Genomic DNA, 56,492 nt, shown 5'->3' with positions numbered 1-56,492 from the left:
AAAGTACGTCGCGAGTATCCGCGCGTCAAGCCGCGATCGCACGGCGGGTCGGGGGGCTGTGCGATCCCAGGCCCGGCGACTCAGTCGGAGGAGCAGACGAGGACGCCGTCGACCACCGTCAGCACGGCCGAGCGGACGTGCGATCGGCGCCGCGACGCAGTCGCCGGCATGTCGGCGAGCTCGCTGCCGTCCCACTCCGGATGCGTGAAGTACACGATGAGCGCCCGCTCGCCGCCGAGCTCGACGACATCGGCGTGCCGGCCCGAGACGGCCCGGCCGTCGACCTGCTCGGGGCGCACCAGGATCAGGCCGTCGTCGGCGCTCTGCCGTCGCCAGCCGGCGGTGCCGTCGGGGGAGCGGTGCACGGCGAGTCCGCGCCACTCGTCCACGACCATCCAGAACCACCCGCCGAGGCGGAACACCTTCGGCCCCTCGTGCGGGCGCCCGCCGATCGCGACGCCCTCGACACGCCAGGAGGCGGGATCGGCGGGGTCGTCGCTGACGGCGACCCCGGTGGTGGAGTCGCGGTGCTCGTCCTTGAACCAGAGCCGGTGCAGGCCGTCCCCGGTGCGGGCGACGGCGGCGTCGATCACGCGATCGGAGCCGAGGTCGATCTCGCCGCGCAGGCGCCACTCGACCAGGTCGTCGCTGTCGAACTGCGCGATCGCGGCGCGGCCGGTCCAGTCGCCGGGGATGCCGTCGATCCGGGTCACGTACATCCGCCAGCGGTCGCCGATCCTGACGACGTCGGGCGCCCAGAGGGTCGCGCGCTCGGCGGTGAGGCCCTCGTCGAGCCCGCGGACGGTGCCGCGGTAGCGCCAGGTCGCGCCGCCGTCGGCCGAGGCGGCCATGCCGATCCGGCTGCCGTGCACCCACTCGACGCCGGGCAGATCGAGCGACGCGCGGCGCTGGGTGTAGAGCAGCAGCCACTCGCCCCGGACGGTGTCGGCGACCAGCACCGGGTCGGCCGGGCCGTCGAAGACGGGGTCGCGGTAGGGCTCGGCGAAGGCGTCCTCGCGCAGCGGCAGCGGTGCCGTCACCGCAGGACCGCCGCGATCCGCTCGGCGTCGAGGGCGCCGTCGGCCAGCAGCACGCGCCAGCCCCAGGCAGCGGGGCCGTCGAGGGGCCACTCGTCGTGGAAGAACGGGGCGGCGCAGAGCATCGGCGTCGGCTCGGTGCGCACGAACCAGGGCGACGGAGTGACGGGGTTCGTCGCGGAGGCGGCGATCGCGACGGTCGCGGCGCCGGTCGCGAGGGCCAGCCACGGGGCGGACGCACCCCGGGCCGCCTCCGCCGTCGTCTCGCCGGTGGGCGAGAGCACTCGCGCCTGCGCGAAGTCCGGCGCCAGGCGGAGGAACAGCCCGCCGTAGCCCGCGTCGGCGCGGCCGGCGGTGGTCGGCGATCCGAAGCGCAGGCCCGGCACCCCGGGGGTCCACTCGCTCGCGATGTCCAGCACCGCGACTCCCGCCGCGGGCAGGCTCACCTCGTGGCGCCGCCGCTCGCGCAGCAGCAGCCGGCCGTCGGCGGCGAACCAGCCGAGGTCGAGCGCCGATCCGCTCTGCCCGAGGACGCGCTGCGAGCCGTTGTTGTCGAGCTGACGGTAGCCCTCGCCGGTGACCCAGGTGACACCGCCCCAGAGGTTCGCGTCCGGAGCCTCGTCGCCGACGCGGAGGTTCGCGACGGTCAGCGAGAGGCCGAGGTGCCAGTCGTGGTCGGGCGGCCGGAGGTCGGAGACGACCACGCCGCCCGGCGTCCGGACCGGGTGCAGGTAGGGCCGGGGCGAGTCGCGCGCCGGAGTCGCGGGGTCGTCGAGGACGAGCGTCGCGATGCCGTCGCCGAGGATCACGGTCGCGCCTCGAGTCGCAGGTCGACCACCTCGGCGCGCACCGCCGTGCGCAGCGACGGGTCGGCGCGCAGCTCCTCGATCCGCACGGCCGCGCCCCGGCGCGACGAGAGGTAGAGGGCGGCGACGATCTCGAGGGAGCGGGTCGGGGCGTCGGCGACGTCGGGCAGCGGGCCGCCCGCGCGCAGGGCCGCGTAGACGGCGTCGAGGTAGGGCTCGTGCCCGCTCGCCACCTCGTCGTCCGGGAACGCCCAGGTCGCGACCTCCTCGGCGCCGACGTGCGGCGCAGGTGTGATCCGCCAGTGGGCGTGCCCGTGGCCGTAGAGGTGCTCGAGCTCGATCGTGGCGCGCTCGGTGTCGATCCGGATCGAGCTCGACTGGCGCGGCGAGACGGCGCTGGTGAGCACCGACGCGACGACGCCCGAGGCGAAGCGGAGCACGGCGGTGGAGACGTCCTCGGTCTCGATGTCGCGGCCGAGGCGCCAGGCCTGGCCGGTCACCTCGTCGACGTCGCCGAGCAGGTGCGCGAGCAGGTCGAGCTGGTGGATGCCGTGCCCGAAGGTGGTGCCGCCGCCCTCGGTGTCCCACCGGCCGCGCCACGGGACGGCGAAGTACTCGTCGTCGCGGTACCAGAGGGTGTCGCAGCGCGCGACGAGGGGGCGGCCGAGCGCGCCGGAGCCCAGGAGGCCGCGCACGTGGGCGGCCGCGGTGCCGGTGCGCTGCTGGAACACCACGGCGAGGCGGCGACCCGCGCGCTCGGCGGCGGCGAGCATCCGGTCGACCTCGGCGAGCGAGAGGGCCGGCGGCTTCTCGACGACGACGTGCGCGCCCAGGGCGAAAGCGGCCTCGGCCTGCTCGGCGTGCACGCCGGGCGGGGTGCAGAGGTGCAGCACGTCGACCTCGGGCAGGTCGGCGAACGAGGTGCCGGAGGCGGGGACGCCGTGCTGCGCGGCGAACGTGCGCGCGCGCTCGGCGTCCGTGTCGATGGCCGCGACGATCCGGGCGTCGTCGCGACCGGCCAGTGCGGCCGCGTGCAGGTGGGCGACACCGCCCGTGCCGATGATGCCCACTCGGAGCGGCGGGAGGGTGTCGGCGTCCATGTGCGTCCTCGCGATCCAGGGCGACGGCGCGTGCCGGCGCTCTGAGGCACCCTAGCTCGGAAAACGCTTGCCCGCCATCGGGACAGCGAGTAGCCTCGCCTGCGACCACGCCGAGGGAGCCGCCTGTCGGGTGCGTCGAATCGGAGACGTCCACTCGTGAGAGAAGCCCGCCCGTCACTCGCGCCGATCGAGATCGACCGCCGCCGCCCCGCCCGGTCCTCGCTCCGCCTGCTCGGCCGCTACCGCGGGCGGATCACGGTCGCCGTTCTCTTCTTCGCTGTGAAGGACACTCCGCTCTGGCTGCTGCCGGTGGTGACCGGGGCGATCGTCGACGTCGTCGTGGCCGGCGGCCCCTCCTCGACGCTCTGGCTCTGGACGGCGATAGCGCTCGTCGCGCTGCTGCAGAACTACCCGAACCACGTGATGTACACCCGGCTCTACATGAGCTCGGTGCGCCAGACCGGCAAGGACCTCCGCAACGCCCTCGCGGCGCGGCTGCAGAACCTGTCGATCGGCTTCCACACGCGGGCGAGCTCGTCGATCGTGCAGACGAAGGTCGTCCGCGACGTCGAGAACATCGAGACGATGCTGCAGCAGGTCGCGCATCCGCTGCTCTCGGCCGTGATGGTCGCGGGCGGCGCGCTCGTGATGACGGCGCTGAACGTACCCGAGTTCCTCCCCGTCTACGCGCTGGCGATCCCGCTCGCGGTGCTGCTGCGCGCCTTCCTGACCAAGCGCTCGCGGCACGGCAACGAGGTGTTCCGCCGCGAGGTCGAGCAGTTCTCGGCGCGGGTCGGCGAGATGGCCACGCTCATCCCGATCACCCGCGCGCACGGCCTCGAGAGCACGGCCGTCGACCGGGTCGCGGCCGGAGCCGAGGGCGTGCGCTCGGCCGGCTACAGCCTCGACCTGCTGAACGGGCGCTTCGCCTCGCTGTCGTGGGTGGGCCTGCAGCTGCTCGGAGTCGCGTGCCTCGTGGCCGCGGCGTGGGCGTCGATCAGCGGCTGGGTCCCGATCACCGCCGGGCAGGTCGTGCTGCTCAGCTCCTACTTCGCGCTGCTCACCGGAGCCGTCACGAACCTCCTGATGCTCTTGCCGATCATCGCGCGCGGCACCGAGTCGGTGCGCTCGATCGGCGAGCTGCTCGAGGATCCCGACCTCGAGCACAACGCGGGCAAGGCGCACGTCGACGACCTGCGCGGCGCGATCCGCCTCGACCACGTGGGCTACCGCTACGACGCCGCGACGACCGCGATCGACGACGTGTCGCTCGACGTCGCCCCGGGCGAGACCATCGCGTTCGTCGGCTCCTCGGGCTCGGGCAAGTCGACGATGCTCAACCTGGTGCTCGGCTTCCTCCGGCCCACGAGCGGACGCATCCTGCTCGACGGGCGCGACGCCGAGTCGCTCGACCTGCGCAGCGCCCGCCGCTTCGTGTCGGTCGTGCCGCAGGACTCGGTGCTGTTCGAGGGCTCGATCCGCGAGAACGTGGCCTACGGACTCGGCACGGTCGACGACGACCGGATCCGCGCCGCCCTCCGCGACGCGAACGCGCTCGACTTCGTCGACGCGCTGCCCGAGGGCTGGGGCACCGTCGTCGGCGAGCGCGGGGCGCGGCTCTCGGGCGGGCAGCGCCAGCGCATCGCGATCGCCCGCGCGCTGGTGCGGAATCCGCGCGTGCTCGTGCTCGACGAGGCGACGAGCGCGCTCGACCCCGAGTCGGAGTCGCTCGTGCGCCAGGCCCTCGAGCGGCTGATGCGGGGGCGGACGACGCTCGTCGTGGCGCACCGGCTGTCGACGATCCGGTCGGCGGACCGCATCGTGGTGCTCGAGCACGGCCGGATCGTCGAGATCGGCTCGCACGCCGAGCTGCTCGCGTCCCGCGGCCGCTACGCGACCCTGCACGCGGTGCAGGCGGGGAGCTGAGCGGCGGTCCGGTCGCGCGGAGCCTCACAACGAAGGCTGAGCGCCCCGATTCTGCGAATTCTCGTCGATCCGGGGCGTTCAGCCTCATCTCTGAGGCTGGACGGCGGTTTCGCGGGCGGTCCCTCCCTCGCTGATCGAGCCCGCAGCCCGCGGAGCGGGCGTATCGAGATCCGCATCCGTCAGAAGGCCGGAGCTGAATCCCGATCTGCGGAAGCTGGTGGGTCTCGATACGCCGCCTGCGGCGGCTACTCGACCAGCGAGCTAGCGCGGTCTCCTAGGAGACGAGCCCCCCCCTGTGGGTGGTCTCTTCCTCGCTGATCGAGCCCGCAGTCCGCGGAGCGGGCGTATCGAGATCCACGTCCGTCGGAAGGCCGAGGCTGAAGGCGCACCTGCTGACGCTGGTGGGTCTCGATACGCCCCTACGGGGCTACTCGACCAGCAGGGAAGGAGACCAGCGCGGACTTCTCCCTCATCGCAAAGACGCGACGCGGCTTCGCCGCTCGACAACCCCTGCGGGCTCGACCAGCAGATGAATCGATCATTTTCGATCATCAAAGATGAATCGACGGACATCATTCGTCTGTACCACTGTCCTCCATCCGACTCGGCTCCTCGAGAAAGTCCTGGTCGCTCCCATTGCCTCGTGAGATTCCGCTCTGTATGTTGCTGAGAAGCACGTTCAGCGACAGTGGTGTCGCTTTCTGATCGATATCGATCACGAACCCGCTCTTCATCAGCTCCGACTCAAAGACGAGGCACGACACCGATGCTCACTCGATCCCGCCGACCCGGCCCCGATCACTCCTCCGCTCGCCCGAGAGGAGGCTGGGGGCGCCGGCTCGTCGCTGGGAGTGCGCTCGGCGTGCTGCTCGCCACCGGGCTCACTCCGGGGGCGCAGGCCGCGCCGACCGACGTGCAGGCCGTCACGGTCTCGGGCGCCGACGTCGCGGCGGCCGCCGAGAGCGTCAACGCGCTCACGTTCAAGGGCTTCGGCATCCTCTCGGCCAACTCGACCAGCGCGCTGCTGCTCGACTACAAGTCGCAGCACCCCGAGAAGTACTGGGAGCTCGTCGAGACGCTCTTCGGCGGCGAGCACCCGATCATGACCACGATCAAGATCGAGATGGGCAACGACCGCAACACGTCGACCGGCCCGAACGCGTCGACCATGCGCTCGCGCGACGAGTACCCGAACGTGCTCCGGGAGCCCGGCTTCCAGCTGGCGGCCGACGCGCAGTCCGTCGCCGAGGGCGACGTGCACGTCAGCATCCTGCGCTGGAGCCGCCCGACCTGGGTGACGAGCGACGAGGACCAGTACGTCTGGTTCAAGAACACGGTGCTGGCGGCGTACCGCGAGTACGGCGTGATGGTCGACTCCATCAACCCCGACACCAACGAGACGACCGCTCCGAGCGCGGCGCTCTACAAGAAGTTCTCGGCCTGGCTCCGCACCGACACGAAGGGCTACGAGGGCGCGGTCGCAGGGGACCCGAACAGCGGATTCGCGACGCCGGAGGAGGGCGACCTCTACCGCGCGATCAGGACCGTCGCGGCCGACACGGTGGGCACCCCGCCGACCTCGTTCGGCGACCAGCTCACCTCCGCCACCGACTCCTCCCTCCGCGACGCCGTCGACATCGTCGGCTTCCACTACTCCACGGCGGACGACGCGAACGGCAACCTGAAGAAGTTCGCCCAGACCTACGACCGCGAGATCTGGAACTCGGAGGGCCAGGCCACGTTCTCGAACTCGGCCGACCGCCCGAACAACACCAACGCCGACGGGCAGGGCGGCACCGGCACCGAGTTCGGCGGCACCAACAGCGCGCTCGAGATGAGCAACTGGGTCACCTCCGGGTTCGCGAAGTCGCTGCGCACCCTCAACATCTTCCAGCCGGCGATCGGCTCGTTCTACGACGGGTTCCAGTACTCGTCGAAGGAGCTGGTCAGCGCGCGCGATCCATGGTCGGGCTGGCTCTACTACGACGGCGGACTCGCGGCCGTCGAGCAGTACACCCAGTTCGCCGAGCTCGGCTGGGAGAACGAGGACAACACCGCAGGCATCTGGCGGGGCATCCCGCAGGCGTCGGGCAGTGCGCTCGGCGGCGGCAACCCGCCCAGCGGAGCCTCGACCGGCGCGGTCTCGTACACGACCCTCGCGGCGCCCGACGCCTCCGACTTCTCGACCGTGATCGTGAACGACAGCCCGTACACGAAGACCTACGCGATCACCGCGGAAGGCCTCGCTCTGGGCGCCGACGGCACGATGGAGGTCTGGGAGACCCGGGCCGCCGACGCCGGCGAGGCCTACGACGCGAACTACGTCGTGCCCGTCGCCGAGGTGGCGGCCGACGCGGACGGCACCTACACCGTGACGGTGAAGCCCTGGTCGACTGCGACCGCGACCACCCTCGACCACGCGGCGGCGGCCGCCGACGGCTCGCTCACTCCGCGGGACGGCTACGGCTCGACCCTGCCCACCTCGCCCGAGTACACCGACGCCGACGGCGGACGCGACGTGCTCGACACCGACGCGAGCGGCGACGTCAACGGCGTCACGACCGATGCGTACCTCTACGCCGACGACTTCGACTACGCCGAGGCCGCCGACATCCGCACCTACGACCCGGCGACCGGCGCGCTCGGCGGCTCGGGCGAGGGCTTCCTCGAGAGCCGCGGCGGCAAGGCGAAGCCGGCGGGCACCCCCTCGGTGCAGCCCGAGGACGACGGAGTGATCCCGCGCTACACGAACGACACCAACGGCGCCTTCGAGTCGGTGGCGACGACGGATCCCGCTCGGGACCGAGTGCTGCGCCAGCAGGTCGGCCCCGGCATGGCGGGCTCGGCGTGGAACAGCGGCGACCCGAAGACGACGATCGGCGACTACCGCTGGGCCAACTACCGGGCGTCGGTCGACGTCAGCTTCGAGAGCGGAGGCGCGCCCTACGCGACGCTCGGCGCCCGCGAGCAGGGCGGGACGGCCAACGGCCAGAACGTCTCGGCCGCGGAGCTCCGGGTCGACGCGAACGGGGCCTGGAGCCTCCTGCGCTACGGCACCGCCGTCGCCTCGGGCACCGCGTCCGCGACGCCGGCGACCGCGTTCCGCACCGGCACCGGCGTCTGGAACAGGATCGCCGTGCAGGTGGCCGGCGACCGCTACACCGCGTACCTCAACGGAGTGGAGGTCGCCTCCTACACCGACCCGGCACCGCAGGCGGCCGGACGCGTCCAGCTCGGCTCCGGCTTCACCTTCACCCGGTTCGACGACCTCACCGTCGAGCAGGTGCCCGGCTACACCCCCTACTACTCGAGCGTCGTCGACGGCATGCACCAGACGAGCTGGAGCGACAGCTCGACCCCTGTGCTCGAGTTCGACGAGCAGTGGACCCACGTCAACGGCCAGGGCATGTTCGAGTGGCAGCGCACCGCCTCGAAGAGCACGGGCAGGGGCGCCGCGCTGACCTACTCCTTCACGGGGACCGGGCTCGACGTGCTCGGCAGCAACACGGGCGCGGCGACGCTGAACGTCACGGTCGACGGCGTCCGCGTCGCGAGCGGGGCGCCGACCTGGGCCGCGGGCAGCGAGCGCACCGCGTTCACCCTCCGCGGTCTCGAGGACGGCGCGCACACCGTGGTGCTCGAGACGGCGAACGACGGCGTGCTGAACGTCGACGCCGTCGGAGTCGTCACCGCGAACGCGGACTCCTCCGCGGTCGACACGACGGCCCTCGAGGCGGCGCTCGCATCGGCGGAGGCCTACGACGAGGCGGAGTGGAGCCCGCAGTCGTGGGCGCCGTTCGCCGGCACCGTGAGCGCGGCGTCGTCGGCGGTGGCCGACCCGGCGGCCTTCGGCCTCGACGCGGAGGGTGCCGCCGCACTGACGGCGCGCCTGACGAGGGCCGCGACGGAGCTCGTGCCGCAGGGAGTGAGCAACGACGTCCGCGATCTCGGCCTCGTGTCGGTGACCGCGGCGGCAGGGCTTCCGGCGACGCTGATGGTCGACGGCGTCGACCGGGCGGTGACCTGGGATGCGGCGGCCGCTCCGGCGCTCGCCGCGACGTCCGAGCTCGGATCGGTCCAGGTGACCGGCCGCACCTCGCAGAAGGTCGCGTCGTCGGGAGTGTTCCAGCGCTTCACCGTGAAGCTGCTCGTCACTCCGCCCGACCTGCGGTACTTCATCGACTCCGGTTCCTCCGGCTCCGCGGCCGGATCCGCGTACGCCGCGGTGAAGGCGAATCAGCCGGGCGTCCTCAACGGCGCCGCCGACCAGAAGTGGGACGGCGTCGCCGCGGGGAGCACCTGGGGCTACTCGACGACCTCGACCGGCGCCGTCGTGCCCGGCAGCCCGGCCGACTGGAGCTCGTCGTACGTGCCGGCCGACTTCAACCGGCCCGTCGTGACGCACCTGACCCTGCCCGCCGGGACCTACGACATCGTGAGCGTCCAGGCGCCGCGGGCCGGCCTGACCACCAACCTCGCCTCGACCGTCACCGCGGCGGGAGCGTCGAAGACGGTCACCGCCGTCTCGACCGGAGCCGCGACGCCGATCCGGCAGCAGGTGACGCTCACCGCGCCCGGAGTCGTCGACGTCTCGTTCGGCACGAACGGCACCAGCGGCTACAACGCGCGGCTCGCTCTGGTCTACGTCCAGAGCGTCACCCGCGACCTCGGGTTCCAGGGCGCGCTCACGACCGACGCGCCGCTGCCCGCGACGGTGACGGTCGACGGAGCGGCCACCGCCGTCACCTGGGACGCGGACTCCGCGGCCCGGGTTCGCACCGACTACGCGCCGGTGACGGTCCGCGGCACCACCGCGAACGGAGCGAAGGTGAGCGCCCGCTACGAGATCGTCCCCGAGGGCCTGGTCTACTACATCGACTCCGGCACCGCGGCGACCTCGTCTCCGCAGTACGGCGCGGTGAAGGCGGCCTTCCCGGCGCTGCTCAACGCGACCAGCGACCGCGCCTCGACGGGCGCCGACGAGTGGGGCCACATCGCCGACGGGATGAAGGTGAAGTCCGGGACGGACGTGAACGACAAGTACTCGACCGGCTTCTACCAGGACACGACTCAGCTGGTCTACCGGCTGCCGCTGGCCGCGGGGACCTACACCCTCACGGGCGGGTTCACCGAGTGGTACGGCCTCAGCCGCACGATGAACCACACGGTGTCGGTGGGCGGCCAGGAGCTGGTGAAGGGCAACGTCCCGCTCTCGGCCACGAGCACTCCGCTCTCGGAGGACCTCACCTTCACGCTCGCTCAGGCGGGCACCGTCGAGTACCGGGTGACCAACGAGGGCGCCGGTGGCGAGAAGCCGGTGATCTCGTGGCTGGCCGTGGCGGCGGTCGCCCCGGCGATCCCCGACCTCGACGTCGCCGTGCAGAGCCGCTGCGTGGCCGGCAAGGTCCAGCTGGGCGTGACGGCGACCATTACGGCCGACGTCCCGGTCGCGATCACGATGACGACGCCCTTCGGAGTGAAGTCGTTCACCGCGGTCGCTCCCGGCAAGAGCGCCTTCCACTCCTTCACCACACGGGCGAAGACCGTTCCCGCCGACGCGGTCGACCTCACGGTCACCGCGGTCGTCGACGGCGAGACCGTGACCCGCGAGCAGAGCGAGGAGTACCCGGCCGCGACCTGCTGACGCCGACGCAGGCGCCGGCGCCGCCCGTCCCGAGAGGGAGGGTCGGCGCCGGCATCGTCGTGACAGCGGCGATCCAGCAACGCGACGGCTACTCGACCAGCATGCTGGTCGAGTAGCCGCCGCAGGCGGCGTATCGAGCGGCGAAGCCGCGCTGCGTCTCTGTGGTGAGGGAAAAGGGGCGCCCGTCGCCCTGCATGCTGGTCGAGTAGCCCCGCAGGGGCGTATCGAGACCCGCCAGCGTCAGCAGATCGGGCTTCTGATCTGGACTTCTGGCGCTGGTGGATCTCGATACGCCCGCTGCGCGGGCTACTCGATCAGCAAGGCAGGGACCACACGCAGGAGGTCACTTTTCCTAGGAGACCCACCAGCGTCAGCAGATCGGTCTTCTGATCCTGGTGAATCTCGATACGTCCGTTGCGCGGGCTGCGGGCTCGATCGGCGAGGAACGGAGCTCCCGCGCGGAAGGCCGCTTCTCCTCAGAACGGCGAAGCCGCGTCGCACCTCATCTGAGTGGCGAGGGACGTATCCGCGCCCGCGGCTGATCATGCTGGTCGAGTAGCCGCCGCAGGCGGCGTATCGAGACCCACCGGCTTCAGGTGTCCGGTCTTCTGACGCTGGTGGATCTCGATACGCCCGCTGCGCAGGCTGCGGGCTCGATCAGCGAGGATCGGGGACCCCGCGCGGAAGGTCACTCGAGCGGGGAGGCAGAAGTCGGCGCGCGTCGCCACCCATGCTGGTCGAGTAGCCGCCGCAGGCGGCGTATCGAGACCCACCGGCTTCAGCAGATCGGTCTTCTGACGCTGGTGGATCTCGATACGCCCGCTGCGCGGGCTACTCGATCAGCGAGGAGGGGGGAGGCTCCTCCGATGGTGGGAAGGTCTTCTTCGAGGCGAGGCGGAGGGCGGCGTAGTCGCCGCGCATCAGAGCCTCGCGTTTGGCGCGGCTCCAGTTCTGGATGCGCTTCTCCCACCAGAACGCCTCGGCGATGTTCTCGAAATCCTGGTGCCAGAGCAAGGTGACCGGCAGTCGTCTGCTCGTGTAGGCGGCGCCCTTGCCCATCATGTGCGCGTCGACTCGTCGATGGAGGGAGCGAGTGCTGCCGACGTAGTAGCTGCCGTCGCTGCAGCGGAGGATGTAGACGGAGGGCATGCGACGAGCGTGCCGTCAGCACGCGAGGATCTATGGCGTCATCGGTGTTTCTGCGAAGAACGCTGGCGGTGCGGTGCTTGTGGAGGGCGGGGAAGAGACCGACGTCCGTAGTGAGGTGGGTCTCGATACGCCGCCTGCGGCGGCTACTCGACCAGCAGGCTTGCGGTCGGGACACTGTGCACCCCTGTGAGCAGGGCGCCCAGGCGCTCCAGCTGGGTCGGGTCCTCGAGGGCGGAGCCGACGGCGGCGACGCGGACGCCGGCGTCGAGGTAGTCCTGCGCGTTGCGCGCGTCGAGGCCGCCGGTCGCGACGAAGCGGACGCCGGGGAAAGGGCCGCGGATGTGCTTGAACCAGCCGGGGCCGAGCCAGGTCGCGGGGAACGCCTTCACCCAGGTGAGGCCGAGCGAGACGGCGAGCTGCACCTCCGAGGGCGTGGCGACGCCGGGCAGCAGCGGCAGGTCGACCGCCGCGGCCGCCGACACCAGGCGCGGGTCGAGACCGGGGGAGACGAGGTAGCCGGCACCGGCCTCCCGCGCGGCCTCGACCTGCGACGGGTGCAGGATCGTGCCGGCTCCCACGGTCTTCCCGCGATCGGCGCCCAGGCGGGCGACCTCGCGCAGGGCCGTCAGGTCGTCGGCGCTCTGCAGCGTCACTTCGACGGAGTCGATGCCGAGATCCCACGCGGTGGTCGCGAGCGCGATCGAGCGCTCCACGCCGGTTCCGCGGAGGATCGCCATCAGCGGAGCGCCCGCGAACACGGCGTCGAGGCGCTCGGTGGCGGTGGTGGCGGTGGTCATGGTGTCCTCTCGTCCAGGGAGTCGCCCGCCACGGCGAGGGTGAGCGCGGCGCGGTCGTGGCCGCTCCGCAGGCGTTCGTCGAGGTCGGCGCCGCGCATCCGCGCGACCAGGTAGCCGCCCGCGAAGGCGTCGCCCGCGCCGACGGCGTCGAGCACCTCGACCCGGTGCGACGGCTCGAAGACGCTCCGCGTGCCGGCGAAGACGGTGGCGCCGACATGGCCGTCCTTGACGACCAGCTCGGCGATCCCGGGGAACGCCGCGCGCACGTCGTGGGCGGTGCGGGTGCCCCAGAGGGTCTCGGCCTCGTCGCGGCCGACGAAGACGACGTCGGCGAGGTGCGTCAGCTCGGCGAGCACCGGCGCCGCGTCCTCGACGCTCCAGAGCGCCGCCCGGTAGTTGACGTCGACGCTCACGGGGATCCCGAGCTCGTGGGCGCGCAGGGCCGCCCGCCGCAGGAACCGGTCGGCCGGCTCCGAGAGCGCGGCGGTGATCCCCGACAGGTGCAGCAGCGCCACCCCGTCGAAGGGAGCCGCGTCGGCGTCTGCGGCGTCGAGGAAGGACGCCGCCGATCCCGCGCGGTAGTAGGTCACTCCGCGTCCCGGATCCTTCACGTAGAGGCCCGTCGGGTGCTCGGCGTCCGCGACCACGGCGGCGACGTCGATGCCTCGTGAGGCCAGCTGGCGGAGGATCCGCTCGCCCAGCGCGTCGGCGCCGAGCCTGCTGTGCCAGCGCGCCGGGACCCCCAGCGCGGCCGCGTGGGCGAGCACGTTCGACTCGGCCCCGCCGGCGTCGACGAGGAAGTCGTCGGCCGCCGCGACCGAGCCGCCGTCCGGCACGACCACGGCCATGGTCTCGCCCATGGCCAGCAGCACGCCGGATGCGCTCACGCCAGGTCCTTCACCGGCGCCGCATCCATGTCGTCGAACGCCTGGTTCTCGCCGGCCATCGCCCAGACGAACGAGTAGGCGGCCGTGCCGACGCCGGAGTGCAGCGACCAGCTCGGCGAGATGATCGCCTGGCGGTCGGCGACGACGAGGTGCCGCGTCTCCTGGCGCTCGCCGAGGAGGTGGATGACCCGCGCCTGGTCGGGGAGGTCGAAATAGAGGTAGCACTCGGTGCGGCGGTCGTGGGTGTGCGCCGGCATGGTGTTCCACATCGAGCCCTCGTGCAGGGTCGTGACGCCCATGACGATCTGGCAGCTGCGGACGCCGTTCTCGTGGATGTACTGGTTGAGCGTGCGGCGATTGCTGGTGGCCTGCTCGCCGAGCTCGCGCACGGTGCCCTCGCCCGGCGCGACCAGCACCGTCGGGTACGTGGTGTGCGCGGGGGCCGAGAACAGGTAGAACTGGGCGCCCGGCCCGTCCGCGTCCTCGAAGACGACCGATCCGATGCCGCGGCCGAGGTAGAGGCAGGCTCCCGGAACGAGGGTGTAGGACTCGCCGTCGGCAACCACCGTGCCGGTGCCGCCGACGTTGATGACGCCCAGCTCGCGGTGCTCGAGGAAGGTGTCGCTGCGGATCTCCTCGTAGCCGGTCAGCTCGAGGCGGCCCCCGGCGGGCACGGCGCCGCCGAGCACGATGCGGTCGTGGTGCGTGTAGACCAGCCGGATCTCTCCGGCGACGAAGACCTCGGGGACGAGGTACTGCGAGCGCAGCTCCTCCGTGGTCATGCCGGGGATCTGGGCGGGGTTCGTGGCGTAGCGCTGCTCCATCGCGGAGGCTCCTTCGAGGTCGGTGTCGGTGGTCGGGGTCATCGCACGAGCCAGCCGCCGTCGACGGGGAGGATCGTCCCCGTGACGTAGGCGGCCGCGTCGGAGGCGAGGAACACGAACGCCCCCTGCAGATCGGCGGGCGTGCCCCAGCGGCCGGCGGGGATGCGCGCGACGATCGAGGCCTCCCTGGCGGCGTCGGCGCGGATGGCCGCGGTGTTGTCGGTGGCGAGGTAGCCGGGCGCGATCGCGTTGACCGTCACTCCGGACGCCGCCCACTCGTTGGCGAACGCCTTGGTGAGCCCGGCGACCGCGTGCTTCGAGGCGGTGTAGCCGGGGACGAGCACGCCGCCCTGGAACGAGAGCATCGACGCGACGGTGATGACCCGTCCCGAGCCCTGCTCGAGCATGTGCCGGCCGGCCGCCTGGGTGAGGTGGAAGACGGAGTCGAGGTTGACCTTGAGGACCTCGTCCCAGTCAGCGGCGCTGTGCTCGGCCGCTGCGGTGCGCCGGATGGTGCCGGCGTTGTTGACGAGCACGTCGATCCGCCCGAGCTCGGCGACGACCTCGTCGATCGCCGAGTGCAGCTCGTCGGCGGTGGCCGTCGCGAAGTCGCGGCGGATCAGGTGGGCGCGTCGGCCCAGCCCGCGGATCAGCTCGGCGGTCTCGGAGGCGTCGCCCCTGTCGATCAGCGCGATGTCGGCGCCGGCCTCGGCGAGGGCCAGGGCGGCCCCCCGGCCGATGCCCCGGCTGGTCCCGGTGACGGCGGCGACGCGACCGTCGAGTCGGAAGGTGTCGAGGATCATGGTCGTGCGCTCCTGAAGATCGTGGTGAGGGTGCCGATGCCGCCGACGCGCACGGTGACCGCGTCGCCGTCGGCCAGCGGTCGGTGCGCCGCGAGGGCGTCGGGCAGCTTCTGCGGGCTGCCGGTCGAGATCACGTCGCCCGGGTGCAGGGTCATCCCCTCGCTGAGGTGGTGCACGAGCGCGGCCATGCTGAAGACCAGGTCGGCCGTGCTCTGCGAGACGGTGACGACCTCGTCGCGGATCACCTCGACGAGGAGGCCCTGCGGATCCGCGATCTCGTCCGGAGTCACGAGCCAGGGGCCGAGCGGGGCGAAGCCGTCGGAGCACTTGCCGAGCGTCCACTGGCTCGAGCGGCCCTGCCAGGTGCGCTCCGAGACGTCGTTCATCAGGCTGTAGCCGCCGATGTGGTCGGCGGCGTCCTCGATCGCGATGTCGCGCCCGCCGCGGCCGATGACGAGCGCGATCTCGCCCTCGTAGTCGACGTCGGTGGCCGTCACCGGGATCGTCACCGGGTCGCCGGGCGCGCCCAGGGTGTTGGGGGTCTTCACGAACACGTCGGGAGTCGTCGGGACCGGCCGGTCCTCGCCTCCGCTCGGCACGTGCCCGCGGTAGTTGTAGCCGATGCAGAGGATCTTGCCCGGGACGACCGGCGGGAGCAGGCGCAGGCTCTCGAGCGCGGGCAGCGTCGAGGCGTCAGCGGAGGCGGCCCGTACGCGCGTCGCGGCGAGGAGCGCGCCGTCGGCGAGCACCTCCGTCACGGTGGCCGCACCGAGATCGAGGACGCGGTCGCCGACGACGACTCCGGTGCGGTCGCCCTCGGGGGAGGAGTAGCGGAGGAGTCTCACCAGTAGGGCCGCCATTCCGGTCGGGAGACGCGCATGAGCGCCTCGAGGTAGAAGTAGTCACCCCAGAGCGTGCCCTCGTCGACGCCGACGTTCTTCGGCAGGTCGTAGACGCCGTGCAGCAGGACGGTGTCGGCCGCCTCGGGGCTCTCGGGGGTGCAGTGCTCGATCAGCGCGTCGAGCAGGTCGACGGCCGCGGCGCGGTACCGCTCGGCGCGGTCGGGGTCGTCCTCGACGGAGGCGAGCTCGAGCAGTCCGCAGACGGCGATCGCCGCGGCGGAGCTGTCGCGCGGGGCGTCGCTGCCGTCGGAGTAGACCAGGTCCCAGTAGGGGACGCGATCCGCCGGCAGGTGGGCGAGGAAGTAGTCGGCGCAGGCCCGCGAGGCCTCGAGCTGCCGCGGGCCGCCCGACACCCGGTGGCTCATCGCGAAGCCGTAGATCCCCCAGGCCTGGCCGCGTGCCCAGCAGGAGTCGTCGAAGGCGCCCTGCTCGGTCGCTCCGTGCAGCGGCTCGCCGGTCTCGGCGTCCCAGTAGAAGGTGTGGAACGTCGAGGAGTCGGGTCGCAGGATGTTCTCGCGCAGCGCCTCGACGTGGCACCGCACGGCCTCCGCGAAGCGCGGATCGCCGGTCTGCTCGCCGGCCCAGGTCAGCAGGGGCATGTTCATCAGCGAGTCGATGATCGTCCGGCCGCGCTGGCGCGGATCGCTGAGGTCGCCCCAGGCCTGCACGATGCCGGCGGTGGGCAGGAAGCGCTTCATCAGGTGCTCGGCCGCGTCCAGCGCGGCCTCGCGTCCGAGCGGGTCCTCGAGGAGGCGGAAGGGGGCGACCGCGGAGAGCGTGTAGAGGAAGCCGAGGTCGTGGGTCTCGAGGTCCTCCCCGCCCTGCACGCGGCGGGCGAAGTCGGCCAGGTGCGCGCGGCCCGCGTCGAGGAAGACGCCGTCTCCGGTCATCTCCCAGGCGATCCAGTGCATCCCGGGCCAGAAGCTGGTGGTCCAGCCCCGGTTGGCGCCGGCGGCGAAGCCGGGGATCGCGGGGCGGAGCGGATAGCGGCCGTCGGTCGTGGTGTCGTCCGGGTAGGAGTCGCCGAACGTCGCGATCATGCGGCGGACGACCTCGAGCGCATCGGCCACGGCCTGCTCGGTGATCGTCCTCCCGCGCGCGGTGGGCGGAGTGGTCGTCATGGAGGGTCCTTCGTGATCAGGCCGCGACGGGCTGGTCGGCGGGCAGGGCTGCGCGCAGGGTGAAGCGCGCGTTCGCCCAGACGAGATAGAGAGCGGGGGCGGCCGAGACTCCGATCGCGAGCGCGGGCGACAGAGTGAAGAGGTACGCCTGGAACGCGAGCACGAGGATCGAGACCGCCGTCAGGTGCCAGCGCCGCAGGGCGAGGTAGACCGCGGCCTTGCCCGCCTGGAGGAGGGTCGAGCCCGGTGCGTCGGCCAGGGCGACGAGCGCCACGGGCAGAGCGCCGATCACGAGCAGGCCGATCACCGCCAGGAACGGGATGACGACCACTCCGATCTGCGTCGGTGCGAGGAACCGCACGTCGACCAGCACGAGCACGACGACCGCCGTGGCGCCGGTGAGCAGCAGCAGCGGGCGGCGCCATCCCCGGCGCCAGGCCCGCCAGAAGGTCCGCACGACCGCCGTCTCGCCGCGGCCGTGCGCCGAGAAGACGGCGCAGGCTCCGGCGAGGGCGGGCGCGCAGAGCGGGACCGCGGCGGCGATCATCGGCCACGAGAGCATCGGGTCGGTGGTCACCAGGAGGATCACGAGCGGCAGGCAGGCGATCAGCAGCAGCGCGTCGGTCATCAGGATCAGGTAGACGACGCCGAAGAGCGAGGCGTAGAGGCCGTTCGGGATGCGTCGCACGATCAGCCCTTCAGTCCGCTGGTCGCGATGCCCTCGACGAAGTACTTCTGCCCGAGGAGGAAGACGACGGCGATCGGCACCACCGAGATGGTCAGGCCGGCGAACAGCAGCGCGTAGTTGGCGTCGTAGAGGGTGCTGACGAAGCTCTGCAGTCCGAGCTGGATCGTCCAGAGGTCCGGGTTGCGGAGGTAGATCAGCGGCCCGAGGTAGTCGTTCCAGGTGGCCACGAAGGTCAGCAGGGTGAGGCTCGCGATCGCGGGGATCGAGAGGGGCACCATGATCCGCGCCCAGATCCCGTACTCGCTCAGGCCGTCGATGCGGGCGGCCTCCGAGAGCTCCTCGGGGATCGTCTCGTAGAACTGCTTCATCAGGAACACGCCGAACGCGCCGAAGGCCTGGATGAGGATGATCGCCCAGAGCGTGTTCGACACCTTGAGGTTCGACAGCAGGATGAACTGCGGGATCATGTACGACTGCCACGGCACCGCGATGGTGCCGATGTAGACGAGGAAGAGCACGTCGCGCCCCGGGAACCGCATCCGCGAGAAGCCGTACGCGGCGAAGGAGCCGGTGAGCACCTGCAGGATCGTGACCACGACCGCCAGCAGCAGCGTGTTGCGGATCCAGGTGAGCATGTCCGACTCGGTCCAGATCTGGACGTAGTTGCTCCAGACCCACGACTCCGGGAACCACTTCACCGGCACCGAGAACACCTCGTTCGGCGTCTTCAGCGAGCTCATGATCATCCAGAAGAACGGCAGGAGGAGCGCAGCGGCGGCGATGATCATCACCGCGTAGCCGACCAGGCGGCCGATCCGGCGAGCCGGAGTGCGTCCGGCGTCCTTCTGGCGGGGTGGCAGCGGCTCGGCGACGCCGACGACCGTGGGTGCTCCGTCGGGGATGAGAAGTCCGGTCATCGGTTTTCACTCCTTCTGTTGAGGAAGAACTGCGCGAGCGTGACGAGGATGCACAGCAGGAACAGGACGACCGAGACGGCCGACGCGTAGCCGAACTGGTTCTCCTGGAACCCCTTCTGGTAGATGAACTGCGAGAGCACGAGGGTCGCCTGGCCGGGACCGCCCTGGGTCATCACGAGGATCAGATCGAAGATCTTGAAGGAGTTGATGGTCAGCATCACCGTCACGAAGAAGGTGGTGGGCCGCAGGCACGGGATCGTGACGTTCACGAAGCGCTGCCAGACGCTCGCTCCGTCGACGCGCGCGGCCTCGTGCAGCTCGCGGGGCACCGTCTGCAGACCGGCGAGGAACAGGATCATGTAGTAGCCCATGTCCCGCCAGGTGCTGATGATGACCACGGCCGGCATCGCCCACTCGGAGGAGGTCAGCCAGCCGGGCGGGTTCGCGATGCCGATGAGGTTCAGCAGCTGGTTGATCGGCCCGTACTCGGGGCTGAAGAGCAGGTTCCAGACGACGGCGATCGCGACGATGGACGTGATGTACGGGAAGAAGGCGGCGGTGCGGAAGAACGCGACTCCGCGCAGCTTGTTGTTGAGCAGCAGCGCCAGCCCGAGCGAGACGACGAGCGTCAGCGGGATGTGCAGCGCGGCGTAGTAGAGCGTGTTCGTCAGGGCGATGCGGAAGCTGCCGTCGCCGAGGAGGCGCTCGAAGTTCGCGAAGCCGACCCAGTTCGCCTGACCGAAGACGTTCCAGTCGGTGAGCGACATGTAGAAGAGGGTGATCACCGGCACGAGCGTGAGCGCTGCGAAGCCGAGGAAGTTCGGGAGGATGAAGGTCCAGCCGATGAGCGTGGTCCGCATGCGGTAGGAGGAACGGCGACGGCGCGGCGGCGGGGTCGACGTGCCGGCGTCTGCGGCGGCGAGGGTCGTCATGAGACCTCCAGGGTCCGAAGGGGTGCAGGGGTGGGGGCGGCCGGCCCGGGGTGGGCCGGCCGCCGGGTCGGTCAGTCGGTGCCGACTTCGCTCTTCACGCGGTCCTCTGCGGTGGCGATGGCGTCGCTGACGCTCGCCGAGCCCGACATCACCGCGGTGTGCAGGTCGAGGAGGATGTTCTGCACGGCGGCGGTCTTGGCCGATGTGGGATTCTCCGGCTTCGTCTCGTGCGACGACCAGGCGAACTTCGAGAGGTCGTCGGTCGGGGCGGCGTCGACGGCGAAGCACGCCTCGGTCACCGCGTCGCTGGTCAGAGCGGGCGTGATGCCGAGCGAGGCGACGACCTCCGCGCCCTCCTCGCTGGCGGCGAACTCGAGGAACTCCTTGGCCGCGGCGGCCTTGGACGAGTCGATATTCGCGTTGATCCCGAAGCCGGTCGGGTCGCCGAAGGTCACCGGAGTGCCGTCGGTGCCGGCGGTCGACGCGTCGAACTGCGGGATGGGCGCGATGCCCCAGTTGAAGGTGTCCGAGTCGCCCGACGCCTGCTGAGCGATCAGCGAGGCGACGAACCAGGTGCCCATCGGCATCATCGCGGCGTTCTGCTTGCCGAACTCGGCCTGGTAGGTGAGCTTGTTCGCGACCACCGTGTTGTAGTCGGCCTGCGCCGATGACTCCTGCAGCCCGAGCACTCGGTCGTAGTACTCCTCGAGGTAGCCGTAGTCGCCGTCGAGGATGTCGACGTCCGGGGCCTGGGCGTTGGCGAAGCCCTGCACCGTCGACTGCCAGCTGTGCTCGTACGTGCCGGCCGCGGGGCTGCCCGCCGCCGCCAGGGCCGTCTTCAGCGCCTCGGCATTCTCGGCGTAGTCGTCCCAGGTCCAGGAACCGTCGGGGTAGTCGACGCCCGCCTGGTCGAAGAGGTCCTTGTTGTAGAAGAGGACCCAGGAGTCCTGGCGGTACGGGACCGCCCACTGGGTGCCGTCGACCTCGTACGCCTCCGCGCCGCCGATGCCGTCGGGCAGGGCGACGTCCGAGACGTCCATCAGCTGACCGCCTGCCTGGTAGGTGACGACGTTCTTGACGTTCTTCTGGGTGACGATGTCGGGGCCGCTGCCTGCCGCCAGGTCGGCGGTCATCAGCGTGTCGTAGTTGGTCGCGTCGTACTCCTTGACCTCGACGGTCACGTCGGGGTCCTTCTCGTGGAACGCGTCAGCGAGAGCCTGGAACTCGGGAGTGGTGCTGATGCTCCACCCGGACAGGCTGAGCGTGACCGGGCCGTCGGCTGCCGCCTCCTCGGCGTCGCCTCCGCCCGAGCAGGCCGTGAGGGACAGGGCGGCCACGAGGGCCACTCCGGCTACCGTGAATCTTCTTCTCATGCGTGCTGCTCCTTTGCATCGGCGTGCAGGACTCCACCTCGGGTCCTCGGGTACCGGCGCTGCCCAGCGGCGCGTCCGGAATCTGCGAGTCGGTGCTCGGTGGCCAGGCCGTCGGGCCAGGTCACCGACACGGACAGTCCGTCGTCGTGGACGACGACGATCGGAGCGGGGCCGGTCGCCCGGGCCTCCGATCCGGAGAGGGTGACCAGAACGACGACGCTCTCGCCGACGGTCACCGGGACGCTCAGGACGGGGACGGCGACCCGGGGGCCCAGCGGGCTCGCTCCGTCGCGCTCGACGACCTCTGCGGAGGCATCCGCGTCGATCCGCGCGATCGCGCTGATCCTGCCGCCCGCTCGGACCGACGCGGTCGAGCCCGCGGCGCGCGCGTCGACGCTCTCGCCGGCGATCGGCCATCCGCCGAGGCGGAGCCGCAGGCCCTCGGCCGGCACGCCCTCGGCGAGCTCGTCGACGCGCGCGATGCGCAGCTCCCACGGCCCTCTGACCAGCGAGTGCACGATCAGACGGCCGGCCCGGCGGGCGGATCCGCGCAGGCCCTCGCCGTGCTGGTGCGAGGTGGGCTCGGGGTCGATCCAGTGCGCCTGCCACGTCGATCCGGCGACTCCCACCCGGCCGTCGGAGTCGAGGCGCACCTCGGTGAGCTCCATCCCGGTGCGGTGGGTCGCGGCGCCCGAGGCGTCGACGAGGCCGACGCTCTGCTCGAGCGCCTCGGCCCAGCCCCGCCCGTCGAGCAGCGGCGCGGTGGCCGTCGAGTAGCCCAGGCGCGCGTAGAGGGGGGAGTCGGCCAGGACGGCCCCGGCGACGGCCTTGTCGGTGCCGTGGTTCACGACGCGGACGATGCCGTCCTCGTGCGTGCCCGAGACGATCCAGCCGGGGGAGACGACGGCCAGCAGCTCGTCGCCCTGCTCGATCGGGAGCGGTTCGGAGGCCGCCGCCCAGACCGGGTGGTCGGCGGGGAGCGCGATCCCGAGCAAGCCCTTGACCGCCCAGTAGGGCGAGCCGGGGCCGGAGTAGGACTGGGCGAGCCGGCGCCACGGGTCGTGCCAGCCCATCGAGAGCAGGCCGAGCTCGTCGGGGGCACCGTGATCGGCGAAGTGCGAGACGACGGCGCTCGCGGCGCGGCGGAGGCGGCCCGGCGAGTGCGAGGGCACCTCGGCGATGACGCCGGCCCAGAACGGCGCGGCGGCGGCGAAGCGGTAGATCAGGCTGCGGCCCTGCAGGAGCGGCGAGCCGTCGCCGCCGACGAGGGCGAGCGCGTCGGAGAGGTAGCGGTCGAGCCGGGCGACGTCGCCCGCGGTGCGCGGGGCGGCGAGCTCGGCGGCGCCCTGCATCCGGGCCCACAGCACGGGGTACACGTGCAGCGCCCAGCCGACGTAGTGGTCGAACGCCCGCTCCTCGCCGTCGGCGAGCCAGCCGTCCTCGCGCACGAAGGAGTCGTGGCGCGCGAGGTCGGCGGTGATGTCGTCGATCGACCACTCGCCGCCCACCGAGCGGAGGAACGTCTCGACCACGAGGCGGAACCAGACCCAGTTGGTCTGCGGGTAGGTCTCGTCGCCGACGACGGGCTCGAGGTAGGCGATGACCCGCTGCTGCGTGAGGGGGGAGAGGCGGTCCCAGATCCAGGGGCGAGTCAGGTCCAGGACGAGCGCGATCGACGCGGCCTCGACCTTCGCCTGGGCGTGCTCCTCGATCCGCACCCACCGGTCGGCCGCCTCCGGGTCGACGCCCGTCGCGATGCCCCTGGCGTAGAAGTCGACGAGGTCGTCGACGCCGATGCCCTGGGCCCCGGCGATGCGGAAGCCGGCGAGGAGGAAGGTGCGCGCGAAGCCCTCGAGGCCGTCGATCGCGCGGCCGTAGCCGCCCTCTGCACCGGGGAGCACGATCCGCCCGTTGCCCTCGCTGGCGTAGGCCGTGGCGGAGGAGAGGAGCGCGTCGGCGAAGCCGAGCCACTGCTCGCGGGTCCAGTCGGGCTGTCCGGCCCGGTCGGCGCGGAGGGTCACCTCGTCCACGGTCGTTCTCCTTTGAATCGTGTCATCGGCAGCGCGGCACAGGGCCACTCACCGAACAAAATAGGAGCATACATAGGCGAATCGATCACAACAAGGTTGGACCTGGATGTAAATGATCGATTACGATCGCTTCGTGCAGCAGAACCGGCCGACCAACCCTCCCTGCGGCGTCGTCGAGCCCCGCGGTGCTGTCGAGAACTTCCGCGGCCCGCTGGCCGCGGCGTTCTCGCCCAGCCGGCCGCTCTCGGCCCGAGGCCTCCTCCTCGATGCGGAGCACGCCCTGCCGGTCCCGCCCGCCTCCGACCGCGGTGCCTGGCAGTCGGTGGACGCCGCCACGACGGCGGCGATCGCGGCGCGCGCGGCCGCCGATCTGAGCGTTCCGTGGCCGCAGCCGCTCGCGAGCCAGGCCGTGCGCGTGCATCGCGACGGCGATCGCGATCAGTGGGAGCAGACCGCCTTCGAGCGGCAGCGTCGGCTGAGCCGCGCCGTGCTGATGGCCGCGACGACCCTCGACGACGCCTGGCTCGACCAGGTCGCCGACGGAGTCCAGCTGCTTCTCGAGCAGAGCTCGTGGTGCTGGCCGGCGCACGACGACACCCTCCGCCGCCACGGTGCGGTGCTCGCCACCGTCTCCGATCCTTTCCTCGATCTCGGGGCCGGCGAGGTCGTCGCGCAGCTCGCCTGGATCGACCACGTGCTGGGGGAGCGGCTCGACGAGCGCTACCCGGGGCTGCGGGGGCGCCTCCGCGCCGAGTCCCGGCAGCGGGTGCTCGACCCGTTCCGCCTCCGCGACGACTGGCACTGGCTCGGCCTCGACGGCGACGTGCACAACTGGAACCCCTGGATCACCGGCAACGTCCTGCTCGCCGCCCTCCGCCTCCTCGACGGCGAGGGCGAGGAGGACGACCGCGCCGATATCGTGACGCGCGCCGTCGCCGCCCTCGACCGCTACGTCGCCGTCCTGCCCGCCGACGGGGCGATCGACGAGGGGTACGCCTACTGGTGGAACGGCGCCTGCCGCGCCGTCGAGGCGCTCGACCTCCTCGCGCACGCCACGGGGGGCGCGTGGGACGCCTCGTCGGTGCCCGCGCTCCGGGCGACCATCGCCTTCCCGCACCGCTCCCACCTCGGCGGCGACTGGTACGTCGCCCACGCCGACAGCCGGGCGCTCCAGAGCATCGACCAGCCGTGGCACGCGGTGCACCGCGCCGGACGCTGGGTCGGGGACGCGTCGGCGACCGCGCACGCCGCCTCGCACCGCCGCCCCGGCGTGCCCGCCGCCTCCGAGCAGGAGGGCCTCGGGCGACTGCTGCGCGGCGCCACCGACCGGGCCTGGCTCGACGCGCCGACGGCCGCCCCGCCGCTCCCGCGCGACGGGTGGCTCGAGTCGATCGAGGTGATGCTCGCGCGAGGCCGGGAGGGGTCGGCCGAGGGGTTGACGCTCGTCGCCAAGGGCGGTCACAACGCCGAGCACCACAATCACAACGACGTCGGGTCGTTCCTGATCGCCTCGGACGGCGTGCCCGTCGTCGTCGACGCCGGCCGGCCGACCTACACCGCGGCGACCTTCGGCCCCGACCGCTACCGGATCTGGACGATGCAGAGCGACTGGCACAACCTGCCCTCGGTCCGCGGTGTCGCCCAGCCGCCCGGGCCCGAGGCCCGTGCCTCCGGAGTCTCGGTGGTCGCGGACGAGGATCGCGCCGTGTTCTCGGCGGAGCTCGCCGCCGCCTACCCCGGAGCGGGTCTGGTCTCGTGGCGGCGGAGGATCGCGCTGGAGCGCCGGGAGTCGCGGGTCGTCCTCGACGACGCGTGGGAGCTCGAGCCGTGGACCGGCCCCGGCGACGAGCCCCGCACCGTGGTCCGGCTGCTCCTGGCGGGCGATCCCGTGATCGAGCGCGGAGTCGCCGTCGTGCGCCCGGTCGGATCGGCGCGCCCCGTCCGGATCGCCTGGGACGCCGCCTGCGAGCACCGGACCGAGGTCCGCGTGCTCGAGGATCCGATGCTCTCGGGGGTGTGGGGCGAGCGCCTGACACGGCTCGAGATCGACGTCGCGGATCGTCGATCGCTCCGGATGGCGATAGAACTGGACACACCGATCGGAGACCTACGATGAGCGATCAGACTCACTCCCCGCCCCTCGCCGCCGAGCGCCGGGCGCACATCCTCGCGGCCCTCGCCGTGGACGGTGCCGTGCGCATCTCGCAGCTCACCGAGGCGCTGGGAGTGGCGACCGTGACGCTCCGCCGCGATCTCGTCCAGATGGAGCGCGAGGGGCTCCTCAGCCGGGTGCACGGCGGCGCGGTCGTCCGCTCCGGTGCGGCCGGCGGCGCCGCGCGGATGCAGGCGCTCGGCGAGGAGAAGCTCGGATCGATCGCCGTCCTGGTGCCCTCGCTCGCCTACTACTGGCCCGGCGTGCTGCGCGGCATGGAGGCGGCCGGCCGGCGGCTGGGCTACGACGTCATCCTCCGCGGCGCGTCCTACGAGCTGCAGGACGAGCGGCCCGTCCTCGAGCGCCTGCTGCAGTCGGGCGACGTCAAGGGCCTGATCGTCGCACCGAACACCGACACCGAGCACGCGCCCGACGTCGTCCGCTGGCTCGCCGACTCGGGGGTCCCGGCCGTCCTGGTCGAGCGCGACGCGACCCTCGAGCCCGAGGGCACGCCGGTCGAGTCGGTCACCACCGATCACGCGCTGGGCGCGGTGCTGGCCGCCCGGCACCTCGCGGAGCTGGGCCACCGCAAGGTCGGGCTCATCCTGTCGCGCTCCTCGCCCACCTCCCGCAAGATCACCGCGGGCTGGCTCGCCGCCTGCGAGTCGCTCGGCCTCACGCCCGCCGACCACTTCGAGCAGATGCTGCCCGACCGCGCCAGCCCCGACTTCTCGGAGGTGGTGAACGCGACGCTCGAGACGGCGCTGGCGACGGGCGTGACCGCCCTGCTCGTCCACTCCGACCCCGAGGCGATGGCCGTCGTCGACCTCGCCCTCACCCGCGGGATCTCGGTGCCAGGCGACCTCTCGGTCATCGCCTACGACGACGAGGTGGCGCAGCTGTTCACCCCGGCGCTGACGGCGGTCAGCCCCCCGCGCGCCGCCGTCGGCGAGGCCGCCGTCCACCTGCTCGTCCAGCGGATCGAGAACCCGGAGCGGCCGGTGCACCGCGTGCAGGTGAACCCGAGCCTGATCGTCCGGGCGTCGTCCGCGGCACCGGGGCCCCGGGCGGGCGACGGCGCGCGATGATCGACCGCCACGAGCACTTCCCGTGGTCGTTCTGGTCGGAGGCGGAGCCCGAGAGCCAGGAGCGCCAGCTCGCCCTGCAGCGCGAGCTGCTCGAGGCGCACCCCGGCTGGGAGCTGGGCCGCGACGTCTTCGTCTCGGAGTGGGCGGCGATCGACGCCGAGCGGCTCGTGCTCGGTGACCGCTCCTACCTCGCCGCCGGCGCGAGCATCACCGGCGAGGTCGTGATCGGCGCCGACTGCTCGATCAACGCCTCCACCGCCGTCCGTGGCGACGTCGTGCTCGGCTCGGCGGTCCGCGTCGGGGCGCACACGTCGATCCTCGGCTTCAACCACTCGATGGAGCCGGGGACCGAGGTGTTCCGGCAGCCGCTGACGAGCCGCGGCATCCGGATCGGCGACGACGTCTGGATCGGCTCGCACGTGGTCGTGCTCGACGGCGTGCGGGTCGGCGACCACGCGGTTCTCGCGGCCGGGGCCGTCGTGACGAAGGACGTGCCCTCGGGAGCGATCGTCGGCGGGAATCCCGCTCGGCGTCTGCGCTGGCGGGTACCGCCCGTCGCGCCGGAGGTCTCGGACGCCGCCCGGTTCGCGGATCGCGCCCGCGGCGAGATCGAGGAGATCCTCCGCGCCTCCCGGAGTGACGACGGGTTCCGCGACCGGCCGGGCGCCGAGCCGAGCGTGCGGGCGCTCTGCGACGCCGTCGAGCTCGCCGACCTCCTGCTCGGCGAGGCTCCGCCCGACACGACGGCGGAGTCGCTGGCCGGTCGCCTGCGCGGGCTGCAGGATCCGACGACCGGGCTGATCGGCGGCCCGGGCCTCTGGGGGTCTCCGGACGCGGCGTACCACGTGCTCAGCGCGGGCTACGCGCTCGATCTGCTCGGCTCGGGCTTCGAGCACCCCCTGGCGGCGGTGACGGAGGAGACCGCCGAGGGTCTCGTCCGCCGGCTCGACGCGCTCCGCTGGCGGGACGACCCGTGGAACGCGGGGCACTACGTCGACGCCGTCGGCACCGCGCTGCTCTGGGCGCGCCGCCGCGGCGACCCCGTGCCCACCGGCCTCGAGGAGGCGCTGTTCGGCTGGCTGGTGACCCGCGCCGATCCGCGCAGCGGAATGTGGGGCGAGGCCTCGGCCGACCGCGGGCTGCTCCTTCTGGTCAACGGGTCGTACCGCGCGACCCGCGGCACGTTCGCGCAGCACGGGCGCCCGACCCCGTACCCGGAGGCGGTCCGCGACACGGTGCTCCGGCACGCGCGCGAGGACCGCTGGTTCGGCCTCGACCGCGTCGACGCCTGCGCCGCGCTCGACGTCGCCCACCCGCTCTGGCTGACCCGCGGCACCGGCTACCGCGACGACGAGGCGCAGGCGCTGGCCCGGACGCTGCTCGCGCGGATCCTCGGCCAGTGGCGCCCCGGCCGGGGCTTCGCCTTCCGGCTCGCCGACGCCGCCGCCGGCCTGCAGGGCACCGAGATGTGGCTCGCGACCCTCTGGTACCTCGCCGACCTCCTCGGCGCCTCCGCCGACCTCGCCTACCGCCCCCGCGGCGTGCACCGCCCGGAGCCGGCGCCTACTGGCACGCAGCGTCCGTAGCTCGTTCGCATGCGTGATCTGCTGACGCTGGTGGGTCTCGATACGCCGCCTGCGGCGGCTACTCGACCAGCGAGCCTCCCGCGGGCGGTCCCTCCCTCGCTGATCGAGTAGCCCGCGCAGCGGGCGTATCGAGATCCACGTCCGTCAGAGGGCGAGGGCTGAAGCCTGATCCGCTGACGCTGGTGGGTCTCGATACGCCGCCTGCGGCGGCTACTCGACCAGCGAGCCTCCCGCGGGCGGTCCCTCCCTCGCTGATCGAGTAGCCCGCGGAGCGGGCGTATCGAGATCCGCGTCCGTCAGAGGGCGAGGGCTGAAGCCTGATCTGCTGACGCTGGTGGGTCTCGATACGCCGCCTGCGGCGGCTACTCGACCAGCGAGCTGAGACCTCCCGCGGGCGGTCCCTCTCTCGATGATCGAGTAGCCCGCGCAGCGGGCGTATCGAGATCCGCGTCCGTCAGAAGGCGAGGGCTGAAGCCTGATCTGCGGACGCTGGTGGGTCTCGGTACGCCGCCTGCGGCGGCTACTCGACCAGCGAGCTGAGACCTCCCGCGGTGGTCCCTCCCTCGCTGATCGAGTAGCCCGCGCAGCGGGCGTATCGAGATCCACGTCCGTCAGAAGGCGAGGGCTGAAGCCTGATCTGCGGACGCTGGTGGGTCTCGGTACGCCGCCTGCGGCGGCTACTCGACCAGCACGGGAGTGTGCCCCGGGCGGCTACTCGGCCGGCGTGGAGACGGACGGCGACGCGACGCGCACGAGCGCCCACCCGTACTGCTCGAGGTGCAGCGACTCGACCGCGGCGCCGGTGACGACATCCGTTCCGGACACCGCGACGTCGACCGGGTCGACGCCGTGGTTGATCACCGTCAGCACGTCGCCGCGGCGCGATGCCTCCACCCGCGGGTCGGTGCGCAGCACCGGCCCCACGCCCGACTCGGCCGCGAGCCAGCCGGTCAGCGCCGTCATCCCCGCGTCGTCGGGGATCGTCGCGAGGTAGTGCGCCGTCCCGGCGCCCGTCGAGCGCGCGGTGAGCGCCGGCATCCCGGCGGCCTGCCCCGAGGTGAAGCGGCCGAGCACGGTGACCGCAGCGTCGTCCACGACGGCGAGCTCCTCCGCCAGGAATCCGCCGGCGAACGCGCCGAACGGCCCGTCGGCGTCGACCGCGGGGGTCGCGCCGAACTCGACCACCGACACCCCGAGCACCTCCCGCAGCCCCACCTGGAAGCCGCCGTCGCGGAAGGCGTCGTCCTCGTCGACCACGTCGCTGAAGGCAGTGACGAGCAGGCGTCCGCCGCCCTCGACGAACGAGGTGAGGTTCGCCGCCGAGTCGTCGGTGAGCAGGTAGGAGTGCGCGAGCACCACGAGCGCGTACCCCGAGAGGTCGTCGCCGGCCCGCACGAGATCGACGGCGAGGTTCTGCCGGTGGAGAGCGGCGTGCCAGCGCTGCACCAGCTCGAGGTAGTCGAGCACGACGGGGTGGTCCGGGTTCTGGATCGCCCACCAGTTCTCCCAGTCGATGACGAGCGCGATCCGGGCTCCGGAGGCGGCGCCGCCGAGCTCCGGCAGGGCGCCGAGGGTGCTCCCCAGCTCGACCACCTCCCGCCAGGTGCGCGTCTCGGTCCCCGCCTGCGGCAGCATCGCCGAGTGGAACTTCTCGCTGCCCCGGCGCGACTGGCGCCACTGGAAGAACAGGATTCCGTCGGCTCCGCGGCCCACGGCCTGCATCGACAGCGCCGCCATCCGCCCCGGCGCCTTGGGTGTGTTCGAGGGTCGCCAGCTGACCGCGCTGGTCGCCTGCTCCATCAGGAGCCACGGCTGCCCGGGCTTCAGCGACCGCATCAGGTCGCGGGTGAAGGCGGCGCCGCGGAACGACTCCGGATCGGCCGGGTCGAAGTAGTTGTCGTCGCTGACGACGTCGACCTCCTGCGCCCACCGCCAGTAGTCGAGCGGCGGGAACGCGCCCATGAAGTTCGTCGTGATCGGCTGGGTCGCCCCGGTCGCGCGGATGATGTCGCGCTCCATCGTGTACAGCTCGAGCAGCGTGTCGGAGGTGAACCGGCGGAAGTCGAGCAGACCGGCGGGGTTGTGGCTGTACGGAGCCTTCCGCGGCGGCACGATCTCGTCGAACGAGCCGTAGCGCTGCGACCAGAACAGGGTGCCCCAGCGGCGGTTGAGCTCGTCGACGTCGCCGTACTTCCGCTCGAGCCACACGCGGAACGCGACCGCGGCGTTGTCGGAGTAGTCGTAGTGCAGATGGCAGCCGTACTCGTTGTTCACGTGCCAGAGGACGACCGCGGGGTGGTCGTGGTACCGCTCGGCGATCGCGGTGACGAGCCGGGCCGCGAGCCTCCTGTAGTCGGGGGAGGAGGGGCTGTAGGCCTGCCGGCTGCCCGGCCAGTAGGTCGCGCCGTTCTCGTCCTGGGGGAGGAGCCCGGGGTACTTCTTCGCGGCCCACGACGGAGGCGACGCGGTCGCGGTCGCGAGGTCGACTCCGACGCCGTTCTCGTGCAGCAGGTCGATGACGCGGTCGAGCCACTCGAAGTCGAAGGTGTCCTCGTCGGGCTGGATCCGCGCCCAGGCGAAGATCCCGAGGCTGACCGTCGTGACGCCCGCCTCGCGCATCCGCGCGACGTCCTCCGCCCAGGTCGCCTCGTCCCACTGCTCGGGGTTGTAGTCGCCTCCGTAGTGCATCATCCGTGCGACGTCCCTTCCGTGATCGAGATGCGGGAGCGACGGGTCCGGGCCTCGTCGTCCGCCGGACCTCGAGCATAAAACGTTTCACGCAGGCCCGTGGACTGCGCCCGCGTCAGACCGAGGCGGCCCGGATCCGCGCCCCCGGGTGGTCGGCCGGCAGGTGCGCGCGCCCGTCGCCGCGGAGGCGGCCCCGGAGCGTCTGGCCCACCTGCGCCTCGACGACGAGTCCGCGGGCGCGCAGCTCGGGCATGACCAGGTCGAGGAAGCTGTCGAAGTTGCCGTACGGGTCGGGCTGCACGAGGAAGCCGTCGGCGCCGGTCGCCGCGACCGCCGCCTCCGCCTGGTCGACGACCTCGCCGGGGTCGCCGATGAACGGCGCGCCCATGACGTTGTTGCGCTGGAACTCCTCGAGCACCTCGCGCACCGTCGGAGCGTTCGGTCCGAGGAAGCGCTCGAGGTTCGTCCGGCCGGTCTGCGTCACGGTCGACGGGTCGATCGGCTTGTCGGGGTCCATCACCGAGAGGTCGACGCCGGTGAAGAAGGCGTAGGAGGCGGCCGCCTCATCGAGCGAGCGGGTCGCGATCTGCCGTGCGCGCAGCTCGTGCGCCTCCGCGCTGGTGGGCGCCACGATGAAGGTGCCCGCCATCATGCAGACGAGGCTCTGCGGGTCGCGGCCGAACGACGAGGCTCTGCGGCGGATGTCGGCGATCTGCTCGGCGACCCTGGGGATCTCGGCGGCGAGGAAGACCCCCTCCGCGAACTTCGCCGCGAGGTCGCGACCCGGCCCGGAGGCGCCGGCCTGGAACAGCATCGGCGTCCGCTGCGGCCCGGGCGGCACGTTCAGCAGCCCCTTCGCGCGGAAGTGCGGGCCGTCGTGCTCGATCTCGCGCACCTTCGCCGGGTCGGCGTAGACGCCGTTCTCGCGGTCGATGAGGATCGCGTCGTCGTCCCAGCAGCCCTCCCAGAGCTTCAGCGTGAGCTCCACGTGGTCGGTGGCGATGCCGTAGCGCAGGTCGTGCTCGACCATGGGCGCGCCGAAGAGGCGGGCGGAGGCGTTCTGGCCCGCGCCGGTCACGATGTTCCAGCCGATGCGGCCCTTCGTGAGGTGGTCGAGGGTCGCCATCTTGCGCGCGACCATGGGGGGCTTCTCGACCGAGGTGGACTGCGTGGTCACCAGTCCGAGTCGCTCGGTCACCGCGGCGAGGGCGGGCAGGATCATCGCCGGGTCGGCCTTGGGAACGTGCACGCCGTTGCGGACCGCCGCGTCGGGGACGGTGTCGTCGACGACCGGGTAGCCGTAGTCGTCGGCCATGAAGAGGAAGTCGACGCCCGCCTCCTCGCAGCGCTTCGCCATGTCGATCCAGTAGTCGAGCTCGAGGAACCGGTACGACGTGTTCTCGGGCAGTCGCCACGAGCCCATCAGCATGCCGGACTGGAACATCCCGATCTTCCAGGGTGCTGCCATGGGGTCGTCTCCTCGTGCTCGTGCGTCGCCGGGTCGAATGAACCGATCAGTTCACATCGTAGGCGGCGGATGTTTCGTCGGTGTCACGGCTGCGCACATCATCGGCTCCGACGGGGCTGTCCACAGGTTCTGCCGTCCTACGACATGGCCGGCACCTGCCTCGAGAGCGTCATCGACCTGGCGAACGGCGACCCGAGGTAGGGCAGGCCTCCGCGAGTCGGCGTGTCAGCCTGCGCGCGACGCCTCCCGCTCGGCGACGAGCGAGCGGACGGTGATCGCCCAGCTCTCGGCGAGGTCCTCCGGCCGCGCTCCCGTCAGCAGCAGGATCTGCAGGCCGCGCCAGAGCGACAGGATCTCGATGGCGGCGGTGCGGCTCCGCTCGGCGTCGAAGCCGTCGGCCCGCAGCTGCGTGTCGAGGGCGTCGAGCCACTGGGTCGCCGATCGCGCGAGGAACGGCGCCCAGACGTGACTCGCGTGGATCGCGACTCCGAGCTGCTGGAAGTACAGCCGCAGGTAGGGCAGGTGCTCGGGCGCCGAGAGTTCGGTCCAGGCGCGGAGCATGCGGGCCTCGAAGTCGCCCGGCTCGGCGAGGCGCACGAAGAGGTCGCGGAGGCGGGGGAAGCGCTCGAAGGCGCGCACCGCCGCCTCGTCGAGCAGGTCCTCGCGGGAGCCGAAGTAGTAGAGCAGCATCCGGTTGTTCGAGCCGATGCTGCGGGCGATGCCGCTGAGGCTCATCTGGATCATGCTCTCGTCGAGGATCCGGTCGACCACCAGCTCGAGCAGCCGATCCCGCTCCGCCGTCCCCGCCACGCCCCCGACCCTACCGGGCGCCCGCAGGCGCTCACGGTGCACGGCGGCGCCGCTCAGGACAGCCACTCGTCGATGCGCCGACGTGCCGCCGCCTTCACCTCCTCGGAAGCCGCGGTGGTCTCAATCGAGGTCCACGCGCAGTCGGCCAGCTGGGCGTCGGTGAGCCCCAGTGCCGTGCGGCAGAGCTCGTACTCGGCCAGGATCTCGGGGCCGAAGATGATCGGGTCGTCGGCGTTGATCGAGCAGCGGACCCCGGCCGCGAGCAGTCGCGGCAGGGGGTGGTCGCCGATCGCGTCGACGACGTCGAGGAGCACGTTCGACGTCGGGCACACGTCGAGCGGGATGCCCCGCTCGGCGAGCTCGGCCACGAGCGCGGGATCCTCGATCGCCCGCACGCCGTGCAGGATCCGGTCGGCGTGCAGCACGTCGATCGCCTCGCGGATCGCGGGCGGGCCGACGAGCTCTCCGGCGTGCGGGGTCGAGTGCAGGCCCGCCTCCTTCGCGAGCGCGAACGCCTCCGCGAATCTCGCACCGGGGTGCCCGCGCTCGTCGCTCGCGAGGCCGAGGGAGACGACTCCCCGGCCGGCGAGATCGGCCGCGGCCCGTGCGATCAGGAGGGAGTCCTCGACCGTGCCCGTGCGGTCGATGGTCACCATGAACCCGAAGGCGACGCCGTGGCGGCGGGAGGCGGCGTGGGCGTGCCGGAGCATGACCTCGAGGGCCGCGGCGTGCGATCCGTAGCGCTCCACGTAGAACGACGGGTCGACTCCGAGCTCGAGGTAGACCACGCCGTCGGCGGCCTGATCCTCGAAGATCTCGTCGATCAGGCGCTCCATGTGCGCCGGCTCCTGCAGCACGGCGAGCAGGGTCCGGTAGACCGTGTCGAACTGGCTGAAGCCGCTGAAGACGGTGGTCGTCGGGGCCTCGATGCCGAGGGCGTCGGCCATGGCGGTGAGCGACTCGGGCCGGACCGCGGCCTCCATGTGCAGGTGCAGGTGGCCCTTGGGGAGGGCTCTGAGGTCGCGGGCGGGGGTGTCGACGGTCGTCATGGTGCGCTCTCCGTGCTGGTCGGTCGTGCGGTGCTGGTCGTTCGTGCGGGTGCCGGTCACTCGACCTCGGCGCGCGCCGCGTCGAGGTAGGTCATGTCGATGAAGTCGGCGGGTGCCGGGAGGTCGTCGTAGCCTGCGGCCTCGAGCCCCGGGTACATCTCGTCGGTCATGCGGTCGACGCTCATCGAGAGCAGCGGGTCACCGGTGGTGCCGACGACGAGGGGCTGCTGCAGCGTGTTCTCGCGGGTCTGCTGGGTCAGGTCGAGGCCGAGGTCGGCTCCGTACTCGTCCACCGCGAGCTGTGCGGCGACGGCCGGGTCGTCGCCGTTCTCCTCCCAGCCGCGCAGCGACGCGGCGAGGAAGCCCTCGACGACGTCGGAGTCGCCCTCGATGTAGCCGGAGTCGCCGTAGATCACGTTGCCGTAGGTCGGCAGGCCCAGGTCGCTGTAGAGCGTCACCACGTAGTCGTCGGGCGAGAGGCCGTACTGCTCCTCGAGGGTGATCGGCTGGTTCGTGGCGTACGCCGTGTAGGCGATGCCCTGGCCGTCGACGAGCGGCGCGATGTCGAAGCCCGCGGGGATGAACTCGTAGTCGGGCTCCAGGCCGGCGACGCGGAAGACGGCGTCGTAGTCGATCTGGGTGCCCTCCTGGCCCAGCACGGTCTGGCCGACGAGGTCCTCGGCCGAGGTGACCGGGTCGTCCGCCAGCGAGACGATCGACGCGGGGCTGTCCTGGAAGACGGCGCCGACCGCGGTCCAGTCGTTGCCGTCCGCGAAGCTGGAGAGCCAGCCCTGCACACCGGGCTCGACGCCCAGATCGGCGTCGCCCGCCGCGACGGTCGCCATCGTGGTCGGCGCGTTGGGGCCGCCGCCGATCCACTCGATGTCGAGGCCCTGGTCGGCGTAGTAGCCGTTCTTGTCCGCGAGCCAGAAGCCGGCCCACTCGACGTTGGTGATCCAGCCGAGCGAGACGCGCACGGTGGTGAGGTCGTCGTCGCCCTCGGCGGTGGCGGCGCCCGAGCAGCCCGAGAGGGCGGCGGCGACGGCGGCGACCAGGCCGATGCCTGCGATGCGCACGCGGCGCGGGGAGGGGGAGCGGAACATGGGACTCCTTGGGGGTGTGCGCATGCCGGGGGACCGCATGCGGAGCGGTGGGTGGGAGGAACGGGGTTCGGAGGCGGCGCTCAGCTCACGCGAGCGACCACCCGGTGCTCCACGCCGCGGGCGGCGAGGAAGACGAGGACGGACACGACCGTCGCGACGAGGGCGACGCCCCACGACCGCTCCATGTCCATGTAGCTCCGCGATTCGGAGAACAGGGCGCCGAGGCCGTTGGCGCCCATCAGGAACTCGGCGAGCATCGCGCCGAGGACGGCCGTGGGGGCCGTGATGCGCACCGAGACCATCAGGTTCGGCAGGGCGTAGAGGATGCCGAGGCGACCGAGCAGCTGGAGCCGGCCCGCGCCGAGCACCCGGAAGAGGTCGCGCCCGGCCGCGGGGATCGCGGCGAGACCCGAGAGGGTGAAGACGAACGCGGGGAAGAAGCAGATCAGCACGGTCGAGGTCACGACGGCGGGGTCGCCGTAGCCGACGATCCGGGCGATGATCGGGATCATCGCGGTGATCGGCACCGAGCGGATGATCAGCGCGGCCGGAGTGACGACTCCCGAGATCGCAGCCGAGGACCAGACGAGGATCGCGGCGAGGAAGCCGACGGCGGTGCCGCCGACCAGGCCGACCAGTGCGACGCCGAGCGTGTAGGACACCGACGGCAGGTAGGCGCCGAAGCCGAGCACGACGTCCGAGATCACGGGCCAGGGGCGCGGAGCCACGGTGGCGGTGTACCCGTTGAGCACGACCCAGGCGTCCCAGGCGACGAGGACGAGCAGGATCGGCCAGAGGTGGACCAGCCCGCGGAGGATGCGGCTCATGCGAACCTCCCGACGGCGAGGCGCTGCAGCTGGACGAGGACGAGGTACGCGGCCAGCGAGAACACCGTCGCCACGAGCGCCGCCGACCACAGCAGCGCCATCTGGTAGTTCTGCATCGCGCTGACCAGCAGGAGGCCGAGCCCGCGCGGGGCTCCGAACCACTCGCCGATCGTGGCGCCGAGGATGGCGGCGGGCGCGCTCATGGTCAGCCCGTCGAAGAACGCCGGGACGGCGCGAGGGAGCTCGAGGCGCCGCAGCCGCTGCATCCGGCTCGCGCCGAGCACCGTGAAGACGTCGGAGTGCGCGGCCGATCCGGTCGAGAAGGCCGAGGTCATGGTGACGAACATCACGAAGCCGACGCTGAGCGCGGCGATCACGAGCGGGGTGTCCACGCGGCCGACGGTCGTGATGAGCAGTGGTGCGAGGGCGATGGTCGGGAACGCGTTGAGGATCGCCGCGAAGCGGTCGAAGCCCGGACGCAGAGCCGGCACGACCAGGGCGAGGGCGGCACCGACCACGGCGACGACGACTCCGAGGAGGAGGCCCTGCGCCGCGGCGGTGAGGGTCACGACGCCGTTCCGCCAGAGCAGGCTCCAGCCCGCCGGCGTGGCGAGGTAGGCGAGGACGTCGGTCAGCGGCGGCCAGGCGCGCCCGGCGAGTCCGAACCGCCCGATCAGCTCCGCGATGACCAGCAGGAGGAGCGCGCCGCCGATCCCGTAGAGCACCTTCGGGCGGGTCACTGCGGCACCGTCTCGGCGTGATCCAGGAGCGCGGTGAGCTCGTCGACCAGCTCGTGGAACTCGGCCGTCCGGGTCGTCGCGGCGTCGCGCGGGCGTGGGAAGTCGACGTCCCGCACGGTGCGGACGCGGCCGGGTCGGCCGGTCATGACGATCACCCGGTCGGCGAGCAGCAGCGCCTCGTCGACGTCGTGTGTGATGAGGATCGTGGTGATGCGCTCCTCGCCCCAGATGCGGGCGAGCTCGGCGTTCATCCGGCGCCGGGTGACGGCGTCGAGTGCGCCGAAGGGCTCGTCGAGCAGGAGGAGGTCGGGACCGAGCGCCAGGGCGCGGGCGATCGACGCGCGCTGGCGCATGCCTCCCGAGAGCTGCTTGGGCCGCGCGTTCTCGAAGCCGGTGAGTCCGACGAGCCGGATCAGCTCGTCGACGCGGCCGTCGTCGACCTTGCGGCCGGCGACCTGGAACGGCAGCGCGATGTTGGCCCGCACCGACGCCCACGGCAGCAGGGCGTGCTCCTGGAACGCGACGCCGAGGCGGTGCTGCTGCGCGAGGCGGTGCGGGTCGCTGCCGTAGATCTCGACGGAGCCGGAGGTGGGGCTGTCGAGACCGGCCGCGAGCCGGAGGATCGTCGACTTGCCGCAGCCGGAGGGGCCGATGATCGCGACGAACTCGCCGTCGGCGACCTCGATGTCGATCTCGGCGAGGGCCTGGAGCGTCTTGCCGCGACCGAGGGTGAAGACCTTCTCGGCCCCGCGGATCGAGACCGCTGAGGGGGTGCTGAGAGACATGGCCACCGGCTCCGCTCGGATTGCTCACTTCGGCCGAGCGCCGAAAGTGAATTGATTGGTTCAACCCTAGGAGTGCTCTGTTTCGACCGTGTGTCGCCCCGGTGCGAGAGGTGTAAACGCTGCGGAGGCCCGCAGGGGCCGCTAGCCTGCAGAACGTCGCGAGGAGGAGGCGGTCGCCGTGATCAGCACGATCCTCGTCGAGAACGCCGCGCTCGTCCGTGTCCTGTTCTGGGTCGCGATCGCGGCGAGCGCAGTGCTCGGGTGGCTGCTCGTGCGTGCGGGCCGGAGTCGCGCCCTCTCAGTCCTGGCCGCCCTGGCCCTCGTCGCAGGTCTCGCCGTGGCCCTCTCGCCCGAGGACAACCGGGCGCCGGCCTTCTGCACCGTGCAGTTCTCGGTCCCGTTCCAGGGGCTCGACACCCTGGCGAACATCGCGATGCTCCTACCCCTGACCCTGTTCGCCGCCCTCCGGATCCGCCGTCCGGTGCTCGTCGCGGCGGCGGTCTCGGGGCTCTCGGCCCTCATCGAGCTCGTCCAGGCCCTGCTCCCCGACCTCGGCCGCTCGTGCGACACCGACGACTGGTTCATGAACACGGTCGGCGCACTCGTCGGCGCGGTGCTGGCGGCGGTGATCCTGCTCGTCGAGTCGCGCCGCTAGGGCCGGGTCGTCCACCCCTGTCGCTCGAGGGCGGCCGTGCGGTGCACTGGAGGCTCGCCCGCACCGGGCGCCACGAGGAAGAAGGACCGCCATGACCACCTGGCTCATCACCGGCTGCTCCACCGGGCTCGGCCGCGCCCTCGCGACCGCCGTCCTCGCCCATGGGCACGACGTCGTCGTCACCGCCCGCGACGTCGAGTCGGTGCGCGACATCGCCGAGTCGTACCCCGACTCCGCCCTCGCGCTGGCCCTCGACGTGACCGACGACGCGCAGGTCGTCGCCGCCGTCGCCGCGGCCGAGGAGCGCTTCGGGGGAGTCGACGTGCTCGTCAACAACGCGGGCTACGGCTACCGCGCCGCGGTCGAGGAGGGCGAGGACGCCGATGTGCAGCAGCTCTTCGACACCCAGCTCTTCGGCACTGTGCGCACCGTGAAGGCCGTGCTGCCCGGGATGCGGGCCCGCCGCTCCGGCACGATCGTGAACCTGTCCTCGATCGGCGCGCGCATCTCACCCGAGGGCTCGGGCTACTATGCCGCCGTCAAGGCCGCGATCGAGGCGCTGACCCTCTCGCTCCGCAAGGAGGTCGCACCGCTCGGCATCACCGCGTTCTCGGTCGAGCCCGGCGGGTTCCGCACCGACTTCGCGGGCCGCTCCCTGACGCAGTCGTCGCAGCCGATCGCCGACTACGCCGACACGGCGGGCAAGCGCCGCAAGGAGAACGACACCGTCCACGGCACCCAGAGCGGCGACCCCGCGAAGGCGGCGGCCGCGCTGATCCGCGTGGTGGAGTCGGAGTCGACCCCGTCGCTGCTGCTGCTCGGCACCGACGCGTCCGACGCGTTCCGCACCGCGCTGGGCGCCCTGCTCGCCGAGGCCGACGAGTGGGAGGCGCTCAGCCGCGGCACCGACTTCTGACGCGCGTCAGACCGGCGCGTGCACGAGCTCCGAGATCCGGCGCTTGTACTCGTTGAACTCCGGAGTCGTCACGTCGCGCTCCTCGGGGAGGGCGATCGGCACGATCTCGCTGATGTGGCCGGGGACGCCGTGCGAGGCGCCCCCGGTCATCACGACGACGCGGTCGGCGAGGTAGACCGCCTCCTCGATCGAGTGCGTGACGAACAGCACGGTCGTGCGCGTCTCGCGGTGGATGCGCTTGAGCTCGGCCTGCAGGTCGGAGCGGGTCAGCGCGTCGAGCGCGCCGAACGGCTCGTCCATCAGCAGCACCGAGGGCTCGTTCGCGAGGACGCGGGCGATCGCGACCCGCTGCTGCATGCCTCCGGAGAGCTCGCCCGGGAACCGGTCGGCGAAGCGCGTCAGCCGCACCGCCTCGATGAAGCGGTCGGTCACCTCCGCCACGGCCGTCTTCGAGAGCTTCTTGCGGCGCGGCCCGTAGGCGACGTTCTCGCGGACGCTCAGCCAGGGGAACAGCCCGTAGTCCTGGAACACCACGCCGCGATCGGGGCCCGGTGCGGCCACGGGGACGCCGCCGACCTCGACCACTCCCTCCGTCGCCTCCTCGAACCCGGCGAGGATGCGCAGCAGCGTCGACTTGCCGCAGCCGCTCGCGCCGACGACGGCCACGAACTCGCCCGAGGGGATGTCGAGGGTCACGTCGGCCATGGCGAGCACGCCACCGGTCGCCGTCTCGTAGCGCTTGACGAGATCGAGCACGTGGACGTCCGCGGTGCGGACGGTGGCGAGTGTCATGAGGGCCTCACTTGATGAGCGGCCGGCGGCCGAAGAGCACGCGGAACAGGAGCAGGAGCAGGCGGTCGGAGGCGAAGCCCGCGATCGCGATGCAGATCATCCCGACCACGATCAGGTCGGTGCGGACGACGTCGCGCGCGAGGAAGATCGTCGAGCCGAGGCCCGTGCTCACCCCGGTCGTCTCGCTGAGCACCAGCACGACCCAGGCGAGCCCCAGGCCGACCCGCATGCCGTTCACGATCGCGGCGGCGGAGGCGGGCAGCACGACCCGCGCGAGGACGCCCGCGGTGCCGGTGCCCAGCATCCGTGCCGCCTCGATCAGCCGGGGCGGCACCTGGCGCGCGCCGCTGATGGTGCCGAGCACGATCGGGAAGAACGCCGAGAGCGTGATCAGGAAGATCGACGCCTGGTCGCCGTAGCCGATCAGCAGCGCCACGAGCGGGACCCAGGCGGTCGCCGGGACCGGCCGGAACAGGTTGATGAACGGGTCGAACAGCGAGTTCACGACGTAGTAGCGGCCCATCAGCACGCCGAGCGGGATCGCGATGACGGTCGCCAGCGCGAAGCCGCCGAACACGCGTCCCGCGCTCGCGCCGAGGTCGGCCCACAGGCCGCCGCTGAACGCGTCATTGCGGAGCCCTGCGAACGCGTAGTCGATCAGCGAGACGAGCACGTCGCCCGGGTAGGGCAGGAACGCCATCCGGATGCCGAAGGGCAGCTCCCACTCGCCCGCCCGGCCGAACTGCCAGAGCAGCACGAACAGGATCGGGACGGGCAGGCCGAGCAGGAACGTGGTCCAGCCCGAGCGGCCGGGCCGCCGCCGCCGATTCGCGGTCGTCGAGAGCCGCTCGGTCGCCGTCGACGGCTCGGCGGTGGTCGTCACGACGTGGGCGCGAAGCTCGTGTCGACGACGTCGGCGATCGCGGGCGCCTCGTCGATGAAGCCGAGCTCCTGCATCTGGGTCGCGAGCGCCTCGAGCTGGCCCTGGTACTCCTCGGTCAGGTCGGAGCGGAGCCAGAAGTTCTCGAGCGCCGACTCGAGGACCTCCTGGTCGCCGCCGAACTCCGAGATCATCTCGGGCAGCCACTCGTCGACGTTGTCGTTCATGTAGTCGATGGTCGCCGCGTGGGTGTCGACGACCTTCTGCACGACCTCGGGCTGCTCCTCGATCATCGCGCCGGTGGTCACCAGGCCGATGTTCACGCGGCCGATCGGAGTGTCGTACGGGTCGGCGATCTCGGTGCCGCCGGCCGCCTCGGCCAGCGAGACGCCGATCTCGACGCCGAAGAAGGCGTCGATCGAGCCCGTCGTGTACGCCGACGCCATCTCGGGCACGGGGATCGTGGTCAGCTCGAGGTCGGAGTCGGTGAGTCCGGCCTGCTCGAGGTAGTAGCGGAGGGCGACCTCCTGGGCGCTGCCCTGGATGTAGCCGACCTTCTTGCCGGCGAGGTCCTCGACCGACGAGATGCCCTCGCCGCCGATGAAGCCCGATCCGCCGTCGGCCGCGGAGGCGACGATCTTGAGGTCGCGGTCCTGGGCGATCGACGAGATGGTCGGCGTGACGCCCGAGATCGCGAAGTCGATCGTGCCGGCGACGAGCGCGTCCGAGAGCGCCGGGGTCGTGTCGAGCGTGATGACCTCGAACTCGACGCCCTCCTCGGCGAACTGCTCGTAGAGGAACGGCTGGTAGAAGTGCGGCTGGCCGCGCAGGGTGCCGACGGTCACGGTGACGGTCTCGCCGCCTCCGGAGGAGTCGGCCTCGCTCGCTCCCGAGCAGGCGACGAGGGAGAGGGCGGCTGCGACGGTGGCGCCGAGGGCGATGGCGCGTCCGAGGCGCGACCGGGTGCGGGACTGGGGCATGGCGGGCTCCGAGAGGTCGAGGTGCGCGCCCCCGTGCTGTCGGAGGCGTCACCCCCACTCAACCCTGCGCAGAAGTCCCGGCGTTTCTGAGCGGTTTCGAACGTGTAAACCCTGCGGCGCACGCCTCGCGAGGTGCCGCTCCGGTACGCACCCGCAGGCGTGTCGCGCACCGGAGCGGCATCCCGCGCGTCAGACCTGCGCGAGGAAGCGGTCCGCCGTGCGCAGCGACAGCGCCATCGTCGCGAGTGCCGGGTTGGCGATCAGCGCGCTCGGGAACACCGAGTTGTCGCAGACCCAGAGGTTGGGGATGTCGAAGCTGCGGCCATCGGAGTCGATCACCGCGTCGCCCGGGTCCGTCCCCATCCGGCAGGTGCCGAGCGTGTGCGCGGTGCGCGCCAGCACGCGGGTGCTCGTCGCCCCCGCCGCCTCGACGATGGCGGTCATCGTGCGGATCGCGTGCGCGTCGATCGCCTCCTCATTGGCGCCGGCCGAGAACGAGATGCGCGCCTTCGGCACCCCGTGCTCGTCGAGCTCATCGATCAGCTCGAGGCGATTGCCGTCCGCGGGCAGGCACTCGGCGTTGATGCCGACTCCGGCCATGAACCGGTAGCCGTCGAGCGCGTCGACCAGCTCGCGCCCCCACAGGCCGCCGCCGCGCACCAAAGAGGTGGCGAGGGTCACCGGCATCACGCCGAGGCTCTGGATGAGGTAGCCGCCCGCGAAGTCGGCGTCGGCGGGGCGCACCGTGTCCTCGGTGATCACGGAGGAGGGGTAGCCGCGGTAGCCCCGCATCTCGCTCTCGAAGGTGCCCCAGACCTGCGTCGCGCCGTGCGCCAGGAAGTTGCGGCCGACCTGACCGCTGCTGTTCGCGAGGCCCGTGTGCAGCAGGAGACGCGGAGTCTCGACTCCGCCCGCGCAGAGGAACAGCGCCGAGCAGCGCTGCCGGCGCTCGACGCCGCCCGCGGTGTAGACCACGGCGCTCACACGACCGGCGGCGTCGAGCTCGATGCCGTGCACGAACGACTCCGCGCGGATCTCCGCTCCCGCCCGCACGGCCTGCGGCAGGTAGGTGTTCTCCATGCTCGCCTTCGCGCCGGTCCGGCAGCCCTGATGGCACTGTCCGCAGTTGACGCACGCCGGGCGCTCGCCGAAGTCGCTCTGGTGCCTGCCTCCGCTGAGGACCGCCGCCGGAGCGTCGGTGGCGCGGATCCCGAGCGTCTCGCAGCCCCGCAGCATCATGTCGGCCGACGCGTTGCGGTCGACCGGGCCCTGCAGATAGCGCCGGGAGGGATCCCAGGGGTAGTCGGCCGGGCCCGAGACGCCGATGGTCGCCTCCACCTGCTCGAGGTAGGGCGTGAGCTCGGCGTGCGAGACAGGCCAGTCGCGGCCGACGCCCGACTCGGAGCGGAGCAGCAGATCGCGCGGGTCGGGACGCGGCGTGAACGCGCCCCAGTGCAGCGTCGAGCCGCCGACTCCGCGACCGCTGTTGTTCGGGCCGAAGGCGGTCGGAGTCGCGCCGCCGCTGAGGCGCTCCTCCATCCAGTTGATCTGGGTGGCCTCGTCCTCGTCGGCGGTGTAGTCGATCGGATCGACGTGAGGGCCCGCCTCGAGCGCGACGACGCGGAGACCCCGCGCGGCGAGCGCGGACAGGAGCGGCGCGCCGCCCGCGCCCGTGCCGATCACGACGGCGTCGACGATCTCGTCCAGGTCGAAGCGGCGCATTCCTGCGGTGTTCATCGGTGACTCCCCGTGCTCGGCTCCCAGGGTTCCCGTTCGTCTGCGCCGAGCAGGCGGAAGCCGGGGATGAGGGCGGTGTCGCCTCCGGTCGCGTAGCCGTCGTAGCCGACACGCGCGAGGGACGCGGGGTGCGCGAGCCACTGCCGCACGAGGTCGACGCGGCAGTCCTCGAACCAGGCGCTGAGCTGCTCCGCCGAGAGGGACCCGAGGGAGCGGCTGCCGAGGTCGCGGAGGGCGGCGTCCTGGTCGGCGGCCGACTCGAACCCGGCGAGGGCGTCGAGCGCCAACCCGTAGGCGACGGGATCCGCGGGCAGCTCGGCGCTGCGCCAGCCGTCGCCGCGGCCCTCGGCGAGCTGCGCGTCGACGCGCGCGGCGAGATCGATGGCGGGGCCGTCCTGCGGCACCACCTGGGCGGCGATGGCCCGCAGGGTGGTCAGCTGGGCGGCCGTGAGGGCCTGTGGCGCGTAGTGCGGATCGTCGGCCAGCGCGCGGTCGGCGAGGACGGCGCGCACTCGGCTGCTCGTCCGCGCCGAGGCGATGGCGCGGGCGGCATCGGCGGGGACGAACGGCGCGGTGCCGGCCTCCTCCGCCCAGAACTCGCGGATCGCGGCGGCGACCTCGACCGAGCGCTCGAGGGGGAGCAGGTGACCGGCGCCCTCGAGCGTGACGAGGCGCGAGCGCGGATAGGTGCGGCCGTTGGTGCGGCGCTGGGCGTCCTCGCCGAGGTCCTCGTCCGCGCCGCCCGCGACGAGCAGGGCGGGCACGGCGGAGGCGCCGCCCGAGCAGTCGACGCGGCTCCCGGTCTCGAGCCACTCGCGCCACGCGCGGGGTGATGTGCGCAGCAGGTCGTCGAGGGTCTGGCGCTCGAGTGCGGCAGGCAGGGGAGCGCCGACGTTCTGATCGAGGAACGTGCGCGCCTGCTCCTCGTCGAGCGGGCCGTCGTCGACCCAGCCCAGCATCGTGCGGCGGCGCTCCTCGTCCATCGGCTCGGGCGAGAGCGGTGAGCCGGCGAGCAGCACGACACCGGCGAGACCGAACAGTCCCGAGCGGCCCGACATCGTCCGCTCGGCGACCAGGGAGGCGATCTTGCCGCCCATGCTGTGGCCGGCGATCAGCCAGCGCTGCGGCGAGCGCTCGCGGATGCGGCGGATGACGAGCGCCGTCATCTGCTCGACGGACGTCTCCGGGCTGTCGCGCTCGTCGCCGAAGCCGGGCAGATCGATCGCGACCACGTCGAACGCGTCCTCGAGCTCGCGGATGAGCGGTTCGAAGAGACGGCGGCTCAGGCCCAGGCCGTGCAGGGCGAAGAGGGTGGGAGTGTCGGCGGCACTCGGGGACATGCGGGCTCCTCGATCGATGTCGCGTGAGCGCGACGGATCCCATGCGACCACAGGGCGGTCGGGCTGTCTGGCACTTGCGCGGCCCGAGCAGGCGTGCAAAGCGGAGCGATCAGGACGGCGTCGGCGGCTCGACGGGCTCTGCGGTCCTCTGAGGTGCCGCGGTCTTCTCTGGTCCTGTGTTCTCTGCGGACTTCTGAGCCTCCGCTGTCTCTTCGCGAGGAACCAGGACGACCTTCTGCTCCTCCACCGTGACGGTCATCGCCCGATGGCCCTCGATCATCACCGTCTGCCCCGCCTTCAGCCCGCCGCCGTCGAGCAGCGACTGGGCGACCCGCGTGCTCTCCTCGAGCGGGAACTGGGTCACGAGCGTGGTGGTTCCGGCCTCGACCGCCGCGGGCGGTGTGTCCAGCGACCGCGGGAGTCGGGCGAACCACCCGGCGAGACGATCGAGACGCAGGAGGCGGGAGAGCGGCATGCCTCGATGGTGCCAAAAGTCACCGTGATAGGCGATTCGCGCCAGAGGTGGTTGCGCCGCCGGCACGACAGCTGCAGGATTCCACGGCGTCGACCGGTCCTGCCCGCCGTGAAGCCTCGGAGTCGGAGGATCGCAGCGCGACGCATCAGCGAGCCCCGTCAACGGGGCGCGCACGGTCACCTCGAGCCCCCCGGCGTCAGCACGGCAGGTCTCGCACCCATCGCCCCGCACGAACGGAGCGTCTCGAGCGGACTCGTCAGGACGGCGGGCGCGGGCGACCCGGGAGAGCCGGCGGCCGGGTGGTGACGCGCCGTCCCGTGGGGGTGGTCCACTCGGCGGCCCCGTCGGGGCGGAGGACGTAGGTCCAGCGGTCGCCGTGACGCACGTGGTGGTGCGCCGTGCAGAGCGAGGCGAGGTTCTCGAGCGAGGTCTCGCCGCCGTTCCGCCACTCGACGGTGTGGTCGGCCTCCGCCGTCGATGCCGGCCGGGTGCAGCCGGGGAAGCGGCAGGTCTGGTCGCGCAGCTGCAGTGCGAGGCGCATCTGCGGGGGTGGGACACGGTGGGTGCGGCCGACGGAGGCGACGGCGCCGGTGTCGGGTTCGGTCAGGACGCGGGTGAAGCTGGCTCCGACGCCGACGAGCTCTCGCGCGATGTCGGCGGGGACGAGTCCGTAGCCGTCGAGGTCGGCGGAGGCGTCGTCGAGTCCGGTGGCGGTGGTCGCGGCGAGGGTGAGCCGCACTTCGGCCTGCACTCCGGGCACGAACGTCGGTGGGGCGTCGTTCTCGTCGCTGACCGGGGTGGTGCCGAGCACGTCGCCCTCGCAGAGCAGGTCGGCGAGGGCGTCGGCTCGCAGCTGGGCGAGGGTGCGGTCCTCGCCGGTGAGGTCGTCGCCGCGGAGGGTGCGGGCGATGCGGTCGAGGCGGTGGAACACCCCGGCCGCGACGGGTGCGGGCAGCATCGCGCACAGGGTGGCCATGCCGTCGATCTCCGGTCTGATCCAGACCGTCCGGTCCTCGCGTGCGCGGAGGTGGCGTTCGGCGAGGGGCTGCTCGTGCAGCTCGTCCCGGAGCCGGGCCGTGGCCCTCCGCAGCTGGGTCGGGGTGGCGGTGAGGGCTGCGTCGACCGCGCGTTCGTCGAATGCGGCGCGTGCCGTGGGCGGCAGGGTCGCGGCCGCGCTGCAGATCACCTCGCTCGACTCCCAGAGGATCCGGCCCTTGGCGAGTGCGTCGCGGGTGTGGGGCAGCTCGTCGATCAGCAGCATCGCGTGCTCGAGCGTGCGCGCCAGCTGCCGCTCCGACATCCCCAGCCCGACCGCCAGCTCGGCCCGGATCGACCGCTCGACGAGGTCGGTCGCCTCGCTGGAGGTCAGGGTGCGGCCTCCCGCGAACGCCTCCGGGATGGCGCGTGCCGCCCGATAGGCCGCGTGCAGTGCCGCGGCCCGGGCGAGGAGGACCTGACCCGACGACCGGCCGAGCAGCGCCGCGAGATCGGTGAGCTCCCCGACCAGGCCGGGCGTCACCTCCGAGGCCGCTGCCGTTCCCGATTCCGTCATGCCGCGAGTCAATCAGGGGCCGCGGCAGCGCATCCGCCCTCCCCGCTCGAACCGGACGGCCCGCCCCCGGGAGGGCCCTGTGGAGGAGCGACATCCACCTCGGTCACCGCTAGCGTTCCCCCAGAAAGACCGAGAGGACCGGACCCGTGCCACTGGACGACACCGACCGGGAGCTGATGCGGGCCGTCGCCCGCTACCTCAAGCGCATCGAGGCGCTCGAGGGCTCCGAGCAGGCCGCAGCGCGCACTCCGCTCGGCGACGCCGTCAGCGAGTTCCTGGGCGTCGACGCGACCGGGCTCGCCGTCATGACCGAGGAGGTCGCTCCGCACCGCCTGGTCGACGCCGACCTCGCCCTCGAGATCCTCGCGGGGCAGGAGGCGCCGGCCGTGCTGGGCGTCGGCGGCGGTGAGCAGCGCTTCCACTCCGCGATCGGCGAGCTGCTCGGCAGCCCGCACACCCGCTTCGCGCCCGGCCCGGTGACGTACGCGACCCGTGCGACCGGCCCCGACACCAGCAGGCGAGTGGTCGCCTTCGGGGTGCGCCTGCTCCGCATCGAGGGGTCGCCCGTCGCGGTCCTCCAGCGCGACGCGGCGCCCCAGTTCGGCCGGTCGACGGCGTCTCTCGAGGTGATCGCGGCCGACGAGAGCGTCGTGCCGGGGTTCCTCCGGCGCCTGCACGAGCTGATGGTCGAGCACAGCGTGCTGCGCGGGCAGGTGCTCTCGTTCTCGGCCACCGAGTACGGGCAGCACGCGGGCGCCACCTTCCTCGCGCGGCCCGAGGTCCCGGCCGGCGACGTCGTCCTCGAGGAGGGCGTGCTCGAGAGCGTCGTCGACCACGTGGTGGGGATCGGCGAGCACCGCGCCGAGCTGCTCGAGGCCGGTCAGCACCTCAAGCGCGGGCTGCTGCTCTACGGCCCTCCCGGCACGGGCAAGACGCTGACCGTCCGGCACCTCCTCACGCGGACGCCCGGCGTGACGGCGGTGCTGCTCACCGGGTCGAGCATCCAGTTCATCCAGTCGGCGGCCGAGATCGCGCGCACGTTCCAGCCCTCGCTCGTCGTGCTGGAGGACATCGACCTCGTCGCCATGGAGCGCACCCACAGCCCGCAGCCCCTGCTGTTCGAGGTGCTCGACGCCCTCGACGGGCTCGACGGCGACGCGGATGTGGCGTTCGTGATGACGACGAACCGGGTCCAGGTGCTCGAGCGCGCCCTCGCCGCGCGCCCGGGGCGGGTCGACCTGGGCGTCGAGATCCCGCTGCCCGGTCCGGCGGCACGGAGGCGGCTCTTCCGCCGGTACGCGGCGTCACTGCCCTTCAGCGACGCGGCCCTCGATCGGGCCGCCGAGCGCGCCGACGGCACGACCGGCTCGTTCGCCAAGGAGCTGATGCGCCGCAGCGTGCTCTCGGCGGCCCTCCGCGGCGCGACGCCCGACGACGACGACCTGGCCGGCGCGCTCGACGCGCTGCTCTCCTCGGGCGAGGCGCTCACGCGACTGCTGCTCGGCAGCGGAGGCGGCGCCGGCGTCGAGCCGGCGGGCGACGACGAGGGTCACGACAGCGCCGGTCTCTCCCGCACCTCGGCCATGAGCAGCCACCTCGAGATCACTCACGACGGGGCCTAGCGCGTGGCCGTCTCGTTCGAGTGCCGCACCGCGTCGGCCCGTCCGGCCGCCGAGATGTTCGACCGGGCGCGCGACATCGATCTGCACCGCGCCTCCCAGGCCGGGGCGCGCGAGCGGGCGATCGGCGGAGTCACCACCGGGCTGATCGGCCTCGGCGAGCACGTGACGTTCCGCGCGCGGCACTTCGGCCTGCCGTTCACGCTCACGAGCACGGTGACCGCCGTCGACGCCCCGCGCAGCTTCGTCGACGAGCAGACCAGCGGACCGTTCCGGACCTTCCGGCACGAGCACCGCTTCGAGCAGGCCGCGAACGGCTCGGTGATGATCGACCGCGTGCGGTTCTCCGTGGGGTTCGGGCCCGCGGGCCGCGTCGTCGAGCGCCTGCTGCTGGCGACGCACCTCCGTCGGCTGATCGTGGAGCGGGGGCGGTTCCTCGCCCGATGAGCGCCCCCGGGTCGCCGCCCACCGCGCGCCTCGGAGACGGTGAGTCCCCACACGCCGCCGCGTCCGAGGGGAGTTCCGGATGATCGCCGTGCGAGAGCAGCTGCTCCTGGAGACGCTGACCATCGCTGCCGACACGCTCGTCGACGACTTCGACATCGTCGACTTCCTGCACGTCCTCGTCGAGCGCAGCTCCGACATCTGCGAGGCGGTCGACGTCGGCATCCTCTTCGCCGAGCCGAAGGGCGAGCTGGTCGTGATGGCCGCCACGAGCGAGCGACTGCGCGTCATCGAGGCCCTGCAGCTCTCGACCGGTCAGGGCCCGTCCCTCGACTCCTACGACTCGGGCGAGGTCGTGACCGCCGGCTCCGTCGACGAGATCGCGCGCCGCTGGCCCGATTTCGCGCCCGGGGTCACCGAGCTCGGCTACCAGTCGGTGCACGCGGTGCCGCTGCGCCTGCGCAGGAGGACGATCGGATCGCTCGACTTCTTCCGCGACGCATGCGGTGAGCTGAGTGCCGAGGACGTGCGATCGGCTCAGACCATCGCCGACATCGCGACGATCGGGCTCCTCCAGGAGCGCGCGATCCGCGAGGCGTCGGTCGCCCGCGACCAGCTGCAGCACGCCCTCGACGCCCGGGTGCTGATCGAGCAGGCGAAGGGGGTCATCGCCCACACCCGCCAGGTCGACATGGACACCGCCTGGGTGCTCCTCCGCCAGCGCGCGCGATCGCACCAGGCGCGGGTCACGGATGTGGCGCGCGCGGTGATCGACGGGCTCATCACGCTCTAGGGGCGCGCCGTCGCCGACACGACCTCGACCACCTCGGCGAGGATGTCCGCGAGCGACCCGGTCCCCCCGCCGGCGAGCCACCACTCGAGCGTCATGTCGTAGACCGCGACCGCCAGGCGGCCCGCGACCTCGGCCTCCAGGGGCGCGAGGCCCCGCCGCGCGAAGGCCGCCGTCGCGCCGTCGTGGATGATCGCGAGCTTGCGCAGCTCCCGCTCGCGCAGCGCCTCGTCCGTCCGCACGATCGTCCACCGCCGCAGCAGCTCCGAGCGGTACAGCTCGAGCCGGGGCAGCACCACCGAGCGCAGTCCGCTGTGGATGACCGCCATCGGCGCCAGGGCGGGGTCCGCCTCGTCGACGACCCGGGCGACGACCGCCGGCAGCTCGTCCTCGCCGACGAAGAGCACCTCGCGCTTGTCGGCGTAGTAGCGGAAGAAGCTCCGCGTGGTCAGCCCGGCGCGCTCGGCGATCTGCGGCACGGTCGTCGCCGCGAAGCCCTGCTCGAGGAACAGGTCGAGGGCCGCCTCGTGGAGTCGGCTCGCCGCATCCGGAGCCCATCGCGTCATGCAGGACATGCTACTTGACGACACGCCGTGTCATCACGCACACTCATGACATGACGTGTCATCAGGCCGTCCCGAAGGAGTCGTCATGCCGCATCCGCCCGTCCCCGCTCGTCCCTCCGAGGCCCTCTGATGGCCGCGCCCGAGGCCCTCTGGCTGCGGAGCCGCTTCGGCTCGCTCGAGGTGGGCGAGGCTCCGGTGGCGACCCCTGGCTCCGGCGAGGTGGTCGTCCGTGCGCGCGCCGTCGCCGTCAATCCGGTCGACGCGGTGAACGGCGTCGCTCGCGGCTTCGTCTACCCCTGGCTGAGCTACCCGGCCGTCCTCGGCACCGATGTCGCGGGCGACGTGGTCGCGGTCGGCCCGGGTGTCACCGTCCTCGCCGTCGGCGACCGGGTCACCGGCTTCGCGGTCGGGGCGGAGCGGAGTCGGAACTCGCCCGCCGAGGGCGCCTTCCAGACCCACGTGACACTGCTCGCCACCCTGTGCGCGCGGATCCCGGACGCGCTCTCATTCGCCGACGCCTCCGTGCTGCCGCTCGCGCTGACGACGGCCGCCGCCGGCCTGTTCGAGACCGACCAGCTCGCGCTCGAGCTCCCGAGCGCCGAGGCCGCGGAGCGGGGGACGACCGTGCTCGTGCTCGGAGCGGCGACCAGCGTGGGGATGAACGCCGTGCAGCTCGCCCGGAGCGCCGGCCACCGCGTCGTCGCCACGGCCTCGCGGAGCAACGCCGAGCTGCTCCGCGAGCTCGGTGCCGAGGCGGTCGTCGACTACCACGACTCCGATGCCGTCGCGCAGCTGGTGCGGGTGCTCGACGGCCACGAGCTCGTCGGCACCCTGGCGGTGGCGAGCGGATCGCTGCCGATCGCTCTCGCGGTCGACTCGGCCAGGGGAGCGGGCGGGATGCGGCGCATCGCCTCGGCCCACCCGACTCCGGTGACCACCGTGCGCGCCGCGCTCGCCCGCCGCCGCGGCGTGCGGGTGACGGCGATCTGGGGCGGCAGCCCGAAGGACACCCCGGTCGGCCCAGGCGTCTGGAACGCCTATCTCCCTGGGGCGCTCGCCGACGGCCGCCACCGCGCGGCTCCGCAGGCGCGGGTCGTCGGCCACGGCCTCGCCGCGATCCCGGAGGCGCTCGTGCGGCTGCGCGCGGGGGCCCGCGCCGAGAAGTTCGTGGTCACCCTCTGACGCGCGCGCCGGTACGGTGTGGCGCATGAGCGACTCCCTCCCGCACGTCCTGTTCGTCTGCCGCAAGAACGGCGGCAAGTCGCAGCTGGCCGCTGCCCTCCTCCGTGATCTGGCAGGCGACGAGGTCGTGGTCGTCTCGGCGGGCACGGCGCCCGGGGAGGCGCTGAACGCCCAGTCGGTCGAGTCGCTGACGGAGCTGGGCATCGACCTCGGCGACGAGCACCCGAAGGCGCTGACCGACGAGATGCTGCGGGCGGCGGATGTCGTGGTCGTCCTCGGCGCGGAGGCGTCGGTCACCGAGGTGCCCGGTCCGCGCTACGAGACCTGGATCACCGACGAGCCCTCCGAGCGCGGCATCGAGGGGATGGAGCGGATGCGGCTGGTGCGCGACGACATCCGCTCGCGGGTGCACGACCTCCGCTCGCGCCTCTAGGGCTTGTTGAACAAGAGACCGCCGACGAACGGAGCACGTGGGATCTTGTTCAACAGACCCTAGCGAGCGATCCGTCGAAGACGACCCGTGCGGATCGATCGCACGGGTCTTCTCCGACGGATCGATCCGCGGCTCGGACGCGGGACGCGATGACGCTCCGCGCGTTCAGAGCGATCTGAGATTTCCTTCATAGGATCGTGGGACTGCCCCTGTGGTGAACGGGAGAGGCCGCGCGCTCGTACTCCCTGATGACGGACCGCCGGTTCCGACGAGGAGGGCGCAGTGGTGACAGCACCGGCGATGATCGCGCCCGTGGCGACGAGGCGACGACGAGAGGGGCCGGCCGTGACCCAGCCCGACCCGCGGCGCCGCCGGACGCGCCTCGGCCCGTCCGCCCCGTTCGACCTCTCCGCCGCCTTCGACGAGCACGGCGCCGCCCTGCTCGGCTTCGCGATCAACGCGCTGCGCGACCGGCAGCTCGCGGAGGACTGCGTGCAGGAGACGTTCCTCCGCGCCTGGCGCGCACGGGACGGCTACTCGGCCGAGCGCGCGAGCCTGCGGACCTGGCTGTTCGCCATCGCCCGGAACGTCGTGATCGACGTGCACCGCTCGGTGCAGCGGCTCCCTCGCCTGGTCGCCGCGGAGGTCCTCGAGGACCTGCCCGGCGGCGAGGCCGATCCGCTCGTTCCGCTGATGATGCTCGAGGCGCTCGCGCGGCTGAGCGTCGAGCACCGCGCGGTCGTGATCGCCGTGCACGTGCGCGGCGAGAGCTACGCCGAGGTCTCCGCGACGACCGGCGTGCCGATCGCGACCCTGCGCACCCGCACCTTCTACGCCCTGCGTGCGCTCCGCGAGCATCTCGCGGACGCCGAGACGACCGCCGAGGAGTCATCATGACCGACACCGACGACCCCCGCGAGGGCGGGCGGCGGGAGGAGCTGATCGCCGCGGCCCTCGCCGGTGAGCTGTCTCCGAGCGAGGGCGCGGAGCTCGACCGGCTGCGCGCCGCCGACCCGAGCATCGACCGCGAGCTCGCGGGCTTCGGAGTCGTGCTCGCCGATCTCCGCCGGGTCCGCGGGTGGGACGAGGCGGCACCGTCGGACGACCTGCGCCGGCGCATCCAGAGCATCGCCGGCGTCGCCCCGATCGCCCGCGGTCGCAGCGCCCTGCTGATCGGCGCCGCGGCGGCCTGCCTCGCGGTGGGCGCCGTCGGCGGCTCGGCCCTGCACGTGCTCGGCGACCGCCCCGTCGAGGGCGCGCCCGGCGATCTCGGGGCGGTCGAGACCATCGCCTTCGACGGCGCTCCCGACGGGATCGAGCTCGACGGGTCGCTGATCGCGCACACCTGGGGCACCGAGACGCTGCTGCGGGCGAGCGGCTTCGACGTCGGCGAGAGCTACGACCTCGTCCTCGTCACCGACGCGGGGGAGCGGCTGTCCTCCGGCTCGTTCCTCGGCAGCGAGGTCGAGATCGACTGCGAGATGAACGCCGCCGTGCTGCGCGAGTCGGTGTCCGCGATCGAGATCACCGACGAGTCGGGCGCGACGGTCGCCGTCGCCGAGCTGCCGGTCGTCGAGAGCTGAGGCCGCGCGGCCTCCTGGGGGAAGCTGCTTCTTCTGAGTGGCACCCCCCCTGCTGATCGAGCAGCCCGCGAAGATCCACGACCGTCAGAAGGCCGGGGCAGAAGCCGGATCTGCTGAGGGATCCGGGAGACGAGGGTCGGCCGGTGCAGCTCAGCCCCGCGCCCGCAGCGTCTCCAGCAGGGCCGCCGGCGTCTCGGGGTCGCGCAGGCTGATCGCGAACTCGCGCTGGTTCGCCGTGGTGATCACGAGACCGGGGCCGGCCGCGAGGATCAGCGCGGAGCGGCCGGGCGTCATCCGGTAGCCCCAGCCGCCCCACTCCGCCGGGCGGAGGTGCGCCGTGCTCGCCGAGGCGATGTCTGCCAGCGGGATGCGGCGGAGCGGGATGCCGAGCACCCGCGACGTGACCCGGAGACCTCGGCGGTCGGCGGTCACCCGGAGGCGGGTGAAGGCGAGGACGACGATCGCGCTGCCGCCGAGCACCACCGCCATGGCGACAGCCGGTCCGACGGCCCCCTCGGCCAGCAGGGTCGACGTGGCGAGCACGGCCGAGCCGATGAGCGCGACGCCGACCAGCGCGAAGACGCGGCCGGTGATCGTCGACGACCAGGCGCCCGTCTCGGAGCTGCCGAGCGGGAGGCGCTCGACGGCTGCGCGGGGCTCGCGGGTGGTGGGCGGAGCGATCAGGGCGGGCACGACGGCGTACAGGCTCCCGCCCAGCAGGACGAGCAGCCACGGCCCGAGCACCGCGCCCTCGGCCGATCCGGCCGACAGGGTCGTGCCGACCGAGGTCGCCCAGGTCGCCGCCCCGAGTCCGGCGACGAGACCCGCGGTGCCGAGGACGAGGCGGTGTGCTCGGCCGAGCGCGACGAGCACGATCCCCGCGAGGGCGGCCGCGCCCGCCATCACGAGTGACAGGGCGAGCGTCGCGCCGAGAGTCATTGTGTCGTCGGCCGCGCCGGTGTCCGACCAGTGCGAGGCGAGGGTCTCGGGGAGTCGGTCGGCCAGCGCGATCCTCGAGGCGACGACGCCGAGGGCGGGGAGCAGGAGGGAGGCGGCGGCGAGCCGGCTCCGGAGCTGAGCGGTCATGGGGTGGTCCTCTCGATCAGGCGGACGAGGTCGGCGGAGCTGATCCCGCTGCGGCGGGCCTCTGCGAGCAGCTGGTCGACCAGGGCGGTGACGCGCACGAGGCCCGGGCCGGCCGACTCCGTCACCCACGCGCCCCGGCCGCGCCGCATCTGGATGATGCCGTCGTCGCGCAGAGAGCCGTAGGCCCGCAGCACGGTGTGCATGTTGATGCCGAGCGAGTCGGCGAGCTCGCGGGCCGGAGGCAGGCGGTCGCCCGCCGAGAGCGTGCCGGCGGCGACGGCGGTGCGCACCTGCGTCTCGAGCTGGTCGGCGAGGGAGCGCGGCGAGGAGTGGTCGACGCGGAACAACATGTTTGCAATGTTAGTAGAACAACTGCACCAGCACCAGATCCACGCGTGTCGGGTAGCGTGGCCGCCGACCCCGGGGGAGGGCTCGCATGACTGCACCCAGACCATCCGTCCGTTCGCGCGGAGCGACGCTGCGCCTCGCCGGAGTCCTCGTGGGAGTCAGAGGGCTCCTCGAGATCGTGCTCTCCTTCCTGCCGCTGGGCCTCGTCGGCGCCGGCCGGGTCGCTCCGATCCTGCTCGCAGGACTCCTCGGCTCGGCCGCGGTCGTCCTCGCCCGGGGCGCCGACGCCGAGGGCGGCCTGGTCGGCCGTCGCGGGCGAGCGGCCCTGGTCGCGTTCGCCGTGCTGCTGGTGCTCGGACCGGTCGTCCGACTGCTCACTCGGGTGAGCGGCTCCCTCGGCCTCATGGTCGGCTCGTCGGGGCTCTCCGGCGTGATCCTCGCGCTGTCCGTCGTCGCGGCGGCCCTCGCTCTCGCGGCGCTCGCCGCCTCCCACTCCGTCCCGCGTCGCGCGGTCGTCGTCGCGATCGTGGCGCTCGTCGTGCACGTGCTCGGCGGCGTCCTCACGTCGATCCCCGGACTCGTCGTCGCGGTCCCGTCGCAGGAGGTGCTCTTCGCGCTGTTCGCGATCGTCTCGGTCGCCGAGTCGCTCTCGCTGGTCGCGGTCGGCCTCGTCTGGATCCTCACGGGCCGGTCGCTGCGCGCCTGAGCCCCGCTCACGAGCCCGGCGACCGCGCGCCCGGGCCTCGTGCAGCCCTCCTGTGCTCAGCTCAGCGCGAGCGACACCGCCAGCACCACCATGACCACGGCGACCCCCGCGTCGAGCACCCGCCAGGCCCCGCGACTCCGGAACAGCGGGCGCAGCGCCCGCGCCCCGACGCCCAGCGCCGTGAACCAGAGCACGCTGCCGAGCGCCGCACCGGCTCCGAACCACCAGCGCTCGTCGCCGTGCGTGTTCGCGACCGAGCCGAGCAGCACCACGGTGTCGAGGTACACGTGCGGGTTGAGCAGCGTCAGCGCCAGGCAGGTCCCGATCGCGGTGCGGAGCGACGTGGAGGCGCCCGCCGGATCGCCCTCGAGGACGCCCGGCCGAAGCGCCCGCTTCGCCGCGAGGAACGCGTAGGCCAGGAGGAAGAGGATCCCGCCCCAGCGGATGACCACGAGGAGCCAGGGCGCCGACTCGAGCACCGCTCCGATCCCCGCGATGCCGACGATGATCAGCGTCGCGTCGGCGAGGGCGCAGATCGCGACGACGGCGAGCACGTGCTCCCGCCGCAGGCCCTGCCGCAGCACGAAGGCGTTCTGCGCGCCGATGGCGATGATGAGCGAGAGGCCGAAGCCGAGGCCGGACACGGCGGCGAGGAGGGAGGACACGGCTCGACGGTACGGGCGTCCCCGTCTGTAGACCAGCTCATGCTCCTTCAGTAGCGTAAGCAGAACTGATGCTCACCGACGATCTCGACCTCTCACGCCTGCGCGCACTGGCCGCCGCCGTCCGGCACGGCTCCTTCGACGCGGCCGCCCGGGCGCTGCACATCACGCCCTCGGCGCTCAGCCAGCGGATCAAGGCGCTCGAGTCGGCGGCCGGCCGGGTGCTGCTCGTGCGGTCGCGGCCGGTCGTGGCGACGGAGGCGGGTGCCGGGCTGCTCCGCCTCGCGCGCCAGATCGAGCTCCTCGCCGAGGACGCGGTGCGAGCCCTCGATGGCGGGGCGCACGCCGCGGGTCCGGTCCCCGTCCCGCTCGCGGTGAACGCCGACTCCCTCGCGACCTGGGTGCTGCCGGCGCTCGCGGGCGTGCCCGACGTCGTCTTCGAGCTGCACCGCGAGGACCAGGAGCACACCGCGGGCTTCCTCCGCGACGGCACCGTGCTCGCCGCGGTCACCGC

50 protein-coding genes (1 of these 50 running past the window's edge) are annotated in these 56,492 nt (G+C 72.5%); 16 read left to right on the top strand and 34 right to left on the bottom strand.

Features of this window, described 5'->3' with window-relative positions:
* Nucleotides 1–80: 80 nt before the first annotated feature.
* From GRS96_RS18655 to GRS96_RS18645, 3 genes are read right to left on the bottom strand one after another with little or no spacing between them, the layout of a single operon-like run.
* Nucleotides 81–1,040, bottom strand: a complete 960-nt coding sequence (locus GRS96_RS18655; RefSeq protein WP_236553668.1) for a family 43 glycosylhydrolase — start codon at nt 1,038–1,040, stop codon at nt 81–83.
* The gene (locus tag GRS96_RS18650; RefSeq protein WP_159989172.1) at nt 1,037–1,846 is read right to left on the bottom strand and encodes a DUF6807 family protein; all 810 of its coding nucleotides are present in this window, start codon (nt 1,844–1,846) and stop codon (nt 1,037–1,039) included. The genes GRS96_RS18655 and GRS96_RS18650 overlap by 4 nt, the downstream gene beginning before the upstream one ends.
* Nucleotides 1,843–2,943, bottom strand: a complete 1,101-nt coding sequence (locus GRS96_RS18645) for a Gfo/Idh/MocA family protein (RefSeq protein WP_159853039.1) — start codon at nt 2,941–2,943, stop codon at nt 1,843–1,845. The genes GRS96_RS18650 and GRS96_RS18645 overlap by 4 nt, the downstream gene beginning before the upstream one ends.
* Before the next feature lie 156 nt (nt 2,944–3,099).
* Between GRS96_RS18645 and GRS96_RS18640 the strand changes: the two genes are divergently transcribed.
* Both GRS96_RS18640 and GRS96_RS18635 read left to right on the top strand, forming a co-directional pair.
* Entirely contained in the window at nt 3,100–4,869 is a 1,770-nt protein-coding gene (locus tag GRS96_RS18640; protein ID WP_204162113.1) for an ABC transporter ATP-binding protein, read from the top strand.
* Nucleotides 4,870–5,731: 862 nt separating this feature from the next.
* The gene (locus GRS96_RS18635; RefSeq protein ID WP_159989171.1) at nt 5,732–10,513 is read left to right on the top strand and encodes a family 16 glycoside hydrolase; all 4,782 of its coding nucleotides are present in this window, start codon (nt 5,732–5,734) and stop codon (nt 10,511–10,513) included.
* A gap of 831 nt (nt 10,514–11,344) precedes the next feature.
* On the opposite strand, the gene GRS96_RS18630 is transcribed toward GRS96_RS18635, so the two are convergent.
* From GRS96_RS18630 to GRS96_RS18575, 12 genes are all read right to left on the bottom strand, one after another.
* The gene (locus GRS96_RS18630; protein ID WP_159989170.1) at nt 11,345–11,662 is read right to left on the bottom strand and encodes a GIY-YIG nuclease family protein; all 318 of its coding nucleotides are present in this window, start codon (nt 11,660–11,662) and stop codon (nt 11,345–11,347) included.
* A 143-nt stretch (nt 11,663–11,805) separates the two neighbouring features.
* Entirely contained in the window at nt 11,806–12,459 is a 654-nt protein-coding gene (locus GRS96_RS18625; protein ID WP_159989169.1) for a bifunctional 4-hydroxy-2-oxoglutarate aldolase/2-dehydro-3-deoxy-phosphogluconate aldolase, read from the bottom strand.
* Entirely contained in the window at nt 12,456–13,346 is an 891-nt protein-coding gene (locus tag GRS96_RS18620; protein WP_236553667.1) for a sugar kinase, read from the bottom strand. The genes GRS96_RS18625 and GRS96_RS18620 overlap by 4 nt, the downstream gene beginning before the upstream one ends.
* Nucleotides 13,343–14,212, bottom strand: coding sequence for a 5-dehydro-4-deoxy-D-glucuronate isomerase (kduI, locus tag GRS96_RS18615; RefSeq protein WP_236553666.1), 870 nt, complete (start codon nt 14,210–14,212; stop codon nt 13,343–13,345). The genes GRS96_RS18620 and kduI overlap by 4 nt, the downstream gene beginning before the upstream one ends.
* Entirely contained in the window at nt 14,209–14,973 is a 765-nt protein-coding gene (gene kduD / locus GRS96_RS18610; RefSeq protein WP_159989168.1) for a 2-dehydro-3-deoxy-D-gluconate 5-dehydrogenase KduD, read from the bottom strand. The genes kduI and kduD overlap by 4 nt, the downstream gene beginning before the upstream one ends.
* A complete protein-coding gene (locus GRS96_RS18605; protein WP_236553665.1) occupies nt 14,970–15,818 on the bottom strand; it encodes a fumarylacetoacetate hydrolase family protein in 849 nt (282 codons plus the stop codon). The genes kduD and GRS96_RS18605 overlap by 4 nt, the downstream gene beginning before the upstream one ends.
* A complete protein-coding gene (locus GRS96_RS18600; protein ID WP_159989166.1) occupies nt 15,815–16,996 on the bottom strand; it encodes a glycoside hydrolase family 88 protein in 1,182 nt (393 codons plus the stop codon). The genes GRS96_RS18605 and GRS96_RS18600 overlap by 4 nt, the downstream gene beginning before the upstream one ends.
* Nucleotides 16,997–17,012: 16 nt before the next feature.
* Nucleotides 17,013–17,684, bottom strand: coding sequence for a DUF624 domain-containing protein (locus GRS96_RS18595; RefSeq protein WP_159989165.1), 672 nt, complete (start codon nt 17,682–17,684; stop codon nt 17,013–17,015).
* A gap of 2 nt (nt 17,685–17,686) precedes the next feature.
* A complete protein-coding gene (locus tag GRS96_RS18590) occupies nt 17,687–18,601 on the bottom strand; it encodes a carbohydrate ABC transporter permease (protein WP_159989164.1) in 915 nt (304 codons plus the stop codon).
* Nucleotides 18,598–19,533, bottom strand: coding sequence for a carbohydrate ABC transporter permease (locus GRS96_RS18585; RefSeq protein WP_159989163.1), 936 nt, complete (start codon nt 19,531–19,533; stop codon nt 18,598–18,600). Before GRS96_RS18585 ends, GRS96_RS18590 begins: the two co-directional genes overlap by 4 nt.
* A gap of 71 nt (nt 19,534–19,604) precedes the next feature.
* Nucleotides 19,605–20,906: an ABC transporter substrate-binding protein gene (locus tag GRS96_RS18580; RefSeq protein WP_159989162.1), complete on the bottom strand. Its 1,302-nt coding sequence runs from the start codon at nt 20,904–20,906 to the stop codon at nt 19,605–19,607.
* Complete coding sequence (locus tag GRS96_RS18575; RefSeq protein ID WP_236553664.1) at nt 20,903–22,936, bottom strand: DUF2264 domain-containing protein; 2,034 nt, start codon at nt 22,934–22,936, stop codon at nt 20,903–20,905. Before GRS96_RS18575 ends, GRS96_RS18580 begins: the two co-directional genes overlap by 4 nt.
* Nucleotides 22,937–23,048: 112 nt before the next feature.
* Here GRS96_RS18575 and GRS96_RS18570 point away from each other — a divergent pair, with 112 nt between their 5' ends.
* Genes GRS96_RS18570 through GRS96_RS20855 form a run of 3 tightly spaced genes read left to right on the top strand, consistent with a single transcriptional unit; the run spans nt 23,049 to nt 27,762 of the window.
* Entirely contained in the window at nt 23,049–25,052 is a 2,004-nt protein-coding gene (locus GRS96_RS18570) for a heparinase II/III domain-containing protein (protein ID WP_159989161.1), read from the top strand.
* On the top strand, nt 25,049–26,176 hold the full coding sequence (locus GRS96_RS18565) for a substrate-binding domain-containing protein (protein ID WP_159989160.1): 1,128 nt from the start codon (nt 25,049–25,051) through the stop codon (nt 26,174–26,176). Before GRS96_RS18570 ends, GRS96_RS18565 begins: the two co-directional genes overlap by 4 nt.
* Nucleotides 26,173–27,762, top strand: coding sequence for an acyltransferase (locus tag GRS96_RS20855; protein ID WP_159989159.1), 1,590 nt, complete (start codon nt 26,173–26,175; stop codon nt 27,760–27,762). Before GRS96_RS18565 ends, GRS96_RS20855 begins: the two co-directional genes overlap by 4 nt.
* A gap of 711 nt (nt 27,763–28,473) precedes the next feature.
* On the opposite strand, the gene GRS96_RS18555 is transcribed toward GRS96_RS20855, so the two are convergent.
* The 8 genes from GRS96_RS18555 to GRS96_RS18520 form a co-directional block, all read right to left on the bottom strand.
* Nucleotides 28,474–30,453, bottom strand: a complete 1,980-nt coding sequence (locus GRS96_RS18555) for a beta-galactosidase (protein WP_159989158.1) — start codon at nt 30,451–30,453, stop codon at nt 28,474–28,476.
* Nucleotides 30,454–30,565: 112 nt separating this feature from the next.
* On the bottom strand, nt 30,566–31,918 hold the full coding sequence (locus GRS96_RS18550) for an NtaA/DmoA family FMN-dependent monooxygenase (RefSeq protein ID WP_159989157.1): 1,353 nt from the start codon (nt 31,916–31,918) through the stop codon (nt 30,566–30,568).
* A gap of 225 nt (nt 31,919–32,143) precedes the next feature.
* A complete protein-coding gene (locus tag GRS96_RS18545) occupies nt 32,144–32,728 on the bottom strand; it encodes a TetR/AcrR family transcriptional regulator (protein ID WP_159853033.1) in 585 nt (194 codons plus the stop codon).
* A gap of 53 nt (nt 32,729–32,781) precedes the next feature.
* Nucleotides 32,782–33,837, bottom strand: coding sequence for an adenosine deaminase (gene add, locus GRS96_RS18540; protein ID WP_204162112.1), 1,056 nt, complete (start codon nt 33,835–33,837; stop codon nt 32,782–32,784).
* On the bottom strand, nt 33,834–34,880 hold the full coding sequence (locus tag GRS96_RS18535) for an ABC transporter substrate-binding protein (RefSeq protein WP_159989156.1): 1,047 nt from the start codon (nt 34,878–34,880) through the stop codon (nt 33,834–33,836). Before GRS96_RS18535 ends, add begins: the two co-directional genes overlap by 4 nt.
* 80 nt (nt 34,881–34,960) lie before the next feature.
* The gene (locus GRS96_RS18530; protein ID WP_159853029.1) at nt 34,961–35,707 is read right to left on the bottom strand and encodes an ABC transporter permease; all 747 of its coding nucleotides are present in this window, start codon (nt 35,705–35,707) and stop codon (nt 34,961–34,963) included.
* A complete protein-coding gene (locus tag GRS96_RS18525) occupies nt 35,704–36,447 on the bottom strand; it encodes an ABC transporter permease (RefSeq protein WP_159853027.1) in 744 nt (247 codons plus the stop codon). The genes GRS96_RS18530 and GRS96_RS18525 overlap by 4 nt, the downstream gene beginning before the upstream one ends.
* Entirely contained in the window at nt 36,444–37,232 is a 789-nt protein-coding gene (locus tag GRS96_RS18520) for an ABC transporter ATP-binding protein (RefSeq protein WP_159989155.1), read from the bottom strand. The genes GRS96_RS18525 and GRS96_RS18520 overlap by 4 nt, the downstream gene beginning before the upstream one ends.
* Before the next feature lie 178 nt (nt 37,233–37,410).
* On the opposite strand from GRS96_RS18520, the gene GRS96_RS18515 reads away from it, so the two are divergent.
* Both GRS96_RS18515 and GRS96_RS18510 read left to right on the top strand, forming a co-directional pair.
* Nucleotides 37,411–37,887 (top strand): VanZ family protein, encoded by a 477-nt coding sequence (locus tag GRS96_RS18515; RefSeq protein ID WP_159853024.1) that lies wholly within the window; start codon nt 37,411–37,413, stop codon nt 37,885–37,887.
* 91 nt (nt 37,888–37,978) lie between these two features.
* Entirely contained in the window at nt 37,979–38,803 is an 825-nt protein-coding gene (locus tag GRS96_RS18510; protein ID WP_159853023.1) for an oxidoreductase, read from the top strand.
* 6 nt (nt 38,804–38,809) lie between these two features.
* Here GRS96_RS18510 and GRS96_RS18505 read toward each other — a convergent pair whose 3' ends face one another.
* The 7 genes from GRS96_RS18505 to GRS96_RS18475 all read right to left on the bottom strand — a co-directional run bounded on the left by GRS96_RS18505 (nt 38,810) and on the right by GRS96_RS18475 (nt 46,559).
* Nucleotides 38,810–39,595, bottom strand: a complete 786-nt coding sequence (locus GRS96_RS18505) for an ABC transporter ATP-binding protein (RefSeq protein ID WP_159853022.1) — start codon at nt 39,593–39,595, stop codon at nt 38,810–38,812.
* Nucleotides 39,596–39,602: 7 nt separating this feature from the next.
* Nucleotides 39,603–40,478 (bottom strand): ABC transporter permease, encoded by an 876-nt coding sequence (locus tag GRS96_RS18500; protein ID WP_159989154.1) that lies wholly within the window; start codon nt 40,476–40,478, stop codon nt 39,603–39,605.
* The gene (locus GRS96_RS18495) at nt 40,475–41,455 is read right to left on the bottom strand and encodes an ABC transporter substrate-binding protein (RefSeq protein WP_159853020.1); all 981 of its coding nucleotides are present in this window, start codon (nt 41,453–41,455) and stop codon (nt 40,475–40,477) included. The genes GRS96_RS18500 and GRS96_RS18495 overlap by 4 nt, the downstream gene beginning before the upstream one ends.
* 189 nt (nt 41,456–41,644) lie before the next feature.
* A complete protein-coding gene (locus tag GRS96_RS18490; RefSeq protein ID WP_159853019.1) occupies nt 41,645–43,192 on the bottom strand; it encodes a GMC family oxidoreductase in 1,548 nt (515 codons plus the stop codon).
* A complete protein-coding gene (locus tag GRS96_RS18485) occupies nt 43,189–44,532 on the bottom strand; it encodes an alpha/beta fold hydrolase (RefSeq protein WP_159853018.1) in 1,344 nt (447 codons plus the stop codon). The genes GRS96_RS18490 and GRS96_RS18485 overlap by 4 nt, the downstream gene beginning before the upstream one ends.
* Nucleotides 44,533–44,641: 109 nt before the next feature.
* Nucleotides 44,642–45,007, bottom strand: a complete 366-nt coding sequence (locus GRS96_RS18480; RefSeq protein WP_159853017.1) for a hypothetical protein — start codon at nt 45,005–45,007, stop codon at nt 44,642–44,644.
* Between the two features lie 256 nt (nt 45,008–45,263).
* Nucleotides 45,264–46,559 (bottom strand): HNH endonuclease signature motif containing protein, encoded by a 1,296-nt coding sequence (locus GRS96_RS18475; RefSeq protein ID WP_159853015.1) that lies wholly within the window; start codon nt 46,557–46,559, stop codon nt 45,264–45,266.
* Nucleotides 46,560–46,705: 146 nt separating this feature from the next.
* On the opposite strand from GRS96_RS18475, the gene GRS96_RS18470 reads away from it, so the two are divergent.
* The 3 genes from GRS96_RS18470 (at nt 46,706) to GRS96_RS18460 (ending at nt 49,415) form a co-directional block, all read left to right on the top strand.
* Nucleotides 46,706–48,181 (top strand): AAA family ATPase, encoded by a 1,476-nt coding sequence (locus GRS96_RS18470; RefSeq protein ID WP_236553663.1) that lies wholly within the window; start codon nt 46,706–46,708, stop codon nt 48,179–48,181.
* 3 nt (nt 48,182–48,184) lie between these two features.
* On the top strand, nt 48,185–48,625 hold the full coding sequence (locus GRS96_RS18465; RefSeq protein ID WP_159853014.1) for an SRPBCC family protein: 441 nt from the start codon (nt 48,185–48,187) through the stop codon (nt 48,623–48,625).
* 79 nt (nt 48,626–48,704) lie between these two features.
* Complete coding sequence (locus tag GRS96_RS18460) at nt 48,705–49,415, top strand: GAF and ANTAR domain-containing protein (protein WP_159989153.1); 711 nt, start codon at nt 48,705–48,707, stop codon at nt 49,413–49,415.
* Here the strand turns inward: GRS96_RS18460 and GRS96_RS18455 are convergent.
* Entirely contained in the window at nt 49,412–49,978 is a 567-nt protein-coding gene (locus GRS96_RS18455) for a TetR/AcrR family transcriptional regulator (RefSeq protein ID WP_159989152.1), read from the bottom strand. The genes GRS96_RS18460 and GRS96_RS18455 overlap by 4 nt on opposite strands.
* Nucleotides 49,979–50,107: 129 nt before the next feature.
* Here GRS96_RS18455 and GRS96_RS18450 point away from each other — a divergent pair, with 129 nt between their 5' ends.
* The 4 genes from GRS96_RS18450 (at nt 50,108) to GRS96_RS18435 (ending at nt 53,176) form a co-directional block, all read left to right on the top strand.
* On the top strand, nt 50,108–51,160 hold the full coding sequence (locus GRS96_RS18450; RefSeq protein ID WP_159853010.1) for a zinc-binding alcohol dehydrogenase family protein: 1,053 nt from the start codon (nt 50,108–50,110) through the stop codon (nt 51,158–51,160).
* Between the two features lie 25 nt (nt 51,161–51,185).
* Complete coding sequence (locus GRS96_RS18445) at nt 51,186–51,593, top strand: arsenate-mycothiol transferase ArsC (RefSeq protein WP_159853009.1); 408 nt, start codon at nt 51,186–51,188, stop codon at nt 51,591–51,593.
* A gap of 345 nt (nt 51,594–51,938) precedes the next feature.
* Entirely contained in the window at nt 51,939–52,490 is a 552-nt protein-coding gene (locus tag GRS96_RS18440) for a sigma-70 family RNA polymerase sigma factor (RefSeq protein WP_327437419.1), read from the top strand.
* Nucleotides 52,487–53,176 (top strand): hypothetical protein, encoded by a 690-nt coding sequence (locus GRS96_RS18435; RefSeq protein WP_159853008.1) that lies wholly within the window; start codon nt 52,487–52,489, stop codon nt 53,174–53,176. Before GRS96_RS18440 ends, GRS96_RS18435 begins: the two co-directional genes overlap by 4 nt.
* 150 nt (nt 53,177–53,326) lie before the next feature.
* On the opposite strand, the gene GRS96_RS18430 is transcribed toward GRS96_RS18435, so the two are convergent.
* Together GRS96_RS18430 and GRS96_RS18425 are read right to left on the bottom strand one after the other, a co-directional pair.
* Nucleotides 53,327–54,262 (bottom strand): hypothetical protein, encoded by a 936-nt coding sequence (locus GRS96_RS18430; RefSeq protein WP_159989151.1) that lies wholly within the window; start codon nt 54,260–54,262, stop codon nt 53,327–53,329.
* On the bottom strand, nt 54,259–54,612 hold the full coding sequence (locus tag GRS96_RS18425; protein ID WP_159853003.1) for a GntR family transcriptional regulator: 354 nt from the start codon (nt 54,610–54,612) through the stop codon (nt 54,259–54,261). Before GRS96_RS18425 ends, GRS96_RS18430 begins: the two co-directional genes overlap by 4 nt.
* Nucleotides 54,613–54,698: 86 nt before the next feature.
* On the opposite strand from GRS96_RS18425, the gene GRS96_RS18420 reads away from it, so the two are divergent.
* Nucleotides 54,699–55,316 carry a hypothetical protein gene (locus GRS96_RS18420; protein WP_159989150.1) on the top strand — a complete coding sequence of 206 codons (618 nt, stop codon included), beginning with the start codon at nt 54,699–54,701 and terminating at the stop codon, nt 55,314–55,316.
* A gap of 56 nt (nt 55,317–55,372) precedes the next feature.
* Here the strand turns inward: GRS96_RS18420 and GRS96_RS18415 are convergent, their stop codons facing one another.
* Nucleotides 55,373–55,981, bottom strand: a complete 609-nt coding sequence (locus GRS96_RS18415) for a LysE/ArgO family amino acid transporter (RefSeq protein WP_159852999.1) — start codon at nt 55,979–55,981, stop codon at nt 55,373–55,375.
* Nucleotides 55,982–56,049: 68 nt separating this feature from the next.
* On the opposite strand from GRS96_RS18415, the gene GRS96_RS18410 reads away from it, so the two are divergent.
* On the top strand, nt 56,050–56,492 hold the 5' portion of the coding sequence (locus GRS96_RS18410; RefSeq protein ID WP_159989149.1) for an ArgP/LysG family DNA-binding transcriptional regulator. Its footprint extends 433 nt past the window's final position; only the first 443 of its 876 coding nucleotides appear in the window; it begins with the start codon at nt 56,050–56,052; its stop codon lies beyond the right edge, outside the window.

It is taken from the genome of Rathayibacter sp. VKM Ac-2803 (assembly GCF_009807175.1).
Lineage (GTDB): Bacteria > Actinomycetota > Actinomycetes > Actinomycetales > Microbacteriaceae > Rathayibacter.
This window is presented reverse-complemented; position numbering and strand designations above follow the sequence as displayed.

Coding starts and splice junctions, on each gene's coding strand:
- GRS96_RS18435 (WP_159853008.1), top strand. CDS start 52,487: ATGACCGACACCGACGACCCCCGCGAGGGCGGGCGGCGGGAGGAGCTG.
- GRS96_RS18420 (WP_159989150.1), top strand. CDS start 54,699: ATGACTGCACCCAGACCATCCGTCCGTTCGCGCGGAGCGACGCTGCGC.
- GRS96_RS18425 (WP_159853003.1), bottom strand. CDS start 54,612: ATGTTGTTCCGCGTCGACCACTCCTCGCCGCGCTCCCTCGCCGACCAG.
- GRS96_RS18555 (WP_159989158.1), bottom strand. CDS start 30,453: ATGATGCACTACGGAGGCGACTACAACCCCGAGCAGTGGGACGAGGCG.
- GRS96_RS18625 (WP_159989169.1), bottom strand. CDS start 12,459: ATGACCACCGCCACCACCGCCACCGAGCGCCTCGACGCCGTGTTCGCG.
- GRS96_RS18550 (WP_159989157.1), bottom strand. CDS start 31,918: ATGGCAGCACCCTGGAAGATCGGGATGTTCCAGTCCGGCATGCTGATG.
- GRS96_RS18495 (WP_159853020.1), bottom strand. CDS start 41,455: ATGCCCCAGTCCCGCACCCGGTCGCGCCTCGGACGCGCCATCGCCCTC.
- GRS96_RS18490 (WP_159853019.1), bottom strand. CDS start 43,192: ATGAACACCGCAGGAATGCGCCGCTTCGACCTGGACGAGATCGTCGAC.
- GRS96_RS18645 (WP_159853039.1), bottom strand. CDS start 2,943: ATGGACGCCGACACCCTCCCGCCGCTCCGAGTGGGCATCATCGGCACG.
- GRS96_RS18450 (WP_159853010.1), top strand. CDS start 50,108: ATGGCCGCGCCCGAGGCCCTCTGGCTGCGGAGCCGCTTCGGCTCGCTC.
- GRS96_RS18565 (WP_159989160.1), top strand. CDS start 25,049: ATGAGCGATCAGACTCACTCCCCGCCCCTCGCCGCCGAGCGCCGGGCG.
- GRS96_RS18505 (WP_159853022.1), bottom strand. CDS start 39,595: ATGACACTCGCCACCGTCCGCACCGCGGACGTCCACGTGCTCGATCTC.
- GRS96_RS18580 (WP_159989162.1), bottom strand. CDS start 20,906: ATGAGAAGAAGATTCACGGTAGCCGGAGTGGCCCTCGTGGCCGCCCTG.
- GRS96_RS18460 (WP_159989153.1), top strand. CDS start 48,705: ATGATCGCCGTGCGAGAGCAGCTGCTCCTGGAGACGCTGACCATCGCT.
- GRS96_RS18475 (WP_159853015.1), bottom strand. CDS start 46,559: ATGACGGAATCGGGAACGGCAGCGGCCTCGGAGGTGACGCCCGGCCTG.
- GRS96_RS18510 (WP_159853023.1), top strand. CDS start 37,979: ATGACCACCTGGCTCATCACCGGCTGCTCCACCGGGCTCGGCCGCGCC.
- GRS96_RS18630 (WP_159989170.1), bottom strand. CDS start 11,662: ATGCCCTCCGTCTACATCCTCCGCTGCAGCGACGGCAGCTACTACGTC.
- GRS96_RS20855 (WP_159989159.1), top strand. CDS start 26,173: ATGATCGACCGCCACGAGCACTTCCCGTGGTCGTTCTGGTCGGAGGCG.
- GRS96_RS18600 (WP_159989166.1), bottom strand. CDS start 16,996: ATGACGACCACTCCGCCCACCGCGCGCGGGAGGACGATCACCGAGCAG.
- GRS96_RS18585 (WP_159989163.1), bottom strand. CDS start 19,533: ATGACGACCCTCGCCGCCGCAGACGCCGGCACGTCGACCCCGCCGCCG.
- GRS96_RS18445 (WP_159853009.1), top strand. CDS start 51,186: ATGAGCGACTCCCTCCCGCACGTCCTGTTCGTCTGCCGCAAGAACGGC.
- GRS96_RS18530 (WP_159853029.1), bottom strand. CDS start 35,707: ATGAGCCGCATCCTCCGCGGGCTGGTCCACCTCTGGCCGATCCTGCTC.
- GRS96_RS18430 (WP_159989151.1), bottom strand. CDS start 54,262: ATGACCGCTCAGCTCCGGAGCCGGCTCGCCGCCGCCTCCCTCCTGCTC.
- GRS96_RS18480 (WP_159853017.1), bottom strand. CDS start 45,007: ATGCCGCTCTCCCGCCTCCTGCGTCTCGATCGTCTCGCCGGGTGGTTC.
- GRS96_RS18570 (WP_159989161.1), top strand. CDS start 23,049: ATGATCGATTACGATCGCTTCGTGCAGCAGAACCGGCCGACCAACCCT.
- kduD (WP_159989168.1), bottom strand. CDS start 14,973: ATGATCCTCGACACCTTCCGACTCGACGGTCGCGTCGCCGCCGTCACC.
- GRS96_RS18535 (WP_159989156.1), bottom strand. CDS start 34,880: ATGTTCCGCTCCCCCTCCCCGCGCCGCGTGCGCATCGCAGGCATCGGC.
- kduI (WP_236553666.1), bottom strand. CDS start 14,212: ATGACCCCGACCACCGACACCGACCTCGAAGGAGCCTCCGCGATGGAG.
- GRS96_RS18590 (WP_159989164.1), bottom strand. CDS start 18,601: ATGACCGGACTTCTCATCCCCGACGGAGCACCCACGGTCGTCGGCGTC.
- GRS96_RS18520 (WP_159989155.1), bottom strand. CDS start 37,232: ATGTCTCTCAGCACCCCCTCAGCGGTCTCGATCCGCGGGGCCGAGAAG.
- GRS96_RS18485 (WP_159853018.1), bottom strand. CDS start 44,532: ATGTCCCCGAGTGCCGCCGACACTCCCACCCTCTTCGCCCTGCACGGC.
- GRS96_RS18455 (WP_159989152.1), bottom strand. CDS start 49,978: ATGACGCGATGGGCTCCGGATGCGGCGAGCCGACTCCACGAGGCGGCC.